We start from the raw sequence: 56,642 nt of genomic DNA, 5'->3' as shown, positions 1-56,642 counted from the left end.
AAACGTGTAATCGATTCTACTGGAGCTCTAGCTCTTAAAGAAGTACCGGGCAAACTCGTTGTCATCGGTGGAGGTTACATCGGTACGGAACTTGGTACAGCTTATGCCAACCTTGGTTCTGAAGTAACGATCCTTGAAGGCGCTGACGATATCCTCATGGGCTTCGAAAAGCAAATGACAAGCATCGTGAAAAAAGGCCTCAAGAAAAAAGGCGTGGATGTTGTAACAAAAGCTATGGCTAAAGGCGTTGAAGAAAGCGACAACGGCGTAGTCGTGAAATACGAAGTGAAAGGCGAAGAGAAAACAGTTGAAGCGGATTATGTTCTTGTAACTGTTGGACGCCGCCCTAACACGGACGAAATCGGTCTTGAAGAGCTTGGTGTTGAAATGAGCGACCGCGGTGTCATCAAAGTCGACAAACAATGCCGCACAAACATTTCAAATATCTTCGCAATCGGAGACATCGTTGATGGTCCTCCACTTGCTCACAAAGCATCATATGAAGGTAAAATCGCTGCAGAAGTCATCTCTGGTGAACCTGCAGAAGTTGATTACCTTGGAATCCCTGCGGTTTGCTTCACAGATCCTGAACTAGCGACTGTAGGTCATTCTGAAGCTTCTGCAAAAGAAGAAGGAATCGAAGTAGTTGCAGCGAAATTCCCGTTTGCAGCAAACGGACGTGCCCTTGCTCTTAACGAAACAGAAGGCTTCATGAAGCTGATCACCCGTAAAGAAGACGGACTCATCATCGGTGCTCAAATCGTTGGTGTCGGTGCTTCTGATATGATCGCTGAACTTGGTCTTGCAATCGAATCCGGCATGACAGCAGAAGATGTTGCCATGACGATCCATGCTCACCCGACTCTAGGTGAGATTTCAATGGAAGCTGCTGAAGTAGCAATGGGAAGCCCAATTCACATCATGTAATACACAAAAAAGATGATCCTCATCAGAGGGTCATCTTTTTTTTAATCATACCAATGGGAGATTGCCTGGGCCACCGGCTTGACGATGCTATTCTTGTTCGTTGATCCTTCGATTTCACATATGACCTCGTTGTCTTCTATGACTAATATGGCAGGGGAATCGGGCGTCTTGTCCAGCACGGGCTGATCTTCAGAGGAACGGGCATTGACGACTTTAAGGTGCTTCAGGCTCTCCGGATGCTTAGACTTGAGTTCCAGGATGGCATCATAATAGGGGATTTCACTCGTGAGATTTTCATCATCCGTGAAGAATAGCACCTGCTTCCTGATCATTTCATCAGTTGCATGGGTCACTTTTTGGGAAGAGACCCCACTGCAGGAACTTAAGAGGAGAGCTGTCGATGCGATCATTAGAAAACATATGCGCTTCATACATCTTCCTTCTTTCTATGTAGGATGGTATGGAATGTAAAATAATGACTATTAACACTGTCTTATGGACCATTCTATCATACAAATATCCTCTATGCGGAAAGTCATGGAAATGTTACAGAATTGAAAAGACAATCATACTGATATTTCTTTGGGCAGAATATAGTATAGATATAGGCCTTCATTTTCATGGTAAAGGATGTCGTCGGATGAAAGTATATATTGCCTTCCTCGTTCAGCTGATGTTATGGAGCGTGTTTTATATTGCCGAATGGTTCTCGACAAAAGATCATGTTGAGTATAAGTGGATCATGTTTGCCCTGTTCTTCTATCTCTCCTTCCTCGTAGCAGGGAAGATCGTCCAATCCAGAAAATTGACCCTGTTCATTACTTCTTCCAGCCTGTGCTGTTTCTTTGCTTTCAAAGTTTTGTTTGAGGGGGTTCTTCAGCTTATTTAGCCGATTGCAGATAGGAAAGATTAGAATATTTTCCAGATGTCACAAGTTTATGTTAAAATGTTCAAAGTGACATTGGAAAGGTGTTTGATGGTATGAAGAAATTAGTCGTATTAATTGTGTTCTTATTTGTGTTCCTTGGTGCCTGCTCGAGCGGTGAAACGGCTTCAAGCACTACAAAGGAAAAGAAGGAAGAACCAAAAAAAGAAGAGGCTGCTTCAAAGGAAGCCACGGATGAAGAAAGCAGTGAAGAGAAAGTAGAGGAAGAAGAAACTCCTGCAGTGGTTGAACCCGAATACGTGGTGAATGAAAACACGTGGACGATCGATCCCATCAAAGATGCGAACAAAAAAGTCGCCCTCCTCACATTCGATGATTCTCCCGACGAGCATGCAGTGAAGATTGCCGAAGATTTGAAGGAGATGGGTGTGGGCGCCATCTTTTTCGTGAACGGACATTTCCTTCAATCAGATGAAGGAAAGGAAAAGTTGAAGAAAATCCACGATATGGGATTTGAGATCGGCAACCATACATATAATCACAGTTCTCTGAAGGACCTGACACCTGAGGAGCAACGGAAGGAAATCGTAGAGCTGAATGATCTGGTAGAATCGATTATTGGTGAACGTCCTGTCTTCTTCCGCGCACCCTTCGGACAGAACACCGATGAGAGCAGGGAAGTAGTCAAAGAAGAGAAGATGACCCTCATGAACTGGACATACGGGTATGACTGGGAAAAGGCGTACCAATCAAAGGCCGCCATCTCGGACATCATGGTCAACAGTCCTTATCTCGGGGATGGGGCAAATCTGTTGATGCATGACCGGACATGGACGGCAGAAGCAGTGCCCGATATCGTGAAAGGTCTTCAGGATAAAGGATTTGAAATCCTCGATCCGGCAAAGATCAAAACAATCGAATAGGCGTGAAATCATGAAGAGGAAGGGACAAAACTAAAAAAGGCCCCTTTAATGCCGAACACGATCAGTATAGGATCTTACTACCGCTCATGATCTCCGTGCAAGACTTCGCTTTCCGCGGGTAGCCCGTGAGCCTCCTCGGCACGCCTGCGGGGTCTCACATCAGCTACTCTTCCCGCTGGAGTCTTCGTCTTGCACTCCGATCAACCGCTGGAAACGATGAAATTTGAATGTTCATTAAACAAATTTAAAACCCGAATCAATTGCTTTATTGTAGGCAAATGATTTGGGTTTTACTATGACTAATACAAATTTGTCTCAGCTTCTTTTTTGATTTTAAGGAGGCGTCATCTTCTCATTAGAGCGCTAGGCAATCACTCACGGAATGGCAGTGATCGACCAAAGCACCTGACGGAATGGGGCGACTGAAATCTGAGGGGGTTGGACATAAGCACATTTAGTCTATTTTCAAAAAAATAAAGAAATCGCACACATCAAAATGTAATCGCATACATACACTTATTAGTATGGAGGAATAATGGGGTTTTGAAGAATAAAGTTATACAATTTAAGGTTGATTTTCTAATTGTGTTATAATATTATAGAATCAGATAAAACGCTTACACCAAAACAGAAGGGAATGAACGTAATGGGAACAATCGTTTGTCAATCATGTCTGAACACCATTGAGCATTATGAGGATGAAAAGGTTTCTGTTTTATTCTCTAACTGCTGTAACTGTGAACATGATGTGGAACTTGATGATTGATCGATGATATAAAGAAAAGGATGAAGAGCGACAGAGGCTCTTCATCCTTTTTTTATCAACGGATTGCACGATGTTCCTTGATGACGCGAAGATGGCGTAAATCATAATCTTCTGGTCCTTGTACAGGCAGTCCGGCTTCAATATTCGTTTTGATGTATTCGATATTTTCCTTCGTGATGATCTCACCCGGAATAAAGATCGGAATCCCGGGAGGGTACACCATGATGAATTCTGCAATCGTCCTTCCCACCGTTTCGTCGATGGGGATGACTTCGGTTTCTGCATAAAAGGCATCCCTCGGCGTGATGGATAGTACGGGGATGTCAGGCAGCATGACCGTGATCGGATCGCGGGCTCCGTCCTGTTTCAACTTTTCGGTAAGCTCTTTGAGTGCACTTACCAATGTGGAAGCGTCCTTTTCGGTATCACCCGGTGTGATGATACAAAGGATGTTATAAAGATCGGATAATTCCACCTCGATATTATGGGACTCCCGCAGCCATTTTTCAGCATCGAATCCGCTGATTCCGAGATCCTTTACAGAGATGATCAGTTTGGTTGGATCATAGTCGAAGGTTGCTTTTGTACCAAGGATTTCTTTCCCTACGCAATACAGCCCTTCAATGCCATTGATTTCATCCCGCATGCGTTCGGCAAGGTTGATGGTTCTTGAGATAAGCTCGTGACCTTCAGTGGCAAGACGCTTCCTCGCCACATCCAATGAGGCAAGAAGCAGGTAGGAAGTCGATGTCGTCGTCAGCATGCTGAGAATGGTCTGAACCCTTTTGGGTGAAACAAGACCATTCTTCATATTGAGTACCGAACTCTGCGTCATGGACCCTCCCAGTTTGTGCACGCTGGTTGCAGCGAGATCTGCGCCGGCCTGCATGGCAGAAAGGGGCAGGTCATCATGAAAATGGATATGAACGCCGTGCGCTTCATCTACAAGGACAGGAACATCATATGAGTGGGCGATCTCCACGATTTTCTTCAGATCTGCTGATATTCCGAAATACGTCGGATTGATGACGAGAACGCCTTTGGCATCGGGATTCTGTTCCAGGGCGCGGGCAACGGCATCTGTTGTGATCCCGTGGGAAATCCCCAGATTCTCATCAATATCCGGATGGATGAAAACAGGGGTCGCACCTGAGAATACGATGGCGGACATGACGGATTTATGAACATTACGCGGAACGATGATTTTATCTCCGGGTCCGCATACACTCATCACCATGGTCATGATGGCGCCGCTCGTCCCTTGCACTGAGAAGAACGTATGATCAGCGCCAAAGGCTTTCGCAGCCAGATCCTGGGCTTCTTTGATCATTCCCTTCGGCTGGTGCAAGTCATCCAACGGGGCAATATTGATCAGGTCGATGGAAAGAGCATTTTCACCGATGAACTCCTTGAATTCAGGGTCCATCCCTGCCCCCTTCTTATGACCGGGGATATGGAATTGTACAGGGTTTTTTTTACTATGATTCATTAAGCCGGTAAATAACGGCGTATCATGCTGGGACAATGTAGTAAACACCTCTTTAAAGTCTTCTTGAACTATTCATTATACTAGAAAACAGACAGTTGTACTAACAAACATATGAATTATAGCATTTCACCCATTCTTTGCATAGTGGTGTGTGACTTCCATTCTGAATGACCAGGTTCTGGGAAGGATTTTTGCCATCATTGAAGAATAGGTGAGTAAGACAGGAGGGATATAGGATGGAATGGAGTACAAGGGTGACAGACAAATTAAAGATTACATACCCCATCATTCAAGGGGGGCTGGCTCATCTCGCTTACGCAGAGCTTGCGGCAGCAGTTTCAAATGCGGGTGGCCTTGGACAGATCACGGCTATGTCTATGGAATCCCCTATGGAGGTCAAACGTGAAATCCAAAAGATCAAAACCATGACCGATAAACCGTTCGGTGTGAATTTTGCCATCGGTCAGCATGGCCGTCCATACAAGGAGTATGTGGAGGCAGCTATTGAAGAAGAGGTCCCGGTGATCTCAGTAACTGGTGGAAATCCAGCTCCGATATTGGAGCGGCTTGAACGAACGGAGATAGTGAAATTGGTTCTTGTGGCTTCGAAACGACAGGCTGTCAAGGCAGAACAGCTCGGTGCCGATATCGTCATGGTGGTGGGGCAAGAGGGAGGGGGACATCTCGGCAAAGGAGATGTCGGGACCTTCGTATTGATCCCTCAAGTGGTCGATGCCGTGTCGATCCCAGTAGTAGCGAGTGGAGGAGTAGGGGATGGAAGAGGATTGATGGCCGCCCTTTCCTTTGGTGCCGAAGGGGTCGAGATGGGGACGAGATTCATCGCCACAAAAGAATGTGTACATGCGTCCGATGCGTATAAAAGCGCCTTGATTGCAGGAGATGAGAATGGTACAGTGGTAATTAAACGAACTCTCGGAGCCCCGGCGAGGGTCATCTTGAATGACTGGACTTCGGCAATACTCGATAGAGAAAAAGAGAATGCCGGATATGAAGGACTGAAGGATTTCATCAGCGGTGAAGCCAACCGGAAGTTTGCTCAAGAAGGAAAAACGGCCGAAGGGTTTGCATGGGCAGGTCAGGTGATGGGATTGATCAAAGATATCCCTACCGTGGACGAATTGATGTCCCGTATGATCCTAGAGGGTGAGAGTATCCGTCGTAAATGGTCGTAAGGAGTGTAGATGAATGGAATACCAATATCCCTTTGATATTGATTGGACAACAGAAGAGGTCATAGACGTGATCGCCTTCTTTGAATCGATTGAACAAGCATATGAAAAAAGCATCGATCGGGATGTATTGATGAAGAAATACAAGCGTTTTAAGGAAATCGTACCAGGTAAAGCAGATGAAAAGAGAATCTGCGACGAGTTTCAGCAGTCGAGCGGTTATTCGTCCTATCATGTCATCAAAAAGATGAAGGACCAGCCGGAAAGCGGTAGGATCTCATTGTAACAAAAGGCGGCCTTGCTTCTCAGCAGGCCGCCTTTTGTTTGAGCCCATTCCCTTGTCCCTGACAGGTTTAGCTCATTTTATATAGGGGTAAAAGTGTTTCAAAGGCGTCGGTGATCCTGTCCATCAATTCCTCACCGCTCATCTTTGTCACCGTATCCCGATCCAGATGGAGTCCGCAAAGCAACTCAGCTTTTTTGACGGTTTGAACCCTTTTGGCAAGGGTCAAGAGGTCATCCTTGCTCATGGATCCGTAAGGGGTGGCACCCGGTTTCATGTGATCGCCGGACCAGACGAATCCCTCTGGTATCATCTCTGGAATTTCGTCTATGTGCTGTTCGATTTTCCGGCCGAAAGCAGCCTTGCCCGGTGCCTCATAGATCATGGCGAACCAGATGAACAGATGGGTACCCCATAAGCCGATCTGGAAGTGAGGGTGTTTTTTATACCCCCTCTTATCGGATGCAAATGCCACCCACGTATCATTTGGCGGGTTGACTGAACGTCTCGCATGCTTTGCAACATGATAGTGGAATTCATCCCCTGTCATAACCGCAAGGGAAGGGGCGAAATGTTGACCGAGGAGGTCCAATTTCGGACGGACCCTCTCCACGATCGCTTCCATCCTGGCATCGAGGCCATCGATCGAGAATACGTTAAAATCTTCTTCTGTAAATCCATTGAATTTCATCTTTAACCCTCCTTGTACAAGGCTATCGTAGCATAAAGGAATGGGAGGGTGTAGCCAGGATGCTTTGCAGATAGGTAATGGCACATTTTAGTTACAAGATGGAGAATTTCTCATAACATGTAGTAAATATTATCAGAACAATCAGATAAAACTTCCGGAAGGGGTGTAGGAAAATGAAACAGGTAATGAATACGTCTAAAAAAAGGGATGTCCAACAGCAAAGGATGAATGTGTTGAGGTTGGAAATGGACTATGAACTTGCCGTCCTTTTTGAAGCCATCCAGATGAATGATGAACAACTTCAGAGCAATTCAAAGCAAAAATTGATGGGCATCCGTGAAGAATTGATGAAACTGAAGGCTTTATAGAATCGCTTTCCTAACGAGGTAAATACTAAAAATGATGAATACAAGTTAAAAAAACGGATCCTGAATGGAGTCACTCAGGTCCGTATTTTTGTGCCTCGACCCTGATGGCCAAGTGCTGTTGCTTGAAAGAGCCTCATTTTTCCATTACACTTATGAGCTAAAGGAAGTCCACGCTCATCCGATACATAGGAGGATTGCTTGCATGACAAACTGGATTGAACTCGACCAAAACGTGAGAAGCTGGATCAAGGAAGCCGGAGAGCGCATCCGCACATCTTTTGATTCGGAGTTAAGCATTAAAACGAAGTCTAATCGTAACGATCTTGTGACCGATATGGATGAGGCGACAGAGAAATATTTCACTGAAGCCATACGACATACATACCCCGATCATCAGATTATGGGAGAAGAAGGCTTCGGAGACGATTTACATACACTCGAAGGAGTCACATGGATCATTGATCCCATCGATGGAACCATGAATTTCGTTCACCAGCAGCGGAATTTTGCCATTTCAATCGGCATCTATGACGGAGCTGTCGGGAAGCTTGGTTATATATATGATGTCGTGCATGATGAGCTATACTTCGCCAGTAAAGGAGAAGGGGCGTTCATGAATGGTCAGAGGCTACCGGAACTGGAGGCAGTACCCGTAGAGGATGCCATCGTTGCCCTCAACGCCCTTTGGGTAACGGATAACAAGCGAATCGACCCTTCAGTGCTTGGCCCGCTTGTCCAAAGGGCAAGGGGAATCCGGTCATACGGATCTGCGGCAATCGAAATGGCCTACATTGCTGCCGGCAGGCTTGATGCGTATCTAACCATGAGGCTTGCTCCCTGGGACTTTGCAGCTGGCAAGATCCTGATCGAGGAGGTCGGAGGAGTAGTGACCGATCTTGAAGGGAATGAACTGGATCCCCTTAAAAAGAGTTCGGTGTTCGTCGGAAAGCCGGAACTGCACCAAACGATCTTGAATACGTATATCAAAAAGTAGTTCAATAAAAAAGGTGCCGAGTGGAGGGGTTTCTCCTATCGGCACCTTTATTTTTTATAATCTTCCTTCTTCCCTATAGCGCTTCTTTGTTTTGAAACCGAATCCCATGACGACGATAAGGGCGATGAAACTCCCAAGGGCTAGTAAGATGCTTTGCAGACTTATGGATATGGCAATTCCCATGAGGGAGATGGCCGCTAATAGTGAAAACAGGACAAAAATCCATTTTATATTCCCCATTTTGATACCTCCGTTGAATGAATATGCTTGCTATACGTATGATTTTACCCTTGCGGGAAAGAATGTGCAATGTCTGCAGCCTGTAAATGTAAGGGTTTGCGAGAGAAATATTTATTAGGGGTTTTATAAACGCTGTGCTATAATGGTCTAGTTGAACAGAAATCAAGTCAGGAATGAAATCCAATATATTCAGGAGTGGAAATATGAACTTAAGAAATGATCTTAGAAATATAGCAATTATTGCTCACGTTGACCACGGTAAAACAACATTGGTCGATGAGCTGTTGAAGCAATCCGGTATCTTCCGTGAAAATGAAACTGTATCGGAACGTGCCATGGATTCAAACGACCTTGAACGCGAACGCGGTATCACGATCCTTGCGAAAAATACTGCGATCCAATATAAAGATACGCGCATCAACATCCTGGACACACCTGGACATGCCGATTTCGGTGGAGAAGTGGAACGGATCATGAAAATGGTCGATGGTGTCCTTCTTGTAGTCGATGCATACGAAGGCTGCATGCCTCAAACGCGTTTCGTACTGAAGAAAGCACTCGAGCAAAACCTTACGCCGATCGTAGTCGTAAACAAAATCGATAAAGATTCTGCCCGTCCGGAAGAAGTCATCGACGAAGTACTGGAACTATTCATCGAGCTTGATGCCAATGACGAACAGCTTGAATTCCCTGTAATCTATGCATCGGCCATCAGCGGTACGGCAAGCACGGATCCGGATCCGTCCAAACAAGATGAGAACATGCAGTGCCTGTATGAGTCCATCATTGAAAACATTCCTGCACCGGTTGATAATCGTCAAGATCCACTTCAATTCCAAGTGGCCCTTCTCGATTACAATGACTATGTGGGACGTATCGGTATCGGACGTGTGTTCCGTGGAACGATGAGAGTAGGTCAACAGGTTTCATTGATGAAACTTGATGGATCCATCAAATCATTCCGCGTTACCAAGATCTTTGGTTTCCTCGGATTGAAACGGGTTGAAATCCAAGAAGCCAATGCCGGAGATTTGATTGCTGTATCAGGTATGGAAGACATCAACGTTGGGGAAACCGTTTGTCCGGTTGAACATCAAGATCCACTTCCGGTCCTACGTATCGATGAGCCTACCCTTCAAATGACGTTCCTTGTGAACAACAGCCCATTTGCAGGTCGTGAAGGTAAATTCGTCACTGCAAGGAAAATCGAAGAAAGACTTCTATCCCAACTTCAAACGGATGTAAGTCTCCGTGTCGAGCCGACTGATTCACCGGATGCTTGGACAGTATCAGGTCGTGGGGAGCTTCACCTTTCCATCTTGATCGAGAACATGCGTCGTGAAGGATATGAGCTTCAAGTATCGAAACCAGAAGTCATCGTACGTGAAGTGGATGGAGTGAAATGTGAGCCGGTTGAACGCGTTCAAATTGATATTCCTGAGGAGTTCATGGGCGGTGTCATCGAATCACTCGGACAGCGTAAAGGTGAAATGCTCGACATGATCAATAACGGAAACGGTCAGGTTCGTCTTGTATTCATGGTTCCTGCACGTGGATTGATCGGATACTCTACTGAGTTCATGACACTCACAAGAGGGTATGGTATCATTAACCATACATTCGACAGCTATCAACCGCTTCAGCAAGGTCGCGTAGGTGGCAGACGCCAAGGTGTCCTTGTATCAATGGAAACAGGTAAAACCACTCAATACGGCATCATGCAGGTTGAGGACCGTGGTACGATCTTTGTTGAATCCGGTACAGAAATCTATGCAGGTATGGTCGTAGGTGAAAACACTCGTGAAAATGACATCACAGTCAACATCACGAAGATGAAGCAAGCGACGAACGTCCGTTCAGCTACGAAAGATCAGACCGTGACAATCAAAAAAGCACGAATCATGACACTTGAAGAGTCACTCGAATATCTGAATGATGATGAGTACTGCGAAGTGACACCTGAATCCATCCGTCTTCGTAAGAAGATCCTTGATAAGAGCGAGCGTGAAAGAGCTGAGAAAAAGAAAAAAACAGCTGATAAGTAAGGAATAAGCGTTAAGGGGGAGAAGGGCATGGATGTAACGGAGAGGTTATCCTTTTTTGCATCCCTTTACCGTGTTGATCAGAACGCGGAACTGGGGATGTGGCTATTGTATCTGACCATCATCGGTCTATCCATCCTTGTGTACAAGCTGGGATTCGCCAAGAAACTTCCGATTGCCAAATCGATTGTGATCTATCTTTTTCTTGTGATGGGATGCACGGTCTTGACGTTCCTCGGGATTTTCCTCCCGGTGGCGGAGGGACTGGTCATCGCGGCACTGATTCTCATCATCTATAAGGTGCGCCTGAACAACGAAAAGAGAAAAGGGAATATCTGACGAAACCGTACCCCATCATCTTGAAGCACTCCCGCATCACCGTCAAAGGGGACGGAAAAACAAAAAGGCAGCAGTCATATAATTGACTGCCGCCTTTTTTTTGTAAACATTTCGTAAAGCATAGGCATGGATGCACCGAAAGCAAGGTGACCGATCGTCCATAGGGCGATGGCTGCCATGTCGTCCATAGGAGGAACCTCCTTCAGGGCGAGGTAAGACAAGGGAAAATACAGGAAGATCGTCGGTACTGTCAAGATGTAGGAAAACCACCAACGCCAAGTCTTATCAAGGTTCCATCTGTCCAGCACCCAACCGTAGAGCATCCCGATGAAGACGGCGATGATGAGGTGAAACAAAAATTCCATCCATTCTGGCCAAAGGATGCTGCCGAAGAAAGGGAGGAAGTCTACATTCAGTAACAATGTATAAACCTCTATATCGGTCATGAACTGAAACGCTTTTAATACAAGACCCAAGAATGTTCCTGCCAACAGCCCGATCAATGCGCCCTTACCCATTAAAAGTCATCATCCACTTTAGGGGAGCGGTACAGCTTGAAGTTGCCGGAAGCTGCGCGTTCTTCGGTTCTTTTTTTGATGCGCTCATTGCATTGATTACACATATATGTGTGAATAGGGCGATTCCTCAGTCGTTTTGCTTGTAGCGAATAATCCTCAATGTTATCAATTACATCGCATAGTGCGCATTTAACTCTCATATGTGACACCTCGATTCAATTTCTCATTAGTCATAGTATATCATGTGCGGTCCCGGTCGTCTTGCGTCGGTTCATAAAGATGAGGAAAATAAATACATGCAACTGTATGAGAGCTCTGATATACTGAAGGTGTAAGATTCCGAGGCCACAGTAGAGAGTCTAGGGGGGATTGGATGGCAAACCAGGTAGAACATTCGCTTTTTCCCGATTTATATGATTGTTTTCAGTCAGAGAGATTCGTCACGCTGTCCACGGTGGATTTCGAAACCGGTGGACCGAATGTCAGTGCGATTTCATGGATTTATGCAAAGGACGAAACGTCTCTCCTGTTTGCGGTAGACCAAAAATCGAGGATCATTCAAAACATAGGGCAAAACCCGCTGACAGTGGTCAATGTCATTGCGAACGGGTCCACTTATTCCATTTCAGGGAAGTCGTCCGTTCTGTTGCCGCGCCTGGAAGGAGTCCCGCTCAAGGTATCGCTCATCAAACTGGCGATCGATGAAGTGAGGGACGTGATGTTTTATGGCTCCAAAATCTCTGTAGAACCCGTGTATGAAAAAACCTATGATAAATCTGCGGCGGAAAGATTGGACCGCCAAGTGTTAGAAGCCATGAAAAGGGCATGATGCCTCTTCATGGCTTCTTTTTGTTCAGTCAATCTTGTCGTAGGATTGCTTTTCTTGTTCTTTTTTGAGCTCCCGATCATTAGACTTGTTCATATCCCCTTTAGGGTTATCTGGACCATTTTCGGGATTCGTATCCTTAAGGGACTTGGGAACTTCGGGCATGAGCCTTCCCGATATATCGGATAGTTCATTGAAGATCCCTTGGAGAGGCCGTCCGTTTTGGACATCCTTGCTGATTTCTTTCAGTCGGGCATACAGGTCGGGATCAGCCACAATAACAGCTTGTGCACCATACGGATCTTCCTGAAGGGCTTCAGCCACGGAGTATTTGATCGTGCCGACCTGAGACCTTTCAACTTCAGCGCCGACATCGATTCCGACGAAGGCATACTTCCCGATGACGACGGCAGTGGCATCATGGACATTTGGGATTGATGTGCTCAGGTTGACAAGATGTTCTGAAATCTGTTGGCCTGACTTTCGTTCCACCCGCTTGGGGATATTGCTGTCGTTAACGGTGATCGGCTGATTACCGGAACGCTCACCCTGAGCTTCATCGGTATTTCGGGCACAAGCCGTGATGAAGGTGAAGGCCAGAAGGAGCAGGATGAATCTGTTCATATACAAACCTCCCTGATTAGGATCATTCTTTCTTCTTATTGTGTAATGTTCTTCTATCTTTATACGCTCGTACATATATTTGAGAAACGGGCCGTCCTATTAGGTAGCTGGAATGACCGGAAGTCGAGAGGCTACATACAATAGTGTTAAGAATAAGGAGCAGGAGGCATCGATTTGAATAAAATTTATGTACTGGATACCAATGTCTTATTACAAGATCCACAGGCCATCTTTTCCTTCCAGGATAATGAGGTGGTCATCCCAGCCGTTGTACTCGAAGAAGTGGATTCGAAGAAGCGTTATATGGATGAAGTCGGAAGAAACGCAAGACATGTATCGAAACTCATAGATCAACTTCGGCAAAACGGAAAGCTCCATGAAAAAATTCCTCTCTATACAGGCGGCTCCCTGCGGATCGAATTGAATCACCGATCCTTCCAGCAGCTTCAAGATATTTTTGTAGAAAAAACAAATGATAACAGGATCATAGCAGTGGCAAAAAACCTTTCCCTCGAAGAAGAAGCGAAAACCGGAGGGAAGACGGTCATCCTCGTCAGTAAAGATACCCTTGTCAGGGTGAAAGCCGATGCCATCGGATTGATTGCGGAGGATTTCCTCAGTGACCGGGTGGTGGAAGTGAATGATGTGTACACCGGTTTTGAAGAGGTGTATGTTGATAAAGAGGTATTGGGTCGATTCTACGAGAAGGGGGAGCTTCCCCTGTCGGAGGTCAGCGCACACAGATTATACCCTCACGAATTCATCATTTTGAAAGATGCACTTGGAAGTTCGGCTTCGGCACTCGGGAGGGTGGATCAGCAAGGGCAGAAGCTGAGGAAGCTCGTATACGATCAGGAGCATATGTGGGGGATCAAGGCGAGGAATGTGCAGCAGCTCATGGCGACTGAACTGCTCTTGAGGGACGACATTTCACTAGTGACCATGATCGGGAAGGCCGGTACCGGGAAGACGCTCCTCGCACTTGCGGCGGGATTGCTTCAGACCGAGGACTTCCACAAATTCAATAAGCTATTAGTGGCGCGTCCCATCGTGCCCGTCGGAAAGGATATCGGCTATCTTCCTGGCGAAAAACAGGAAAAGTTGAGGCCGTGGATGCAGCCGATCTTCGACAATCTGGAGTATCTGTTCAATGTCAAGAAGCCCGGTGAGTTGGATGACATCCTTGCAGGCATGGCTTCCATTGAAGTGGAGGCACTCACCTATATCCGCGGCAGGAGTATCCCGGATCAATTCATCATCATTGACGAGGCTCAGAACTTGACGAAGCATGAAGTCAAGACAATACTCACCAGGGTGGGGGAGAGGAGCAAAATCGTCCTGATGGGAGATCCCGCACAAATTGATCATCCATATCTGGATGAATACAATAATGGGCTTACGTATGTGGTGGAAAAGTTCAAGGATCAGACGATCGCCGGTCATGTCAGATTGATGAAGGGTGAGCGATCAGGTCTCGCCCAGCTTGCGGCAGATTTGTTATAACAAGGAAAAGCAAAAGACGGCCTCGGGGTGAGTATCCCTCGAGGCCGTCTTTGTATGGTTTATTCGATTCGGAATGCCTTGACCGATGTGATGGGATCCGTTTGATTGGACCCGTCTCCGTAATAGGCATGGACCGGCCCGTTTTCTTTAAGGGGCCGTCCGTTCAACGAGAAGCCGAGGATCAGGTCCCGGGCTTCTGTCATAGTCATCGCATGTTCCCCGTTATCCGTCTCGATGACAACAGTGGCAGCGTCAGCGTGAGGCTCTGCGTTTTTCAGGAATGGAGCGAATGGGATGCCGAACGTTCCAGTCAAGACCCTCTCTTTTTCATATTTCTTTTCCGTCTTCAGTGTAGGAGGGTATGTGGCACCTTCCTGGATTTCCCTTGACCAGTGGCGGGATACGGCTTTCGTATATTCTTCAAGTTCATCGATCGCTTCTGTCGTCTGTAAGAAATAGGTCGTAAGATCCACTTTTCGGTCGTCAAAGATCCAGACGCCTGCATCTAATGTGATGGGAAATGCAACATTCCCCTTGATTGGTACGATGGTTTCCATGTATTGATCTCCCCTTCTGGATGATACCTAAAGTATACAGGTTGATATCCTATTTGTCACATGGATTGGAAGTGTTTTCAGGGCTGGCTTTAGGGAATGATAATGAATACTTAGGAGGGGATACGATGACACAAGCACAAAAAATCCTTGAAGAACTCATTCGGCAAGCCGCCCCGTATACAAAAGAAGGACGGGTCGCCGATTATATTCCTGCACTGAAAGAGCAGGATGCGGATGATCTGGCGATTTCCATTCACTTTCTGGATGGAAGGACATGCTATGCCGGATCACATATGAAAAGATTCACGCTGCAGAGTGTGTCCAAGGTGATCACACTGGCATTGGTGTTGATGGACTGTGGGCAGGAAGAGGTGTTTTCCAAGGTGGGGATGGAGCCTACGGGCGACCCTTTCAACTCGATTGCAAAGCTCGAAACGAACAAGCCGTCAAAACCGCTCAACCCCATGATCAATGCCGGTGCACTGGCGGTGACTTCCATGATCAAGGGAGGGACATGCAGTGAAAAGTGGGAGCGGCTCATTGCATTCATCAACCACATGACGGGGGATGATGTGACGTATAACCGGGAAGTGGCGGAATCCGAGCTCAAAACGGCCGATCTCAACAGGGCCCTCTGTTATTTCATGAAGCAACACGGGGTGATCGATATCGATGTGGAAGAACTCCTGGATCTCTATACGAAGCAATGTGCAGTTGAAATGAACTGCATGGATCTGGCGCGGATCGGAGCAGTCTTTGCCAATGACGGGGTGGAGCCGGGGTCGGGGAGGCGCATCATCACAAAGGATACGGCAAGGATCTGCAAGACATTCATGGTGACATGCGGGATGTATAACCGTTCAGGGGAATTTGCCATTAAAGTAGGCATTCCTGCCAAAAGCGGTGTTTCCGGAGGAGTGATGGGTGCGGTACCCGGCAAATGCGGAATCGGCCTCTTCGGTCCGAGTCTTGATGACGTAGGAAACAGCGTTGCAGGTGTGAAAATCCTCGAGATGCTGAGCTCTCAATATTCCTGGAGTATTTTCTGATCTCTGATTTCTTCAATCCGCTCATTCATATGATTGTCATAGACTGGTGTCACAATCTCTGTTTTCTCTTGCATTTTGCCCTGTTTAACGATAAAATTTTAAGACAGAATGTTATTTGTTCGGAATGGGGTGGACGACTGTGGCGTCAGAAATGACCATCAATCATAGAGAAAAGGCCTACGAGCTACTGAAGGCCGATGCAGATAAAATCTTGCAACTGATCAAAGTTCAAATGGACAATTTAACGATGCCTCAATGTCCTTTGTACGAGGAAGTATTGGACACTCAGATGTTCGGCCTTTCCCGTGAAATTGAATTCGCGGTCCGTTTGGGACTTGTGGATGATGGAGATGGCAAAGAGTTAATTGATTCTTTGGAAAGGGAACTTTCTGCCCTTCATGAAGCATCGACAAAAAAGTAAAATAGACATGACAACTCAAACAATACCTCATACTGTTGTTTGAGTTTTTTTATTAACCGGTATACATAAAGATATGGATGGTAAAGGATTGAAGAGCTATGTTCAAAAAAATATTGAAATCATACGACTACTCACTGATCGGGGTCTATCTGTTGTTGTGCATATTCGGCCTCGTGATGGTATACAGCTCCAGCATGGTCGTTGCTGTAGAAAAGTTCGGTCTGGAAAGTGATTATTTCTATAAGAAGCAATTGCTGAATCTCGTCATCAGCTTTGTGGCTTTCCTGGCTGCAGCCTGGTTTCCTTACAAGGCGTTCAAAATCGGAAAGGTCCTGAAGACACTCATGCTTCTGGTCATCGCCCTTCTTATATCCGTTCACTTTTTCGGAAGCGTCGTCAATAACGCAAAAAGCTGGATCGACCTCGGAGTCATGAGGATTCAACCTTCCGAGTTCGCGAAGCTTGCCGTCATCATCTACCTTGGATCCGTCTATTCAAAGAAGCAGGCATACATAAATGATCTCAACAGAGGATTGGCACCACCCCTTGTATTCCTTGGTTTCATCTGTTTCATCGTCTTCCTGGAGCCAGACTTCGGTACCGCGGCGATTATCTTCCTCATCGGTCTGATCGTGATACTTTGTTCCGGGATCAATCATAAGACATTCTTGAAACTCGCGGGTATGGCGGTGGCGCTGCTGGTCGTTGTATCCCCGATCATCTACCTTGCCCGGGGACATATCTTCACAGAGGTAAGGATGAACAGGATCAATGCCTACCTTTCCCCGTTCCAGGATGCACAGGGGATTGGGTATCAGCTCGTCAATTCCTACCTTGCCATCGGATCGGGCGGGGTCAAGGGACTCGGTCTAGGCCAGAGTGTACAGAAGCTCGGATATATCCCTGAGCCTCAGACGGATTTCATCATGGCGATCATAGCCGAAGAACTGGGCATCTTCGGAGTGGCATTTGTCATCCTTGGACTTGCCTATATCGTCCTCAGGGGGATCTATATCGGAGTCAAATGCCAAGATCCTTTCGGCACGATGATCGCCATCGGGATTTCCAGCATGATCGGGATCCAGGCTTTCATCAATCTCGGAGGGGTGTCAGGACTCATTCCTATTACAGGGGTCCCGCTTCCGTTCATCAGCTATGGAGGCTCGTCCCTTCTCGTCCTGTCCCTTTCACTTGGCGTGTTGGTGAACGTCGCAATGTTCAATCGTTATGAAGAAAAATATAAAACAAAGAAGGAAAATGACATTCCTTCGGAGAATATGTCTAATAATCGGAATTTTTATAAGATGTAAATGTAGAAAAATGCGGTTTTTCTCATTGAATGCCAATTCATTCATGCGTTGAACATGACTGCTTTGTCTAGGGTCTGCCCCCTAAGATACTTCTTTCGGGTCAGTCCTTTTTTCATAGAATGATAGATGAAGACATCAACCATGAAGAGCAAAAGGAGAGATTGTATGAAGAAGATTCAAAAAGTATTAGTAGCCAACCGTGGAGAAATTGCCATCCGGGTCTTTCGGGCATGCACCGAGCTGAATATCCGCACTGTCGCTGTGTACAGTAAAGAAGATTCGGGCTCCTACCATCGCTATAAAGCGGATGAAGCGTATCTTGTTGGGGAAGGGAAGAAGCCGATCGACGCCTACCTTGATATCGAGGATATCATCAGGATCGCCAAGACGGCAGACGTCGATGCAATCCATCCCGGCTACGGGTTCTTATCCGAAAACATACATTTTGCCAGGAGATGCGAGGAAGAAGGCATCATCTTCGTCGGACCGCACACCAAACATCTTGATATGTTCGGTGACAAGGTCAAGGCCCGTCAGCAGGCAGTAGAAGCCAATATCCCCGTCATCCCGGGTACCGACGGACCTGTTCAGTCACTCGAAGAAGTCATCAGCTTCGGTAAGGATAACGGATTCCCGATCATCATCAAAGCTTCCCTTGGCGGGGGCGGACGCGGAATGCGGATCGTTCGAAATCTTGAAAGCCTGAAAGAGGCGTACGAGCGTGCTAAATCCGAAGCAAAAGCTGCCTTCGGTAACGATGAGATCTATGTTGAGAAATTCGTTGAAAAGCCTAAGCATATCGAAGTCCAGATCCTCGGGGATGAAGACGGGAATATCGTCCATCTCTATGAGCGGGACTGCTCGATCCAAAGAAGGCACCAAAAGGTCGTCGAGGTGGCACCATCGGTTTCCCTAGGAGATGACCTCAGGGAAGAGATCTGTGAAGCGGCAGTAAGATTGATGAAAAACGTCGACTATGTGAATGCAGGGACGGTCGAGTTCCTCGTGTCAGACGGACGCTTTTATTTCATCGAGGTCAATCCACGGGTACAGGTCGAGCATACGATCACCGAAATGGTGACCGGCGTCGATATCGTCCAATCACAGCTCCTCATTGCAGAAGGGCACCCGCTTCACGGAAGCAAACTCGGCATCCCAGAACAAGAAGATGTGAGGACGAACGGATTTGCGATTCAATCCCGTGTTACCACCGAGGATCCTTTGAATCAATTCATGCCTGATACTGGCAAGATCATGGCCTACCGTTCAGGAGGGGGATTCGGTGTCAGGCTCGATGCAGGGAACGGCTTCCAGGGGGCTGTCATCACTCCGTATTATGATTCCCTCCTTGTAAAGCTATCAACGTGGGCCCTCACGTTCGAGCAGGCCGCGAGCAAAATGGTGAGGAACCTCCAGGAATTCAGGATCAGGGGAATCAAGACCAATATCCCGTTCCTTGAAAATGTCGTGAAACACGAAAATTTTGTGACGGGCAAGTATGATACCTCATTCATCGATACAACGCCTGAACTCTTCCTCTTCCCGAAACGGAAGGATAGGGGTACGAAAATGCTCACCTACATCGGGAATGTCACGATCAATGGTTTCCCAGGTGTAGAGAAAAGGAAAAAACCGGTTTTCGCAAAACCGCGTATTCCTTCCTTGCAAAATCCGGTAGCGGAACCGGCAAGAGGGACGAAACAGATCCTCGATGAAAAGGGGGCAGAAGGCCTTGTCGAGTGGGTGAAGGAGCAGAAGTCGGTCCTCCTTACCGACACAACCTTCCGAGATGCCCATCAATCTCTTCTCGCGACCCGCGTGAGGACGACCGACCTGAAGGCAATTGCCGAGCCGACGGCTGAATTGCTGCCGGATCTCTTCTCCTACGAAATGTGGGGAGGAGCCACCTTTGATGTTGCGTATCGATTCTTGAAGGAAGATCCATGGGACAGGCTCCTGACCTTGAGGGAGCGGATTCCGAATGTCCTCTTCCAGATGCTTCTCAGGGCGTCCAACGCAGTGGGCTACAAAAACTATCCTGATAATGTCATCCGTGAGTTCGTGGAGAAATCAGCATATGCTGGTATCGATGTGTTCAGGATCTTTGACAGCCTCAACTGGGTGAAAGGAATGGAAGTCGCCATCGATGCGGTGCGCCAGAGCGGAAAGATCGCAGAAGCGGCCATCTGTTATACAGGGGACATCGAAGACGAAACGCGTGCCAAATATAATATCGATTATTACAAAGAGATCGCAAAGGAATTGGAAGCAAGCGGTGCCCATATGCTGGCGATCAAAGATATGGCGGGTCTCCTCAAGCCTCAGTCAGCTTATCGTCTGATTTCCGAGCTTAAGAGCACGGTTGACTTGCCTATCCATCTCCATACACATGACACAAGCGGAAACGGGATCTATACGTATGCAAAAGCCGTTGAAGCAGGAGTGGACATCGTCGATACAGCTCTCAGTACAATGTCTGGCCTGACCTCCCAGCCTAGTGCCAACACGCTCTATTACGCGTTGAAGGGGACGGAGCGGGAGCCACAGGTGGACGTCCAATCCTTAGAGACCCTGTCTCATTATTGGGAGGATGTGCGTAAGTATTACACAGATTTCGAAAGCGGAATGATGTCACCTCATTCAGAAGTCTATAAGCATGAAATGCCGGGGGGACAATACAGCAATCTGCAGCAACAGGCGAAGGCTGTCGGGCTCGGCGACCGCTGGGAAGAAGTAAAGAACATGTATGCGAGGGTGAACCAGCTATTCGGTGATATCGTCAAAGTGACCCCTTCCTCAAAAGTGGTGGGGGATATGGCCCTCTTCATGGTACAGAATGAACTGGACGAGGAAACGGTACTTCAAAGAGGCGAAAAGATCGATTTCCCTGACTCAGTCATCGAACTGTTCGAAGGCTATCTCGGTCAGCCTCACGGTGGCTTCCCTGAGGACCTACAACGAGTCATCCTCAAAGGCCGTACACCGATCACGGTCCGTCCGGGGGAACTTCTGGATGACGTGGACTTCAATGCTTTGAAAGAGAAGCTATTTGAAGATCTGAAACGTCAGGTGACGAGCTTTGACGCTCTAGGGTATGCCCTTTATCCGAAAGTCTTTATGGAATATGCAGGTATGGTGGATCAATTCGGAGATATTTCCGTACTCGATACGCCGACCTTCCTTTTCGGCATGAGGCTCGGTGAGGAAATCGAAGTCGAGATCGAAACAGGGAAGACGCTGATCGTCAAATTGGTCTCGATCGGACAAGCCCAGGCGGATGGTACAAGGGTCGTTTACTTCGAATTGAACGGTCAGACGCGTGAAGTGGTGATCAGGGACGAAAGCATTAAATCCACTGTTGCCGTCAAAATGAAGGCCGATCCTAAAAAAGAATCACATCTCGGTGCATCCATGCCGGGAACCGTCATCAAAGTTATTTCTGAAAAAGGGGAGAAGGTCCAAAAAGGAGATCACCTCATGATTACAGAAGCGATGAAGATGGAAACGACGGTTCAAGCCCCGTTCGCGGGAACGGTGAAAGAAATCTATGTTTCAAACGGGGATGCCATTTCCCCTGGGGATCTATTGATCGAAGTAGAGAAATCCTGATAGCAAAAAAGATTCCGGTCCATGGAGGACCGGAATCTTTTTCTGTTTTTACTGACGTTTCTTGCTTCTCGACCCAAGCATGATCAAGTAGCAGAGAAGTCCGAACAAGCAGGAGATGATGAGGGCGTGCAGGAGGGCAACTGCCAGGTTCAATCTGGTCAGAACGACGAGCGCACCGGTCGTAGCCTGCATGGTCACGAGGATCAAGGCGATGATCCATCCCCAATATACTACCTTTTGCTGTTTGTATTTCTTTACTGCCAAGACCGTCACGTATGCAATCCAGACAAAAACGAGGGCGGCAGCAGTACGATGCCCCATTTGAATCCACTCGTACATATTTGTCGGCAGCCCGATGCTTGAATTTACGCAGAACGGCCAATCCTTACATACGAGGCTTGATTCGGTGTGTCGGACGAGTGCTCCGGTGTAGACGACGAGATACGTATAGATCGTCACCCCGATTGTGTGCCATCTCATCCGCTTATCGATGATTACCTTGTCTGCTTCGAACTTTTGATCAACTTCGAAAATCAGAAGGGTCAAGAGTAATACGGAAGCGAATGAAATGAGTGATATGCCGAAGTGGATGGCTAGGACAAAATCAGATTGTCCCCATTTAACTGCCGCAGCACCGATCAATCCTTGAAGGACAAGGAAGAAAAAGGAGAGGATCGCCAAAAACTTCGTTTCACGCTTATGGCCGATCGCCTTCCACGACCAGATGGAAAGGGCCAGTAGCAGGAGTCCGACCCCGCCGGAAACAACCCTGTGCGCAAGCTCGATGACGAGCTCGATGGTAATATTATCAGGAATCAATTGTCCGTGGCAAAGGGGCCAGGAACGACCGCAGCCCATTCCGGAGCCGGTTTTCGTTACGAGTGCACCGCCCAGTAGGACAAATAACATACCGAGACTTGTAAGAACAGCAAGCCATTTTAAACCTTTATGCAAATTCTTCACCTTCTTAACTGATAGAATGCACATATGATCAGTATTGTAGTAAAATATATGCCTCTTCGATGATACCGGACCAGGCGTGAAAACTCAATAAATAAGATGTTACAGAATTTCGAGCAATTATCGACATTTTTCCAACGAACGCCGATTAAGTCTTTACATGCAGAAAGAGTGGAAAACCGGTAGTAGTTTTATCCTAATTGCTAGAATATTAAAATCTGTAAGCGCTTATCATGTATTTATGGTATGATGGTCAAAGACCCGTCCTAACTTATTTTCTTCACAATTTCTTCACATTATTGGATAAATATCTTCCAAAAACGGAAATATATATGGTTTAATATTATATTGATAGCGTCTTTACGGTTAGACGAGTCGTTTTTTGTAAACGATTTAATTGTAGGAATATGTCAAACATATCCTTTGTTATGGCGGTCGGGATCCGGCCCTCATGCGTTGGGGAGGAGGAAGTAGATGAGCAACAGTCGAACGATGACCGATGCCATGGGGGAGACTGCGTCCTCGGCATGGAAGGATTTCCTTTCATTGATTAAAATTGGGATCGTCAATTCCAATCTGATTACTACCTTTACCGGGATGTGGCTCGCCTTTTACTTTTCAGGTGCCCATTTTCTTCAATCCTTGGATATCATTTTCCTCACGCTGGTCGGTTCTTCCTTCATCATTGCCGGTTCCTGTGCAGTGAATAATGTGTACGACCGGGATATCGACCACGTGATGGACCGTACAAAGGGCAGGCCAACCGTTACAGGTAAGATCCACTCCGGTAAAGCTCTTGCCATCGGCCTGTTCATGATCTTACTCGGCACCATCATGTTATTCATGACGACCATCACAGCAGGTGTCATCGGCCTTATAGGGGTCATCTGCTACGTCCTGCTCTATACGATGTGGTCGAAGAGGAGATATGTCAGTAACACCATTGTGGGCAGTATATCCGGTGCGGTTCCCCCGTTAATCGGGTGGGCAGCGGTGGACGGTGGCTTGAGTACGACAGCATGGGTGCTTTTCCTCCTCATGTTCATCTGGCAGCCTCCACATTTTTATGCACTCGCCATGAAACGGGTTGAAGAATATCGGGCAGCCAATATCCCGATGCTTCCCGTAGTCAAAGGCTTTAAAGTGACGAAGCATCACATCGTCTGGTGGGTGGCGGCCCTTCTTCCGCTTCCATTCTTCCTGCTCGACCTTGGTCTTCCGTTCTTTATCCTTGCGACGGCATTCAATATAGGGTGGCTTGCCCTCGGACTTGCAGGCTATAAGATGAAGGATGAAATCAAATGGTCGCGCCTTATGTTTGTTTATTCACTGAACTACCTGACCATCTTGTTTGTAGCGATGGTGATTGTCACCGTCGTTTAACATAGGAATTCTTTCTTAAAAGAAATCCAAATAGATCTTTTTTTAAGTCCTTGTTTTACTCAAGAGTCTATTTTACGAAAGAGGGGTTTGATTAAGCTATGAAAGCAAGGCTATCCAAGTGGCGTCTATTCACGATCCTCGCGATGGTGGCGCTCGTCCTTTCAGGTTGCGGGGAACCGTTCCTATCCACTTTACAGCCTGCGGGTGAAGTAGCGCAGGACCAATACGATCTTATGATCCTGTCCACGTTGATCATGGTTCTCGTCATCATTGTGGTCGTCATCGTCTACATGATCGCCATCATCCGTTTTCGCAGGAAAAAAGGGGACAAAACGATTCCTAAACAGGTTGAAGGGAGTCACACACTCGAAATCATCTGGACGGTCATTCCGATCATCCTTCTGTTGATCCTGGCCGTACCGACCGTTACATCCACGTTCAAACTTGCCGATACAAAGGCGATGGACAAAAAGGATGCAGACGGGAACAGAGAAGCACTCGTGATCAATGTCCGTGCCAATCTGTACTGGTGGGAATTCGAGTATCCGGATGAGAAGATCATTACATCACAGGATCTCGTTGTGCCGACCGATCAAAGGGTTTACTTCAATGTTACAGCTTCTGACGTGAAGCATTCGTTCTGGATTCCGGCAGCAGGCGGAAAGATCGATACGAACGTGGATAACGTCAATAAGTTCTTCCTTCAATTCGATGGGGAAAAAGCGAAGGAAGCAGAAGGGCTTTTCTACGGGAAATGTGCAGAGCTTTGTGGACCGTCCCATGCATTGATGGACTTCAAGGTTAAAGCGCTTCCGCAGGAGGAATACACTGCCTGGGTTGAAGATATGAAAAATGCAGGAGAACCGGAGCCTTCCTCGGACCTTGCAAAAGAAGGACAAGAGATTTTCAACAACAAATGTCTTGCCTGTCATGCTGTTTCACCACAGGACGGTCGACCGGAGCAGGCTCGGACAGCACCTAACCTTGCCACATTCGGTGAACGTAACAGAATCGCCGGAGTCCTGGATCACAATGAAGAAGAGCTGAAAAACTGGCTCAGCGATCCGGACCAATACAAGCCTGGTAATAAGATGACAGGTACATACGGCAAATTGACCGATAATGAGATGGATGCACTTGCAGAATATCTCATGGGTCTGAAGGTACAAGATTAAAGGGGAAAGAGTAAAAGGGAGGTTTAATCGTGAGTAGCTACGCACAGAAAAAAGGCTTCGGCGCGACTCTTTGGGATTACCTGACAACAGTGGATCACAAGAAGATCGCCATCCTTTACCTCGCGGCAGGGGGATTCTTCTTCCTCGTCGGTGGTTTGGAAGCCCTTATCATACGTATACAGCTGGCGGTACCGAATAATGATTTCGTAAGCGCCGGTTTGTACAACGAAGTATTGACCATGCACGGTACGACCATGATTTTCCTGGCGGCCATGCCACTGATTTTTGCATTCATGAATGCGGTCGTCCCGCTCCAGATTGGCGCGCGTGATGTAGCATTCCCATTCCTGAACTCACTGGGCTTCTGGCTGTTCTTTGCCGGAGGGGTGTTCCTGAACATGTCCTGGTTCCTGGGCGGTGCTCCTGATGCAGGGTGGACGTCTTATGCGTCCTTATCACTAAATTCACCAGGACACGGCATCGACTTTTATGTCCTCGGGCTTCAAATATCCGGGGCCGGTACACTGATTGGGGGGATCAACTTTCTCGTCACCATTATCAATATGAGGGCTCCCGGAATGACTTATATGCGTATGCCATTGTTCACGTGGACCGTATTCGTCACATCCGCTCTCATCTTGTTCGCATTCCCGGCTCTGACAGTGGGATTATTCCTAATGTTATTCGACCGCATGTTCGGTTCTAATTTCTTCGTTGTCGCCAATGGCGGTAACACGATCATCTGGGAGCATTTCTTCTGGATCTTCGGACATCCTGAAGTATATATCCTCGTGCTTCCGGCATTCGGAATATTCTCAGAAATCATTCCTCACTTCTCGAGGAAGCGGCTATTTGGATACTCTTCCATGGTCTTTGCCACGGTATTGATCGGATTCCTCGGCTTCATGGTTTGGGCTCACCATATGTTCACAGTCGGACTAGGCCCGATCGCAAACGCCATCTTTGCCGTTGCCACCATGGCCATCGCGGTACCGACGGGGATCAAGATCTTCAACTGGCTCCTCACAATGTGGGGCGGCAGTCTCAGTTTTACGACTCCGATGCTCTATGCGGTCGCCTTCATCCCGACTTTCGTAGCGGGTGGGGTCACCGGAATCATGAACGCATCTGCGACTGCAGATTATCAGTTCCATGATACGTATTTCGTCGTTGCCCATTTCCACTATGTCATCGTAGGGGGAGTCGTATTCGCACTTCTTGCCGGAACGCACTACTACTGGCCGAAAATCTTTGGAACCATGCTGAATGACTTCTTGGGCAAGATCACGTTCTGGCTGTTCTTCATTGGTTTCCATCTTACGTTCTTCATCCAGCATTTCCTTGGGCTGATGGGAATGCCGCGCCGTATCTGGAAGTTCCTTCCTGGTCAAGGTCTTGACAATGGAAATCTGGTATCTTCCATTGGAGCAGGATTCATGGGCGTAGCCGTCATCTTCCTGCTGATCAATATCATCTCTACACAGGTGAAAGGTGTCCGGGTCGGCAATGATCCATGGGGCGACGGCCGTACCATCGAATGGGCCATTCCGTCACCGCCGCCATTCTACAACTTCAAACAGACACCGCTTATCCGTGGGTTGGATGCGTACTGGCTTGAGAAGATGGAGGGGAAAGACGGATTGACACCTGCGGAACCAATCGGTGATATCCATATGCCGAATAATTCCATCATCCCGCTCATCGTCTCACTCGGTCTGTTCATTGCGGCTTTCGGTGCCATGTATCATGTGGATGATAAAGCATGGGCTCTTCCTGTCCTCATCATCGGCATGCTGATCACACTCGGAGCGATGTTCTTCCGTTCGGTTCTTGATGATCATGGGTACCACGTCCATAAGGAAGATCTGCTTGATGACGACGACAAAGGGGGTAAGGCATAATGCATGCAGATGAAAAATTCACGCCTAAGACCTGGCCGGCCTCCCCTGAGAAGGCCACCCTTGAAGGAAAGAATAAATTTATGGGCTTCTGGTTTTTCCTTGGTGGAGAAACCGTCCTGTTCGGCTCTCTGTTTGCCACATATCTGGCACTGAAGGATAAAGTACCAAGTGATAGTCATGCGCTGGCAAAGGATATATTCGATCTGCCGCTGGCATTCCTTGCTACGATGCTCCTTTTGGTCAGCTCACTGACAAGCGTTTATGCCATGTATCACATGAAGAACTACAACGTAAAGAGGATGCAGGCCTGGTTATTGATTACAGTCCTGCTTGGAGCAGCATTCCTTGCACTGGAAATCTATGAGTTCAATCATTATGTGCATGAATATGGCCACACCTTTACTAGTTCTGCTTTCGGTTCTTCTTTCTACACCCTTGTAGGCTTCCACGGGGCTCACGTAGCCTTCGGTCTTCTTTGGATCGTCACACTCATGCTCAGGAATGCTAAAAGGGGATTGAACCTTTACAACGCTCCGAAATTCTATCTGGCTTCACTCTATTGGCATTTTATCGACGTTGTTTGGGTATTTATCTTTACAGTAGTATATTTAATGGGAATGGTGGGATAAACTGATGGCGAATCAACAATCAAATTCAGGTAACCCAAGCGTGGATTACGAGTACAGACGAAGGAAGAACAAGGAAGATATGCGGATGCAGCTCACCGCCTTCATGCTCATGATCTTCTTGACATTGATTGCGTTCATAGCTGTTGCAGGGGATTTCGATAAGTATTTCGTACTTCCTTTCATCCTGCTTCTTGCCGTGGTCCAGCTTGTATTCCAATTGTATTATTTCATGCATATGAGCCATAAAGGACATGAAGCCCCATCGCTTTTCCTGTATTCAGGTGCGCTGGTTGCCTTCATCACGATCTTGGCTTTCCTTACAATCGTTTGGATCTAAAAGAGGGAATGACCGGCCACGGAGTTTGTGGCCGGTCATTTTTCTTCGTGTTTGAACCGTACTGCCTTAATGTTCATGACTTTGTCAACAGGTCACATTGAAGTGCCTGAGGGGAGTCAGTATAATGAGGGTAAGTGCTATAAGTGAAATGGGGTGTGGAAAATGCCTTTGGGTATTTTTGGATTTATGGCGTTGTGGAGTCCATTTTTCATTGTGGCTCTTGTATTTTTAATTGCGGTCTATTTTTTGTTGACTGTCAAATGGAGAAGAAGCTTTCCGGATAGCGAACCGCTGACAAAGAAACAGGCAGTGTACTTTATATTGGGAATGCTGCTCCTCTATGTGGTCAAGGGTTCACCCGTCGAGGTGTTGAGTTCCATCTTGTTTTCAGCCCATATGACCCAGATGGCTCTGCTGTACTTGGTCGTCACCCCGCTTATCATTTTGGGAATCCCCACGTGGGTGTGGAAGGCCGTCATCAAACTTCCGGTCATCAAAGGTGTATTCGGGTTCATGACAAAACCCCTGATATCCCTTTTGTCATTCAATGTGATTTTTTCGATTTACCATATCCCGATCGTATTCGACCATGTCAGGACGGATCCGACTTCTCATGGCCTTGCCATGACGATCCTCTTTATCCTTTCGTTGTTCATGTGGTGGCCTCTCCTGAATCCGGGAGATGAGGATATTGATCTGAGCGGACTGAAAAGGATCGGATACATCCTTGGGAGCGCTGTCCTATTGACACCTGCCTGCGGATTGATTATATTTGCTGAGAATCCTTTGTATGCGCCGTACTATGACCCTCAGGAATTCATGAAAGCGTTGGCCCTTTGTGTTCCTGCGAATACCCTGGATGGCCTAAGCATCAGTGGTCCAGAATTATTTACGAATATGTCCATTGAAAACGACCAGCAGCTCGGTGGTGTCATCATGAAGATCATCCAGGAGATTGTATTCGGTGTCATGCTGTTCAATCTGTTTTTCCAATGGTACCGGAGTGATCAAGAAAAACAAGAGAAGCTGTCATATGACCCTGTCATTGATCCATCTTCAACCGAATCGTAAAAAGCAATATTTACACTAGAAAAAGCGAGGATTTGAGATTATGTCGTTACCAGTCTTACCTACGATCAGCACGAGCTTTATCGTCCTCAGTGCGATCACCGTTGCCATCGGGTGGTGGCAGATAAAGAAAAGGGAATTTGAGAAACATCAGAAGACCATGACGTTGGCAGGCATCTTTGCCCTCATCTTCTTCATCATCTATGCAAGTCGTACGATATTCATTGGGAACACTTCATTCGGTGGTCCCGATGATCTGAAGATCTATTACACGATTTTCCTCGTCTTCCATATCACATTGGCTACAGTCGGTGCGGTATTCGGGCTTATGAGCTTATGGACAGGCTATCAGGATCGTCTGAAAAGACACAGGAAACTTGGTCCGATCACGAGCATCATTTGGTTCTTTACCGCGATCACCGGTGTAGCCGTCTATTTGCTTCTGTACGTCTTTTACCATGGAGGGGAGACGACTTCCGTCATTAAGGCCATCCTTGGAAATTGATCAAACAGCCGCCAGCTTATTGGCGGTTTTTTTATTTTCACTCATTGCAGAACGGTTGTGATCGAAATCTGTGAATATCATAGGTTTATACCGAATAGTTTAAGGTGGAAGGAGGATATACGATGATACGAACCCTTGAAGAACGAGACTATAGCCAGTCCCTGCAGCTGTCAGAATACGCGTTTCAATATAAGCTATCTGAAGAGGAGCGGGAACAAAGAAGTGAACAGATGGGGGATCAGAAGATCTTTGGGATCTTCCACGATGATCACCTGGCGGCCAAGCTTCACCTCATGCCATTCCAGACTTGGTTTGGAGAACGGATGATCCCGATGGGAGGCGTGGCCGGAGTCGCCACCTACCCGGAATATAGGAGGAATGGGTATGTAAGGAAGCTCCTCCTTCATTCTCTAGAAGCAATGAAGGAAGCGGGACAGTTTATTTCCATGCTCCATCCGTTTTACATTGATTTCTACCGGAAATTCGGTTGGGAGGTATTTGCATCCTATCGCCAGATGACAGTGGATCAGAAGGAATTGAGTCCCTTATCAACCGCCACGTGTACCATTCGACGTGAAGGGGTGACCAAAGAAGTAATGGAAGCCTATGATCGATACGCAAAGAAACATAATGGGATGCTCGTTCGCACGGATGCATGGTGGAAGAAGAAAGAAGATCAGTGGCACGTAGCGACCTATCATGCCGACGAAATGGAAGGGTACATACTATACACTATCTCAGAAGGCGTGATGACCGTCGATGAATTTCTCCCACTGACCCCGGGGGCAAGGAAAGGGCTGTGGAATTTCATTTGTCAGCATGATTCCATGGTATTAACGGTTAAGGTGAAGCTGGCAGAAGGGGAGGTTTTGCCCTTGATGCTGAAAAATCCACGCATCAAGGTGGAGGACTATCCTTATTTCATGGCAAGGGTCGTGGATGTAGAGCCGTTTCTAAAAACGTATTTGCGCGATAAAGAAACATTCGAAGCCTTTACGTTGAAGGTAGTGGATCAACATGCAACTTGGAATTCAGCTGTCTGGCATCTTTCGGTGAATGGGGTGGAACGACGTGATGGCAGCCCGGCAGATGTGGAAGTGGGCATCAAGGAATTATCAGCCTTCACTTTTGGCTTTTTGAGTGCGGCCGATTTAGAGGCTATGGGTCATATCGACGCTGATGAGGTCGCCTTTCTTGAATCGGTCAGTACAACAAGGCAGACCTGCTTCCAAGATTTTTTCTGATTGAACGACAAAAGGAGCCCTTATGGGGGCTCCTTTTGCATGGTGTTACAATTTGAAGTTGAGCTTGATGATTCCAGCTTCCTTCGCGGAATTGAACAGGATCAGCAAAAACGGACCAATGACAAATCCCATGACTCCGAAGAGCTTAAGTCCGAGATACATGGCAATAAGCGTTGCCAGTGGAGAGAGTCCGATATGCGTCCCCATTACTTTGGGTTCGACCGTCCTTCTGATAATGAGAAGGACGGCGGCAAGCACGGAAAGCTGTGTACCAAGGCTGATGTCTCCCGTGATGAAGTGGTAAAGGGCCCAGGGTCCAAGTATGGCAATGGAGCCGACCAGGGGAAGGAAATCGATCAACCAGATGATGACCGACATAATGATGGCCACTTCAGGTGTGATGATGAGCAATCCGATCAACGTCACGATAAAGATCAAGATGCTGACCAGGAACTGAGCCTTGAAGAATCCGAAGAACACGCCGGTCATCCTTGAGATCATAAAGTTCACCTTTTCAGCCGTCGCATCGGTCAAATGACTGTAGATCATATGTTTGATGCGAGGAAGATCGAGCATGAACAGGAACAGGGCTATGAGGAAGACGAGAAGGCTTACCAGGAAGTTGGGTATGTATGTTAGATAAGCGCTTATCTTTTCTAGATTGAAGGACTGCAGGATTTTGGATTTGGACCGGTCCAAGAAGTGCTGCACATCATCCGAGAATTCCTTCACGACGGTATCGGGGAGGTCTTTGGATAAGTCAAGAAGACGATCCTCATACTCTTCCCAGATGTCTCCTACCTTTGAAATATAATGAGGGGTGTTTTCAACGAGTTTGACCCCTTCGCCTACGACTTTGGTTGTCACGAAATAACTGGTAACTCCCAAAAGGAGCAAAAAGAGGATAAAGATGCTCATAACCGACACCTTGCGCTTCCAATCGAATCGTCCCTGAAGCATTCTGACTGAAGGCTCAAGGATCAAGGCCGTCATGAATGCCAAGATCAATGGCAATGAAATGGGCAGGATGAAAAGGCAAAGCAGAATGAACACGATGAACAGCCCAAGATAAATCAGGAATTTTTTGTTTTTGAATCTAGCCAATGGAGTACTCCTTCCTACGTCACACTATATCTATATTATATGTGACGGATAAAAGATTGAACAGTCATTTTGCATGGTGGAAAAGAAATTCCCAACCGGCCACGGGCATAATAAAAGACTGCCCTGGGGCAGTCTTTTGTATTACCACGCAAATTCTGCTGCTTCTTTCTTAACGTCGTTCAAGAGCTTCTCGCATGACGTGATCAAATGCTTCGGGAAGGTTTCTCCTTCTCCATATTCCACGCCATGAGGGTAGTAGTGCTTGCCGAGGAGCGGTGTCATGAGCTGGATGACAGCATCGTGTTTGCCCACATCCCCTTCCACGGCGAGGCCTTGCAGGCGAAGGTAAAATATCCCTTCTCGAATTTCAAATTTACGATCATAGGTCACACGTTCATAATCCCATTGACCGGCACGGACGAGGCCGTGGGACTCCATGATGTCATCCAGTCGATTCAAGTCGACTTTAATCTCTTCAAAACCCGTTTCAGTGAAATGCATTGTATTCCCTCCTAGATGGTCAAGCGATAGCCTTTCCTTTTGAAAAGGTGCCTTATATTCTCCTATTAATAATAGTGGAAAAAACGTTTTCATGCAATGTCTTCCAGTAGAAGAAGATGGCGATTTGCGTAATGTTTTCCCCATTTTCTGAATTTTGACCCTGTCCACTTCGTGATTCCGAGAATCCTTAGTGTTGAGAGAGTGAAAAATATGCTATCCTTTAATGTAGGCAGATTGAACAAAAGGATACTACCTCTACCACCTGAAACATATAATGATAGTAAATAGAGAAGGGAGGGGGAAGATCTGAAGACCTTGCTTAGGATCGGTATCATTCTTATCATCTTTACCGTGTTTGGGATCTATCAGGACCAAAAACAGGAAAATGAACCGCTCAAGGGTCCGGACGTCCAGACGCTGGAGGACAAAGATGATCAATTGGATCAGTCGACAGAGACCCCGCCTGGAGAAAGACCAAAAACCGGCCTATCCGTTTATATCGGTAAGAACGTCAATGAAATCAAAAAAGAATTTGGAGAACCAGACCGTATAGATGACAGTGCGTTCAATTATGATTGGTGGGTTTACAATGTGCCGGATACGGAATACATACAATTCGGGGTCAGGGACAAGAAGGTGGTCTCCCTTTATGCCATCGGGAACGGCCTTGATGTTGCCCCGTATAAACTAGGACAAAAGCTTGAGGACATTTATCGATTCACCATCGTCGACTCAGAAATCGTCGTCAAATCTGATTCTGGATCCTATCAGTTTGAACTGAACGAAGAGGACCTCAATACGAGGCTGTTGGTCCCACTTGGCGATCTGTATGCCCAATTGTACCTGGACAAGTTCACCGGTGAACTATCAAGTATCCGCTTCATGGACAGTGAAACCCTTGTTGCAATGCATCCTTATGAAATGATGTATAGGGGGGAACTGGCAGAAGAGGTGCCGCCTTCTGAAGAAGAGTGGGAGGAAGTAAACGAAGCGAACGAAAAGCAGATATACGCCATCACAAATATCATGAGGAAGCAATATGGAGAATCCACACTCCAATGGGATGAAACCACGGCGAACGCCGCCAGGGGCCACAGTCGGGAAATGCACGATAAAAACTACTTTTCCCACGAATCGGATGCCATGGGTTCATTGACAGATAGACTGGATAAACAGGGTGTCCCTTATCAAACGGCTGGTGAGAATATCGCTTCCCAGTACCTTGATGGTCCTGAAGCCGTGCATGGGTGGCTGAATTCAGATGGGCACAGGAAAATCCTTTTGGACAAAGCATTCACCCATATCGGTGTCGGGGTTTACAAAGGGTACTATACCCAGAATTTCATCAAAAAGCCCGATTTACCTTAAAGAGATCCCGGATTCCCCGGGATCTTTCGTCATTTTTTGAAAATAAAGAAGGAGCCAGTCGAGTGGGCGATGACCTTACCGTCTGATCTGATCACTTTTCCTTCGACGACCATGGTCTTCGTCCCATGATGGAGAATCTGTCCTGTCGCAGTTAATTCACCGCCTGTTCCCGGTGCAAGATAATGGACATTCAGGTTGGTTGTAACGGCTCCATATCCTGAAGGGAGCGCCCGATTGGCCAATGTACCCATGATGGTATCCACCATCGTAGCCGTGATACCTCCATGCACGATCCCTAGAGAATTATGGGTAAGGGGGGTGATGGGAATTGTGAGTGTGAGGGTTTCATCCTGTTCTCCCCATTCCATTCCAAATACACCGCCAAGGAGAGGTCCCCCATCCTCCTGCTTTTTCCTCATGCCCGCCAGCATCTGACCAAGGGAGTGTAGATCCTCTTCTGATGCGTATTCCATGCATTCATTCAAAAGCTTCGCTAAATCTTCTTTCATCGTATTCCATCCTTCTTTCCTCATGCTGAATCGTCTTACATCCCGTCCATCGTACTATATCCATGATCGTTTCACCAATCTTTTTCTCCTTTCATACACTGTACTAGGTAAATGCCTGAATGGGAGGTGTGGGGAGTGGGGAAATTACATCCGAAAGTGAATGAGTTCAAGGAATTCGTCAAGAAACACCCTAAGATCATCAAGGATGTGCGCAGTGGCCAGGCAAGCTGGCAGGAATTGTTCGAAGACTGGTATCTTCTCGGAGAAGATGATACGAGGTGGAACAGCTATAGGGACAAATCCGAGCAGAAAGAAGAAAAGAAAGCAGAGGAATCCAAGAATGGATGGATGGACCAGGTCGGGGAAATCGTCAAGAAAATGGATGCCAATCAGCTGCAGAAGCATATTACCAATCTCAGTGAAGCCTTGGGTACTGTCCAGGGGGTCATCAGTCAGTTTCAATCCGGTAAGGGAGATGCAGCGCCAAGGGAAGAAACACCCAAACGGCCTTCTCACCCGTTTTCATTCAGACAGGATTAAGGAGGGGAACAGAGTTGAGAAGTGATATCATCGAATACATCCACGCAAGCGATGATCTGAAGCGGTATCTTCGGGATGCACCACAGTGGTACCGTACGCTTTCCAGGAATCCGGATCAGCTGGAAAAGTTTGAGATCGCTTCGATTCATCATTTCGAAAAAACAATCCCCCATCGGGTTCAGAAGTTTTCCAATGGCGTTCAGATGGCCACTATGATGATTTCTATGTTTCAGGCCATGAACAATGGTTGATGAGAAGAGCTCCGGATAAATATTAAAAGGATGGGGATGGCTAATAGCAAGGAGTGATGGAAGATGAAAAAAAGAACCCTTCTTGCTATTGGGCTTGTTTCCCTAACATTGTCGGGATGCCGTGATACCCCGCCTGAGCCAAAAAGTATAGCAGTTGCTGCACACGTGGAAAACAGCTTATCAGTGAAACATCTTACCCGGGGCAACGAAGTGCTCGTGGAGTGCATCGCCACGGGCGTGACGTTTACAGACAGACAAAAGGGTGCGACGGCTGGAAAGATCGTGATCAGGTCCGGTACGGCAAACGTCTATGAAGAGCATCGAACGGCTGCATTCATCATCAAAGGGATGCCCAAGGGGACCCATTTGATTGAGCTTGAAGTCGTGGGGATGGACAATAAGCCCCTGGGCATGAAGAAAAAATTCTATGTGACCATCTCATAGCATATTCGCTTCCTGCCTCTATATCTGTTAGAATACGGATATGGAGGTGGGCATGATGCTTGCTACTATTGAAAGGATGGAAATCCTGGACACTGCAGATGAACTATCTCAGATGATTTTGCAGTCAGAGGTGGTCGAGAACTATCGCAAGTGTTTATATAAAATGCAAAACAACGAAGAAACGCAGCGCAAGGTAAGGCGTTTTACCAAAATGAAGGACCTGTATGAAGAGGTTCAGCGTTTTGGCCGCTATCATCCCGATTATAAAACGGTGATGAAAGAGATCCGTGAGGTCAAGCGGGAAATGGACCTCGATGACCACGTAGCGGAGTTCCGGAGGGCCGAAAATGAACTTCAGGATCTCCTCGATGAAGTCAGTCACTTAATCGGGCATTCGGTTTCGACCAATGTCAAAGTTCCTTCTGGTAATCCCTTCTTTTCTTCAGGGGGCGGCTCCTGCGGGGGCGGCTGTGGGTCAGGTGGAAGCTGCAGTTGTTCTGCATAAAAAAAGATCAGGTGGATGCATCCACCTGATCTTTTTTATTTGAAACGGACACAATCAGGACAGAGGTTCCCACAACAGAACATTTTTTCCTGAGGCACATAGAACCGATGCCTGTACACAGAAAGGTCATCGGATGCTCTGAAAAAAATGGTTTCCGAGTGGAGCATTTTTCCACGCATGGCGCGTGCAGACCATTTCCGGATATGGTATTCCAACTCTTCCCGACTAAGCTTCGACTCTACATACAAAAAAGGGATTCCGGCTCGCTTTTGGACCTTTGCGTCCAAGATATGCTCTTGTGCCTGAAGATGGGTGAGGAACTGATGCCAAATGGTTTCGAGGTCCATCGATTTCACTCCGTTCGCATTGGGTTCACGTATCATCATGCGCTTGATTGTTTCATTCGGTTTATGCTAGACTTGAAAAAAAGTGATTCCTAAAGGGGAAGCAAAATGTTGACGGAGAGACAAGGTTTAGTTGTTTATTTACATAGTCTGAAGCATGCGAAGTCCCTACGGCGCTTCGGAAATGTGCATTATGTTTCAAGGAAGATGAAATATGTGGTCCTGTACTGCAATCAGGAAGATCTCCAAAGCATCATGGAGAAAATTTCGGGATATTCCTATGTGAAGCGGGTTGACCCTTCTCACAAGCCTTTTATCAAGTCCGTGTTTGAGAATTCACGACCGGATAAGGCGAAGGAGTACGATTATAAGATGGGCTTTTAGGAGATGCCGTGAGACGGCATCTCTTTTCTATTGCAACGGAGGGATATAGTGGTTCAATCTGAGTATGGCAATCAGATGCTGGTAATAGAGAGCCTTTTCAGGATAGAGGGTCGAAGGCTTTACATCCATCTCGATGATCGTCTTACCGAGGCGCCCGGCTGTCTCTTCAAATAGGCTGTATCGTTTGTTCGGTAGGGTGTGTGGATTGGGCACGCCTTCCCTGCAGATATAAATGGCCTGGAAACCGCCTTCTGTAGTGGGCTCCATCACGACGGCAAGTGACGTCACGACGCGGTCCTTCATATCCGTATGGAAGGCCATCATATGCTTGAGCCGGTCTCGGTTGTGTTCTGCAAGTGCCGCCAACTCATAAATATCAGAAAATCCTTCTCCTAGCTCGATAAAACGTTGAATCATGGTATTCCCCTTTTCCTTTATGTATTGAAATCCATTATTTCAAAATAGGCCATAATAGTAAAGACGCATCAAACATAAAAAGCCCTGCAGCAATACTGCAGGGTCCTTCCATATCCATTTCTGGATCGAAGGCAAAGGGAGAGGAGAAACCGGAGGAAGAACTTATGGGGAATCGTAAGTCTTCTCCGCGGTTGGCAACAACATCAGTAGAGATGCTGTTACCTACAGTATCACCAATGTTCCTTGGAATATACCTGTGATCTGAAAAAATCGGGCTGTGGCGATTCTTGTTGAAATATGATAGGATAATGAAGAAAAATACATATATGGTGGATGATTATGAGAGTAATTTCTGGAAGTTTCAAAGGTAGACAGTTGAAGGCTGTCCCGGGAAGCGGGACGAGGCCGACTACGGATAAAGTAAAGGAGTCCCTTTTCAATATGATCGGTCCCTATTTCGAGGGAGGAACGGCCCTGGATCTATTTGCGGGAAGCGGCGGCCTCGGGATCGAAGGCTTGAGCAGGGGGCTTGATAAGGTCGTGTTCGTGGACCGGGACCAACAGGCAATCAAGACGATCAAAATGAATCTGGCCGAGTTGGCGCTAGGGGATCATAGTGAAGTGTATCGCAATGACGCGGTCAGGGCTGTGAAGGCGTTGATCAAAAGGGAAATGACATTCGATTATATTTTTCTTGATCCACCCTATAAGCAGCAGAAGCTCCATGATCTGCTCACGGTCATCGATGAACATGCACTCTTGGATGAAAACGGTTCCATAGTATGTGAGCACAGTTCTGATATCAGACTGGCCGATCAGGTTGGCAGCTTGCATAAGAGTAGAGAAGAAACCTACGGGATCATCCGTATTTCCATCTTTAAACAGGAAGATTAAACGAAATCTGGAGGATAGAATCATGACCAACATTGCAGTTTGTCCGGGGAGTTTCGACCCCATTACATATGGACATTTGGATATCATCACACGCGGGGCAAAAGTGTTTGATAAAGTTCACGTCGTGGTGTTGAGCAATTCATCTAAGCAGCCATTATTCACCGTTGATGAACGGATGGAGCTGATCCGTCAATCCACGGCTCATTTACCCAATGTTGAAGTGGCTTCCTTTCAAGGGCTTCTGGTGGATTACGCCAAGAAGGTCCATGCGAGTGCCATCATCAGGGGATTGAGAGCTGTTTCCGACTTCGAGTATGAAATGCAGATTACATCCATGAACCGTGTCCTCGAAGATGAAATTGAAACCTTTTTCATCATGACCAACAATCAATATTCGTTTTTGAGCTCGAGTATCGTGAAGGAGGTTTCGAAATATGGAGCAGATATTTCAGAGCTCGTCCCGAAGCCGGTTGAAGAGGCGCTGAAACTGAAATATAAGCAGGCACGTTAAAGATTCTCACAAAAAAATCCGAACGGAACCGATATTCAATGAATGCCGGTGGCCGTTCGGATTTTATTTGTTTTCACCTTGATTTTCATGAGGATCTCAGCCTTTTGGCATATAGCAGGCAGTAAAGGAGGAGGCAGATGATTGTGAACAGGGGACCAGTCTTTGTTAGTATATCCATCGCGTCGATCCAGAAGGAACTTGTTTGCTGAGAAAATACAGGAATGGCCCCTGTAGCTTCCCCGTCGGTCAGTCGGCCAAAGAGAGGTTTGAATAAAAAGATCGTGATGAGGGCAGCAGCGACTCCATGAAGGATCCGGGCGAAAAAGAATGGTTTGAACCGGATGTCGGTCTCTGCCAAAATGCTTGCCACCTGAGCCTGGATGCTGAATCCGCTGAAGCCTAATAGGAAGCTGACCAAGACAGCCTGTTGAAATAAGCTCACCTCCGCCAATTCGCTTGTCATTTGTGACCCCAGGGTGATTTCGAATAACCCGGGTATGACAGGGATGCTCAGGTTAGGCGGAAGGTGGAAGAAAGAGAGCAGGGAAGAGATAGCTGATGACAGTACTGTCGTGATATGCAAATGATAGAGAACCTGGTTCAGTACTGAGAAGAGGATGATGAACCCTCCGATCATGAGCAGGGATTGAATGGAAGAACTCACGGCATCCCCAAGCAACTTACCGAGGGGGCGATGATCAGCCATACGGCTTTCATGGAGCCCTCTAAAGGCTTCTTTGACAGAGAATTTCCGTCGCACCGACCGCTCTGCCCCTTCATGATCATTCCTTCCATAAAACCGCATCGTCAATCCGACCACAACATTGCCGAGATAGTGTGAGAGGGCAAGGATGATGCCCAATGTGGCATTCTGGAAGAACCCGGCCGATACGGCCCCGAAGATGAAGAGTGGATTGGACGAATTGGTGAAGGAAACGAGACGCTCCGCTTCGATCCGTGATAACTGTCTTTCCTGCCGGAGCCTCGCGGTGAGCCGAGCTCCTGCCGGAAATCCCGAGGCCATTCCCATCGACCAGGCAAACCCACCGACACCAGGTACCTTGAAGAGCGGTCTCATCAACGGTTCGAGGAGTATCCCGATCAACCTGACCACACCGAATCCTATCAGTAGTTCCGATACGATAAAAAACGGCAATAAGGATGGAAAGACGATCTTCCACCAGATATCAAGGCCACGGGTGGAGGCTTGCAGCGATTCTCCCGGCATGGAAATCAGTGCGGCTGCCATCATGAGAGCGCCGCCTGATAATAATACGGTTTTCCATTTTGTCATAGTCAAACGATACCCTCCTAGAGCGTCCTGCCCTGTCTACGGATTTCCTTATAATGTGAAAGTTTGATAAAATAAAGGTAACTTGTCCTCTTAATACCCAATATACTCATAGCACTTGGAAATAGACCATATGATGTACAAACAGCATGCGGAGGGGATCGCCATGAACAGACCGAAAGTTGGATTGGCCCTTGGCTCAGGAGGGGCAAGGGGGTTTGCCCACCTTGGTGTCCTGAAAGCTTTCGTAGACGAAGGGGTCCCGGTGGATATGATCGCAGGGAGCAGTATGGGTGCTCTGGTAGGCTGTTTTTATGGAGTCGGCCATCAAATGGAGGATCTGTATAAGCTGTCCACCACATTCAGAAGAAAATACTTTTTGGATTTCACCGTCCCGAAGATGGGGTTTATTTCAGGAAAGAAAATCAAGGATTTCATCCGATTATTCACCCACCAGAAAAATATCGAAGATCTCAATCTCCCCGTCCGCGTCGTTGCCACGGATATCACGAACGGCGAAAAGGTCGTATTCTCGTCCGGGCCCATCGCCGAGGCTGTGCGAGCGAGCATCTCGATCCCGGGTGTGTTCGTTCCTGAAAGAATCAATGGGAGGATCCTTGTGGACGGCGGGGTGATTGACCGGGTCCCGGTGTCTGTGGTGAAAGAAATGGGGGCGGATATCGTCATTGGAGTGGATGTATCCCACGTAAAGCGAAATGCCGACATCACGACCGTATACGATGTCATCATGCAGAGCATTGATATCCTGCAGCTTGAGATTGTCGCGCACAGGGAGATCTCATCCGACTTCATGATCCGTCCCCATGTGGAAATGTACAGCACCAGGGCTTTCAAGAATATAGAGGAAATCATCGAGATCGGGGAGGATGAAGCAAGGAAAATCATCCCCTCCATCAAAAAAGCACTGGACGATTGGAAGGAGTAGCAACAATGAAAATGAAGACACTGATCAGGACTCTGATCATCATGACGGTCCTTATGGTGGCCGCATCATTCTATTATCTGCCCTATTATGTGACGAAGCCGGGCGATGCCCATGAACTCAGTCCGATTGTAAAAGTCGAAGATGGATATGACAGCAAGGGCGAACTGATGCTCACGACTGTCAGGATGGGAAAGGCGAATATTTTTGCCTATATCGTGGCGAGTCTGAGTAAGTATGAGCATATTTATCCCGTGGATGAAATCAGAAGCCCTCATGAAACGGATGAAGAATACAATTTAAGACAGCTTCAGCTCATGGCTGATTCCCAGAATAACGCCGTGGAAGTGGCATTCGAAAAGGCAGGAAAGCCGTATGAATTCCAATACAATGGAATCTATGTCCTGAGCATCTATCCTTCCATGCCCGCAGAAGACGTATTGAAAGCAGGGGATCGGATCACAAAGATCGATGATCAGGCCTTCCAATCGTCCAGAGAATTCATCTCGTATGTCGAAGGAAAGAAGTCGGGTGATCAAGTTGCGATCACGTTTAAGCGTAACGGGAAGACAGAAACGGCTGAAGTCCCCCTGCAGGAGTTTCCTGATATGAAAGATAAAGTCGGTCTCGGGATCACCCTCACGGACGACAAGGAAATCATCACCAATCCGAAGGTGAAGCTGAAGACCGAAGATATTGGTGGTCCTTCTGCTGGTTTGATGTTCAGCCTGGAAATCTATGATCAGCTCACGAAAGGTGATTTGACGAAAGGGCATGATATTGCCGGCACTGGGACCATTTCTGAAGATGGTACCGTGGGACGGATCGGTGGAATTGAACAGAAGGTTGTTGCAGCAGACAAAGCAGGTGCAGAATACTTCCTGGCCCCGGACGAAACGATCACTAAAGAAATGAAAAAGGAATACCCCGACCTGGAGTCGAACTATAAAGGGGCCGTCAGGACGGCAAAGGATATCGATACCAGCATGAAGATCATACCGGTCAAGTCATTCGATGAGGCGATCGCATTCCTTCAAACGTTAAAAGCAAAAAAAAGCTGATCCCGCCGGGGGTCAGCTTTTTTGTAATTGGAGGGGAGGGGTGGACCATTCCTTTTTCATGGATTCCATTCGAGCATCCGGTCCTTTCAGGCCCATGGAAAAAATATTCGCTGCCCTGATATCAAGGGCAGCCTCAACCGGGTCGGCACTGGAAAGCTTGCTGATCAGTGGAAGGGAAATAGCTTTTTTGTGCAACCTTAGATACTCACGGCCAGAGGCACTCATGGCAAGAAGTCTGATGTAAGACGGACGACTGCTGCGGGCACTCATTTCTTCTTTAGTGACGTTCATCAGGATATGAAGGAGCATCCGTTGTAGCCTTGTCCATGTATAACGCTTTGATTTCAATCTGTTCATACACTCGGTGAAACTTGAAGATCGACTGGCACATTCCACGATGCGGTGTTCGATTCCTTCTTCAATTTCATATATCCTCCGGAGTTGATCGATCGGGGTGGAGAGGATCTTATATTGAAGCAGCGGCCAATAGTCTTCCCACCGATGAAGAGAGCCATATGTATCTTCATATGCTTTGAGGGCGCGCATGCTCTCAGGGGGCAAGAGCGAGCGGATCTCCCCCGGGTCCCCATCACCGAAAAGGGCTTTCCTTATACTCGTTGCACTCGCGATCGATGGAGAAGCGAAATGTTCATCATGATAGTCAGCGGCCTTCCTGGTAACGGTATAAGCCTTCATCCCGCTGTCGATCTCATCCCTTGCCTGGATATAGTGGAAGCCCAAGATATTATTGGGCTTGCTCAGATCGATGAAGGGCTCTTTCAATCCGAGGGAAAGGAATGCTTTTGAGAGGGCGGCGGGATAGCTCAATCCTTCCTTAGAATACTTCCTGATAGCCGCATTGTACTCTGCCTGCCTTGTCTGGAGCGTATTCGCCGTCCCTTCAAAGGTTTCAATATTTCCATCCTCACTTCCAAAACAGAAGCTTGAACACCCGACAGAATCAAGAAGGGATACCGCTCCCTTCGCGAAAACCGATGAATGCTGGGTCGCAAAGCTGTATGGGAGTTCGATTACGAGATCCACTCCCGCGTGCAGTGCCATGCCGGCCCTCTCCCATTTGCCGAGGAGTGCAGGCTCCCCGCGCTGAAGAAAATAACCGCTCATGACGGCTACGGTGACATCGGCACCCGTCAATTCCTTGGTCATTTCCAGATGGTGCAAATGGCCGTTATGAAATGGATTGTACTCGACTATGATTCCTGTTGCATTCAATATACGATCATCCTTTCCGTTTCTCATGGATATAGGTGGTGCTCCTTTTCCCATTATACCCGAAGATACTCCAGCACCTCCAAAACGCACCGTAAAGGAATATGAGAAAATATTTGAAACCAGTCCGATATAAACGTTATAATAGCAACACTGACGTTGAAAAGCGTGTAAAGAAAAAATATTGACAAACGGTATTATGAAAGCTATAATTACCTTTGTTGCCTTGAGGTGATGACAAATTGAAATGGTCAATCATTCAATTACAAAAGTACAGAGATAAAGGAATGCCGATTGATGAAACGGTTGATCTCAACGATATAAAAGAGATTGATCCGCAAGTCATCAGAGTTTCCCCGATCCATGTGACAGGCAGGGCCGACATCGCTTCAAATCGTGTCACCTTCCACCTGCATATTGAAGGGAAATTGGTTCTTCCATGCTCAAGAACCCTCGTCGAAGTGGATGTGCCTGTCGACCTCCATACGATTGAAACGTACCTTCTCGATGAACGGGAGTACGACATGTATGAGGAAGAGGAAATACATCGCATTGAAGGGGACGTAATTGACCTAAAACCAGCTATAAGAGAGTTGCTGATACTTGAGATTCCCATGCAGGTACTCAGTGATGAAGCGAGGGAACAGAATGAAATGCCTTCCGGTAAAGACTGGGAAGTAATGACGGAAGAACAGGCTCATGCTGTCGATAAAGAGGAAGAGAAGAAAGTAGATCCTCGTCTCGCTGACTTGGCAAAACTTCTTGATCAAAACAAGAAATCTTAAAAGCGAAGTACCAGTTCGTTCTGGCTTCATAGACGACTATCTTTTAAGGAGGTGGGAAGAATGGCAGTACCTTTTAGAAGAACATCTAAAACAGCAAAAAGACAACGTCGTACACACTTCAAACTCAGTGTACCAGGTATGGTAGCATGCCCAAACTGTGGTGAAATGAAACTTGCACACCGTGTTTGCAAAGAGTGCGGAACGTATAAAGGTAAAGAAGTAGTAAGCAAATAATTGCCGACTGCTGCAAAAGCGTGAAGAGACCATGGCTCTTCACGCTTTTTTGCATAGATAAAATGATTATAAGGAGAGAACAGACGTGGGATCGTTTATAATGCACACTAATGAAAGCGGAATCATGAGGTTTGTCTTGAATCGTCCCGAAAAGCGGAACGCCATCAACTTCGATTTGATCGAGGCTTTTTCCCGATGCCTGGATGAATGTGAAAAAGGGGAAGTGAAGATGCTCCTACTAACCGGTGCGGGAACAGATTCATTTTGTTCAGGAGGCGACCTCTCTGCATTCCACGGGCTTAAGACGGAAGAAGAGAGCTACGGCATGCTCAGGAAGATGGGGGATGTACTGGTCCGTCTGGCGTTCCTGCCCATTCCAACATTGGCACTGGTCAATGGTACAGCTGTAGGTGGAGGCTGTGAAATCGCGGCAGCCTGTGATCTGCGGATCGCGGCCGATGATGTGAAGATGGGGTTCGTCCAAGGGAGACTGGGCATTTCCACAGGGTGGGGCGGCGGCACCCTGCTCCATGAGAGGATTTCTTCTCCACGCGCCATGGAGCTTTTGATGACCGGGACCATCAAGAGTGCAGAAACCTTGTATGACTACGGATTCATCAATGCTTTGGTGAGTTCCGCCCATAGATTGGAAGACCACCCGATCGTAACAAGCATGGAAGAGAAGAGTATAGGGACACTGAAAGCATATAAACAGCAGCTACTCGACCGCTGGGACAAGGCTGTCCTGATGGAAAATATAGAGAGGGAGATCCGGCGATGTTCCAAGCTCTGGGCGTCAGACGACCACCATCAAGCGGTGGAAAGATTCTTGAACAAAAAGTAGGAAGAGCGATTCTATCTACTCTAGTAAGGGCATAAGTATGGGTATATGGATTTTACAGGAGGAGATGGAGATGTCTTCGAATAGACAGGACGCTTGGAACCAGGATGAGGATGTGTTGTTGGCGGAAGTGGTCTTGAGATATATAAGGGATGGAGGCACACAGCTTCAGGCCTTTGAAGAGGTGGGGAAGAAACTTTCAAGGACTTCAGCCGCCTGTGGATTCCGGTGGAACTCTTTCGTGCGCAAGCAATACAAATCAGGAATCGAGCTTGCGAAGAACCAGCGGAAACAAACCAAAAGGGGTGCCCCTCAAGTTAAAAAAGAAGCCTCTCCTGAAGTGGAACAGATCAAAGAAGCAACAGACCTGTCGGTTGAGAGCATCATTCACTATTTACAACGAGCCGAGGAGTCTGTACGTCATGAAGAAGAGATCAGGAGTGAAAATCAAAAACTCCTTAACCAAATCGATCAGCTTCAGGAAAAAATGAAAGAAATTGAAACGCAGCTCTATAATTATGAGTCGAAATATTCTCTTCTTGAAGAGGACCACAAATCCCTTCTGGCCATATTCGAAAAAGCAAGGAAGATGGCCCTTTTGCAGGGAAATGAAGATAAAGTCAAATTCCAGATGGATAAAAACGGGAATCTCCAGCGGTTAAATAAGTAAAAAAATCCGAACCCCCGGAATGTCGGGAAGGTTCGGATTTTTTCGTTGATCAACCATGCTTTTGTTCTGATACTCCTTCAGGGAACCACACCATGGGATTCTCGCTGAGATCCCGTTCGACATCATACGTGACTTGATGAAAGTCCATCCTTTCCCAGAACCCCTGGGACTTGATGCGGGAATTTGTTTTGATCGGAAGCCCGAAGCTTTTGGCGAATTCCACGAGGATGCTGCCGTATCCTTTATTCTGATACTTAGGAAGGACTTCAAGCTTCCACAACTCAAGGTAATTTTGAGCTGGATCGAAGTACTGGTCGAACCTTGCATCACGCTGGTAAAGACTCATGCGGGCAACGAGCGTGTCGCCGAAATAGATTCCATAAAACGGGGATTCGCTATCGTTTTCAATGATATTTTCCTGAAGGTCGTCGAGCATGGAAAGCTCTTGAACACCATATTCTTTAAACTTCTTAAACTCTTCGAGAGTTTTGTAATTGACTTTCAGCTTCTCTACTTTATTTGCCATTTGAAATCCCTCCTGAAACATTTGAATGATTGCGGATGATCCGCTTTCAATTTATTTACCCTTAATTGCCCGATATATTATTATTATATAACAAATAAACAAAAAATTCTGCACTCAAATGAGAAAACGTTTACATTTTAGAGAGGAATTCCACGATTTTTGTAGAATTCCTACTATGAAGGAGGGGGAGAGATGATACAGAAAATACTCATCGCCAATAGAGGGGAGATCGCTTCGCGGATCATTTCCACCTGCAAACAGTTATCGATTGAAACCGTAGCGGTCTATTCAGATGCAGATGAAGAGATGCCGTTCGTCAAAGAAGCGGACCATTCATTCAGGATCGGGGAGTCTCAAGTGAACCGTTCTTATCTGATGATGGATACGATCGTGGAAGTGGCGAAACGTGAAGGGGTGGATGCCATCCATCCTGGTTATGGTCTATTATCTGAAAATGCTTCATTTGCCAAGCTGGTAGAAGAAGAAGGGCTCATCTTCATCGGCCCCGATTGGAAAACCATCGAGGTCATGGGGGATAAAGTGAAGGCCAGGAAGATCATGAAGGATGCGGGCGTACCTGTCGTACCCGGAAGTGAATCAGGCTGTGCATCCCTTGAATCAGCAAAGCACCTTGCCGCCGAGATCGGCTATCCGGTCATGCTCAAGGCGAGCGGCGGGGGCGGGGGCATCGGGATGATCCGGTGTGCCGATGAACAAGCGCTCGTTCAACATTTTGATTCGACCCGGAATCGTGCAAAAGCGTATTTCGGGAACGACGAAGTATTTCTTGAAAAATGTATAGATGAAAGCCGGCATATCGAAGTGCAGATCTTCGGGGATCAACGAGGTAATCTTGTTCACCTGTTTGAAAGGAACTGCTCCGTCCAACGGAGGAATCAGAAGGTGATTGAAGAATCCCCTTCACCGGCCCTTTCGGAAAAGACCAAGGAGTTGATGCTTGCCGCGGCAGTGAAGGCAGGAAAAGCCGTCGGTTACACCAATGCCGGCACCGTGGAATTCATTGTGGACCGTGATGAGCAGTTCTACTTCCTGGAAATGAATACACGTCTTCAGGTGGAGCATCCTGTGACCGAAGCCGTGACGGAACTTGATCTTGTCAAATGGCAGCTGAAGGTCGCCCAAGGTGAAGAATTGCCCATCTCAGCTCAAGAGGGAATCTTCTCAAGGGGGCACGCCATCGAGTTCAGGATCTATGCCGAAGATCCAAAAACGTTCTTCCCGTCCCCTGGTCTCCTTTCCACACTGAAGTGGGGAGAAAAGAAGGACGGCGTGCGGATCGATGCGGGTTATGCACAAGGGAACAAGGTGACACCGTTTTATGACCCGATGATCGCCAAGTGCATCGTAAGCGGGCAGGACCGCGCGGCTTGCCTTGAGACGGCAAGAAGATTTTTCGGCGGGGTGGAGATCCAAGGGGTCAAAACCAATCTTCCCCTCATCCGGGAAGTATTATCAGCCGATGGGTTCGTTGATGGGGTTTACTCCACTAAATGGCTACAGGATTACCTGTCTGCACAACAACAATCATAATGAGGAGGAACGAATATGAAAGAAATCAAAGCCACCATGGCAGGCACTGTATTGAATGTATTGACCGAAACAGGTAAAAGCATTTCGGCGGGGGAAATGGTACTCATGCTTGAATCCATGAAAATGGAAATTCCCGTTGAAGCGGAAGCTGGAGGAACGGTTGCAGAGGTAAAGGTGAATATTGGAGATTTTGTTAATGAAGATGATGTGCTGATTCTGCTGGAAGATTGACATTCACAAACGAGGAGGTGTAATGATGACATCAAAAACGACTGAGAAGCTTGAGGAAACAAGGGAAAGGATCCGTACCGGGGGAGAAGAGAAGTATCATCAAAAGCTGAAGGAGCAAAACAAGCTATTCGTCCGCGACCGCCTGGAGCAGCTCTTCGATCAGGGGGAATATCAGGAGGACGGGATGTTTGCAAACTCATCGGCCGATGGCCTCCCTGCTGATGGAGTGGTGACGGCTATCGGGAAAGTGGGCGGACAGACCGTCTGCGTCATGGCCAATGATTCCACCGTCAAAGCCGGTTCATGGGGGGCGAGGACCGTTGAAAAGATCATCCGTATCCAGGAAACGGCCATGAACCTGAAAGTGCCGATCCTCTACCTGGTGGATTCAGCCGGGGCAAGGATCACGGATCAGCTCGACATGTTCCCTAACCGGCGTGGGGCTGGACGCATTTTTCATAACCAGGTAAAAATGTCCGGCATGGTGCCTCAGGTTTGTCTCCTTTTTGGACCATCTGCCGCAGGTGGGGCATATATTCCCGCCTTCTGTGATCTGGTGATCATGGTAGAAGGAAATGCGTCCATGTATCTTGGGTCTCCGAGAATGGCGGAAAAGGTCATTGGAGAAAAAGTAACCCTTGAAGAAATGGGCGGTGCGAGGATGCACTGCTCCGTGAGCGGATGTGGTGATGTACTTGCTGCATCTGAAGAAGAAGCCATCAGGGAGGCGCGCCGCTATCTGGGTTACTTCCCTGCGAATTATCAGCAAAAGCCTGCTTTGATCGATGGTGGGGCGCCAGACTCGTCCAAGGTCTTGGAAGACTTGATCCCTCAGCATCAAAATGCCCCGTTTGATATGTACGACGGGATTCATGCCCTGATCGATGAGGGAACCTTCTTTGAGGTCAAGAAATTATTCGCTCCCGAGCTTATTACAGGGTTTGCCCGCTTTGATGGCAGGGTCGTCGGGATCATTGCCAACCAGCCGAAGGTGAAAGGAGGCGTCCTTTTCCATGATTCCGCGGATAAGGGGGCGAAATTCATCCAGCTCTGCGACGCCTTTCATATTCCGCTATTGTTCCTGGCAGATGTACCGGGCTTCATGATCGGTACGAAAGTGGAGCGGGCAGGGATCATACGCCACGGTGCAAAGCTTATTGCGGCCATGAGTTCTGCCACGGTACCAAAGATCTCCGTCATCGTCCGGAAAGCTTATGGAGCCGGACTTTATGCCATGGCAGGCCCTGCATTCGAACCGGATGTGTGCATTGCCCTTCCGACTGCCCAAATCGCCGTCATGGGTCCGGAGGCAGCAGTCAATGCAGTCTACTCCAACAAGATTCAAGCGATAGAAGATCCAAAAGAGCGTATTGCCTATGTCCAACAGAAACAAAAGGAGTATCAGGAGCATATCGATATTTATAAGCTAGCCTCCGAAATGATCGTGGATGAAATCGTAGCTGCAAATGAATTGCGTTCCGTCCTCATCCAGCGATTCGAGATGTACCAAACAAAGGATGTCGAGTTCAGCCATAGAAAGCATCCGGTTTATCCTGTTTGATGGACCGGTGCGTCATGCCCGGAAAGAGTCCCTATTCTTCTCAGGAAGAGTAATGTCTCTTCCGGGTTTTTTATCGTGAGTGTGGGGTATTTTCAGGCGCTCCGCAATATGAAACCTTTTGTATGAAGAATGAGGAATATTTGGTAAAATGAGTGTACATTGAAAGGCGGGGATCGGATGGATATCGGGATCATAGGGGCAGGGGCAGTCGGACTTTTGTTCGCCGGCTACCTTGGTAAACGACATGACGTGACAGTCTATGCAAGGAGAAAAGAACAAAGGGAACAGTTGGAAGCCCGTGGTGTCACAGTGTGGCGCGAAGGGAGTAAAGAGCAGACCGATGTGGGGGCAAAGTCTCTCAGCTCGCTTGACAGCCATCACGATCTTGTCATCCTTGCCGTAAAGGGGTATGACCTTGAGGAATCACTGTTCATCACCGTTCCCACCGATACCCCTCTTCTGTTCATCCAAAACGGAATCGGTCATATGGACTTCCTGAAGACACTTCCTCACGATACCGTCATGGCGGCATCTGTTGAACATGGCGCCCTCAAGGAGAATGATTATACCGTCTTACATAAAGGCGTGGGTGTTACGAACATCGCCTTGGTTCGGGGAGTGCCCGTGCCGTTGCAACGTTTGATGAAAGAAGAGGATGAGGCTTTCCCTTTTGAAGAAGAGGAAGATTATGAAACGATGCTTCTCAGGAAGCTGTTCATCAATGCAGTCATCAATCCACTGACGGCCATTGCCGGCTGTGTGAATGGAGAAATGATGTCGAATCCCCACTACAACGCCCTTATCAGGGAGGTCTATGGAGAACTTCTTCATCTTTACCCCCGTATGGAAGCAGTGATTTCCCTTGAAGACATCGAGAGCATATGTTTGAATACCGCTCAAAACCGCTCATCCATGCTCGCGGATGTGGAAAACGGCAGGAAGACCGAAGTCGAATCCATTCTTGGAGAAATCATCCGGAAGGCTTCACCTGTGGATGTACCGGTCATCCATACGCTCTATCTCCTCGTGAAGGGGAAGGAATCAACAGGGAGGCAAACATAGATGGCTTCTGCATTTTCTTTTATCATGGCGCTCGTTGTCCTCATTCCGTTCGCGGGCTATTTCATCAGTTTCATCATGGCGAAGGAGCTCACCGGAAGTCATCGTAAAGCCGTCCACATCTCTATCGATGTCACCACGATCCTTCTGATGATTTCCGTCCATTTCATCATCGTCGCCATCTGGGAACAATCCTATTTCTGGCTGATCCTGTTGACCGTACTCTGTTCGGCATTATTTTTCACCATCGTGTATTGGAGGCTGAAAGGGGAGGTTGATTACCGGGGAGTGATCAGGGGGACGTGGAGGCTCAATTTCCTTTTGTTTTCTTTTGCCTATCTTGCCCTTATGGTGACGGGTCTCGCTCTCAGGGTGATGGAATCCACCTGAGTCTCAACTTTTTTACCTGTCTTAGGCAAGTTTTTTCCTTTTCCTTTTGTGGAATGATATACTCATCGTTAGGAAATTATGAGCTAGAAAAGGAGTCATTCATATGGAATTGGAAAGCTTGGATATTCCAGCAATCAATCAGTTTGCTTCAAAGTATATGAAACAGGAAGAACCGGTCACTTCTTTCTTTCATTATAATATCAATGAACAGGACGTTTTCAGCCGTCGCCTGGAAGACCTTGGGGAGAGGGAATTTCCTCGGGAAGGACTCGTAACGTGCATCGCCTCCTATATGGAATCGCTTCCTTCGTCCGATGCCGTAGAAACATCCTTGGAAAAACTAAAAAACGATGCCGTGGCCGTCGTTGCCGGCCAGCAGGCAGGACTATTGACCGGTCCTCTCTATACCATACATAAAATCGTGTCCGTCATCAGACTTGCCCGTGAACAGGAACAAAAACTGAATCACCCTGTCGTGCCTGTCTTCTGGATTGCCGGGGAAGATCATGACTATCAGGAAGTAAACCACATCTTCTTGGAACAGGACGGAAAAATCAAGAAGAATGGCTATCCCGAACAGGTCGTCGATAAGCGTATGACTTCCGATGTCGAATATGATCCGGCAGTGATGAAAAACTGGATCTCATCCATACTCAAAGTGCTCGGGGAAACCGAGTTCACGGCTGGTCTTGCAGATGAGATGGACGGCCTTATCCGTGAAGGCGAAGATATCGTCACGTTTTTTGCCCGTTTCATCATGACCCTTTTTAAGGACTACGGGCTCTTGGTGATCGACTCTTCATATGGCGCTTTAAGGAAGCTGGAGGCTCCATATTTCCGCCACCTTATCGAGAACAGCCGTGAAATCACAGATCAAGTACTTATGCAACAGAAGACCATCCAGGCGGAAGGTTTCAATACGCAGCTTGAGATTTCCAGTGATGCAGCGAACATCTTCTTGAATCTGCAGAACGAGCGTGCCTTGCTCGAGAGGGATGGTTCAGGCTTCAAAGATAAGAATAACGACTTCTTCTTCACCAAGGAAGAACTTCTGGGAATCCTCGATGACCAGCCGGGGAGACTGAGTAATAACGTCGTCACGAGACCCCTCATGCAGGAATGGCTATTCCCCACTTTGAGCTTTATCGGGGGACCTGGGGAAATCGCTTATTGGGGTGAACTGAAAAAGGCATTTGAATTCATGGGGATGAATATGCCCCCTGTCATGCCGAGACTGAACATCACCATCCTTGAGCGGACGGTTGCCAAAAGGATTGAAGACCTTTCCCTTTCCTTGCAGGAGGTTGTAAGGAGCGGGGTCAGTCATGTGCGGGATGAGTTCCTGGACAGTCTGAAGCCGAATGAACTCGAGGGAGAATTACATGAGATCGAGACCTATCTGATGGCGAAGTATGAAGGCATCAAAAAAGAAGCGTCCGCTGTGGACAGCAACCTTGAGCCGATCGTCGATAAGAACCTTGAAATCCACCGGAAGCAATTCGAGTTCTTGCGAAAGCGGACGGAAAAATCCATCAGGGATAAGAATGAGCGACAGCTTTCCAGGTTCGATCTCATAGAGAATAGCATCAGGCCGAACGGCGGTCCCCAAGAGCGGACGCTGAATATTCTCTATTATATGAACAGATTCGGTCCGGATTTTGTTAACCGGCTCACCAATCTTCCCTTTACGTTCGACGGAACGCATAAAGTTGTCCACCTATAAGGTATTTAGCGACACGTACCACCATAAAAGGATCGATTTCGCTTGAAACGGCGATTTCGATCCTTTTTTTATGGTGTCTCTTGTCATGAAAACAGGGAAAAAAGAGACAGGTTTAGAGAGGAAATAATATGCAAGAAAAGAATATAGAAAAGAGTGGAGAAAAGTGGGGGGATGTGGTACATTTGTGATAGAAAGTGGGGGCAGTGCATATGTTCATGGGCGAATATCAACATAACATTGATACAAAAGGCCGTTTAATCGTACCTGCCAAGTTCAGGGACCACCTTGGTGATGCGTTCGTCATCACACGCGGTCTCGATGAATGCCTGTTTGGTTATCCCATGGATGAATGGCGCGCACTCGAAGAAAAGCTCAAAGCCCTGCCGCTCACAAAAAAAGACGCCCGTGCCTTTACCCGTTTCTTCTTTTCAGGAGCCACGGAAAGCGAACTGGACAAAACCGGGCGCGTGAACATTCCCACCACGCTTGTGAATTATGCAAAACTTGATAAAGAATGCGTTATATTGGGTGTTTCCAATCGAATCGAGATTTGGAGCAAAGCTATATGGGAAGACTATTTCACACAGTCTGAAGATTCCTTTGCAGAACTTGCAGAGAATATGATCGGATTCGATATCTGATCCCCCACCACTAACAGTCGATTGGAAAGGTGAAACCAACATGTTTAAACACACGACCGTATTATTGAAAGAAACTGTAGACGGATTGAACATCCAGCCAGACGGCATCTACGTGGATTGCACCCTCGGGGGAGCGGGACACAGTGAATACCTGGCAGGGCAACTCTCCAGTCAAGGGCACCTGTACTGCTTCGACCAGGATGAAACGGCCATCGCACATGCCAAAGAAAAATTAGAAGCGTTTTCGGATCGCATCACATTCGTTCAATCCAATTTCAGAAATCTGAAAGCGGAACTTGCGAATCTGGATGTACATAATGTAGACGGGGTGCTATATGATCTTGGCGTATCTTCCCCGCAACTGGACACGCCTGAACGAGGATTCAGCTACCACCATGATGCTCCACTGGATATGAGGATGGACCTTCAAGGTGAATTGAGTGCCTTCCATGTGGTGAATCACTGGTCCTTCGAAGATCTTGTCCGCATTTTCTACCGATACGGAGAAGAGAAGTTCTCCAAGCAGATTGCCCGGAAAATCGAGGCGGCCCGCGAAAAGAAACCGATTGAAACCACCGGGGAATTGGTCGAACTGATCAAAGACGGGATTCCCGCGCCGGCAAGGCGCAAAGGCGGACACCCTGCCAAGCGTGTCTTCCAGGCGATCAGGATTGCCGTGAACGATGAACTCGGTGCATTCGAAGATTCCCTTGAGCAGGCAATCGATATCCTCTCCCCTGGAGGAAGGGTCAGTGTCATCACCTTCCATTCCCTCGAGGATCGCATGTGTAAAACGATGTTCAAGGAAAAGGCTGCAGGACCGCAGCTTCCTCCCGGCTTACCCGTCATTCCGGAAGGGTACGAGCCCGAGTTGAAGCTGATCACACGAAAGCCGATCCTTCCTAGTGAAGACGAGCTAGAAATGAATAATAGGGCACGCTCTGCTAAGCTCCGTATAGCAGAAAAAAATAAATAAAAAATAGAAAAAAGATTGAATAATGGGAGGGATCACCTTGAGTAACTTAGCTAGAAATTATCAAACACAACCGATCGAGACAAGTGCACAACCAAAACCGAAACGACTGCGTGAGGGAAGGACATCCGTCATCACTCCCGGAGAAAAAATCCTTCTAGCAGCGTTCGCCATCATGTTCTGCTTCTTCGCAGTGAAGATAGTATCGAATGAAGCGTCCATTTATCAGGTGAATCGGGAACTGCAAGTAGCTGAGGGCGTCATCGATAAGCAGGAAAAAGCGAACACGGATCTCAAGATCCAGGTCAGTGAACTGAGTGCATATGACCGTATCCTTGATAAAGCGAAAGAGTTGGGTCTCAACTTGAAAGATAAGAATGTCAAGGTAGTGGAAGAATGATGAAAAAAAGATCCAGCATGAACATCGGAGCAGCCATCCTTTTCGGGATATTCGGACTGCTCTTTTTTATCATTATGGTCCGATTCGTCACGATTCAGGTCACGGGTGAAGTAGACGGGAAGGCCCTGACGGCAGAAGCTGCTAAGAAATACATAAAGGGCCACATCCTCGAGGCCAAGAGGGGATCGATTTACGACAATAATGGGGACGTGATCGCAGAAGACACTTCCGCCTATACGCTAGTCGCAATCCTGGATTCACAGGTTACCACTGATCCGAAAAAGCCGAAGCACGTGACAGATCCGGAAAAAACGGCCGAAATCCTATCTGAGTATATCGATATGGATAAAAGCGAAATTTACAAGAAGTTGAATCAAAAAGGTGAAAATGCCCCCTATCAGGTCGAGTTCGGCTCTGCGGGAAGAGACATCTCCCATCAGCAGATGCTCGAGATCAAAGAGGAAGATCTGCCTGGCATCACGTTCCGGAAAGAATCGAAACGATTTTACCCGAATGGAACGTTTTCGTCCCATCTGATCGGATTTGCACAAAAGAAAGATGAAGAAAGTTCTGAGACCACGGGAATGATGGGTGTGGAGAAGAGCTTTAATGATATTCTAAGCGGTACAAACGGCTCGGTGCAGTATAAGAGCGATGTCTGGGGATATCTCCTCCCGAATTCTGAAGAGCATGTCACCCCTCCGAAAGACGGAGACGATATCTATCTGACCCTGGACAAGAAGGTGCAGACTTTCCTTGAAGAGGCCATGAGTCAAGTCGAGAAAGAATACAAGCCTAAAAAGATGTTCGCCATCGTCTCTGACCCTAAAACGGGCAAGATCCTTGCCATGACCCAGCGGCCTACCTTCCATCCCGATGACAGGGAAGGTCTGTTGAACAACTGGACCAATACGATCGTGGAAGAGACCTTCGAACCGGGTTCCACGTTCAAGTCGTACTCCCTCGCGGCAGCAGTCAATGAAGGGAAATTCAATCCGGATGAACTCTATGAATCTGGTAAGTACTATGTGGACAAAGTTCCGCAGCCGATCAAAGACTATAATTACGGGAACGGATGGGGAACCATCTCGTACCTCGAGGGAGTCCAGCATTCGTCCAATGTGGCGTTTGCGAACCTCCTTGATAAGCTTGGATTCGAAACATTCGGAAACTACCTGAATGATTTCGGCTTCGGAAAACCTACCGGGGTGGGGCTGCCGAATGAGGCAGAAGGATCGATTCTGTATCACTACCCCATCGAGAAGTATACGACCATCTTTGGTCAGGGGACGACCGTGACTCCCCTCCAAATGATTCAGGCTGAGTCCGCCATCGCCAATGACGGAAAGATGATGAAACCTTATGTCATCTCAAAAGTGGTGGACCCAAATACGAATAAAGTGGTCAAAGAAACAAAACCGGAAGTTGCCGGGAACCCGATCACAAAGGAATCTGCCCAGAAAACGAGGGAGTACTTGGAAACCACCGTTACGTCTCCTGAAGGAACCGGAGCAAGATTCGCACTGGATGATTACAGGGTATCGGGGAAATCAGGGACTGCACAGATCCCTGATCCGGCGACGGGAAGATACAAATCCGGCGCAACGAATAACTATCTCTTCTCCTTCATGGGCATGGCGCCTGCAGATGATCCCGAGCTGATCGTCTATGTCGGAATCCAAGAGCCGGAGCTGAAGGAAGGGGAAATCGGTTCCGATCCAGTGGCGGCAGTCTTCAAACCGGTCATGCAGAACAGTTTGAAGTACCTGAACATCAAGCCTCAGGAGAAGGTGACACTGAAGAAATCATCGCTGCCGGATGTAAAGGACCTTTCGGTGAAAGAAGCGAAGGCCGAGCTTGAAAAAGCAGGAGTCGAACCGATCATTCTTGGAAAAGGAAGCACGGTGACGAAACAGTCACCGCCTTCTGGTGACAAGATCCTTGAAGGGGAGCGGGTCATCATTAAAACCGACGGAGAAACGACCCTCCCAGACATGACGGGT

At 47.4% G+C, this 56,642-nt stretch carries 65 protein-coding genes (2 of these 65 only partly in view); 48 read left to right on the top strand and 17 right to left on the bottom strand.

Features of this window, described 5'->3' with window-relative positions; all coding sequences use genetic code 11:
- Positions 1-927, top strand: partial view of a dihydrolipoyl dehydrogenase gene (lpdA, locus tag AF331_RS07285; RefSeq protein WP_048004197.1) — the 3' portion only. Its footprint begins 480 nt before the window's first position; only the last 927 of its 1,407 coding nucleotides appear in the window; its start codon lies beyond the left edge, outside the window; its stop codon occupies positions 925-927.
- A gap of 41 nt (positions 928-968) precedes the next feature.
- Here lpdA and AF331_RS07280 read toward each other — a convergent pair whose 3' ends face one another.
- Positions 969-1,337, bottom strand: coding sequence for a hypothetical protein (locus AF331_RS07280; protein ID WP_160316496.1), 369 nt, complete (start codon positions 1,335-1,337; stop codon positions 969-971).
- A 230-nt stretch (positions 1,338-1,567) separates the two neighbouring features.
- Between AF331_RS07280 and AF331_RS07275 the strand changes: the two genes are divergently transcribed.
- The 3 genes from AF331_RS07275 (at position 1,568) to AF331_RS21800 (ending at position 3,502) form a co-directional block, all read left to right on the top strand.
- A complete protein-coding gene (locus AF331_RS07275) occupies positions 1,568-1,816 on the top strand; it encodes a hypothetical protein (protein ID WP_053427429.1) in 249 nt (82 codons plus the stop codon).
- A 92-nt stretch (positions 1,817-1,908) separates the two neighbouring features.
- Positions 1,909-2,736: a polysaccharide deacetylase family protein gene (locus tag AF331_RS07270; protein ID WP_053427428.1), complete on the top strand. Its 828-nt coding sequence runs from the start codon at positions 1,909-1,911 to the stop codon at positions 2,734-2,736.
- Positions 2,737-3,373: 637 nt separating this feature from the next.
- The gene (locus AF331_RS21800; RefSeq protein WP_373922374.1) at positions 3,374-3,502 is read left to right on the top strand and encodes a GapA-binding peptide SR1P; all 129 of its coding nucleotides are present in this window, start codon (positions 3,374-3,376) and stop codon (positions 3,500-3,502) included.
- 55 nt (positions 3,503-3,557) lie between these two features.
- Here AF331_RS21800 and AF331_RS07265 read toward each other — a convergent pair whose 3' ends face one another.
- Entirely contained in the window at positions 3,558-5,027 is a 1,470-nt protein-coding gene (locus AF331_RS07265; RefSeq protein ID WP_053427427.1) for an aminotransferase class I/II-fold pyridoxal phosphate-dependent enzyme, read from the bottom strand.
- Between the two features lie 200 nt (positions 5,028-5,227).
- Here AF331_RS07265 and AF331_RS07260 point away from each other — a divergent pair, with 200 nt between their 5' ends.
- Both AF331_RS07260 and AF331_RS07255 read left to right on the top strand, forming a co-directional pair.
- A complete protein-coding gene (locus AF331_RS07260) occupies positions 5,228-6,184 on the top strand; it encodes an NAD(P)H-dependent flavin oxidoreductase (RefSeq protein WP_053427426.1) in 957 nt (318 codons plus the stop codon).
- A gap of 13 nt (positions 6,185-6,197) precedes the next feature.
- Entirely contained in the window at positions 6,198-6,467 is a 270-nt protein-coding gene (locus tag AF331_RS07255; RefSeq protein WP_053427425.1) for a UPF0223 family protein, read from the top strand.
- Between the two features lie 67 nt (positions 6,468-6,534).
- Here AF331_RS07255 and AF331_RS07250 read toward each other — a convergent pair whose 3' ends face one another.
- Positions 6,535-7,155 carry a YktB family protein gene (locus AF331_RS07250; protein WP_053427424.1) on the bottom strand — a complete coding sequence of 207 codons (621 nt, stop codon included), beginning with the start codon at positions 7,153-7,155 and terminating at the stop codon, positions 6,535-6,537.
- A gap of 173 nt (positions 7,156-7,328) precedes the next feature.
- Here AF331_RS07250 and AF331_RS07245 point away from each other — a divergent pair, with 173 nt between their 5' ends.
- Both AF331_RS07245 and AF331_RS07240 read left to right on the top strand, forming a co-directional pair.
- Positions 7,329-7,523 carry a hypothetical protein gene (locus tag AF331_RS07245; protein WP_053427423.1) on the top strand — a complete coding sequence of 65 codons (195 nt, stop codon included), beginning with the start codon at positions 7,329-7,331 and terminating at the stop codon, positions 7,521-7,523.
- Positions 7,524-7,725: 202 nt separating this feature from the next.
- On the top strand, positions 7,726-8,517 hold the full coding sequence (locus AF331_RS07240) for an inositol monophosphatase family protein (protein WP_053427422.1): 792 nt from the start codon (positions 7,726-7,728) through the stop codon (positions 8,515-8,517).
- A 54-nt stretch (positions 8,518-8,571) separates the two neighbouring features.
- Here the strand turns inward: AF331_RS07240 and AF331_RS07235 are convergent, their stop codons facing one another.
- Complete coding sequence (locus tag AF331_RS07235) at positions 8,572-8,757, bottom strand: YlaF family protein (protein WP_053427421.1); 186 nt, start codon at positions 8,755-8,757, stop codon at positions 8,572-8,574.
- A 203-nt stretch (positions 8,758-8,960) separates the two neighbouring features.
- On the opposite strand from AF331_RS07235, the gene typA reads away from it, so the two are divergent.
- Together typA and AF331_RS07225 are read left to right on the top strand one after the other, a co-directional pair.
- Complete coding sequence (gene typA, locus AF331_RS07230; protein WP_053427420.1) at positions 8,961-10,802, top strand: translational GTPase TypA; 1,842 nt, start codon at positions 8,961-8,963, stop codon at positions 10,800-10,802.
- 27 nt (positions 10,803-10,829) lie between these two features.
- Positions 10,830-11,138 carry a YlaH-like family protein gene (locus AF331_RS07225; protein ID WP_048004185.1) on the top strand — a complete coding sequence of 103 codons (309 nt, stop codon included), beginning with the start codon at positions 10,830-10,832 and terminating at the stop codon, positions 11,136-11,138.
- Positions 11,139-11,212: 74 nt separating this feature from the next.
- On the opposite strand, the gene AF331_RS07220 is transcribed toward AF331_RS07225, so the two are convergent.
- Together AF331_RS07220 and AF331_RS07215 are read right to left on the bottom strand one after the other, a co-directional pair.
- Positions 11,213-11,656 (bottom strand): hypothetical protein, encoded by a 444-nt coding sequence (locus AF331_RS07220; protein ID WP_053427419.1) that lies wholly within the window; start codon positions 11,654-11,656, stop codon positions 11,213-11,215.
- A complete protein-coding gene (locus AF331_RS07215) occupies positions 11,656-11,856 on the bottom strand; it encodes a YlaI family protein (protein WP_053427418.1) in 201 nt (66 codons plus the stop codon). The genes AF331_RS07220 and AF331_RS07215 overlap by 1 nt, the downstream gene beginning before the upstream one ends.
- Positions 11,857-12,029: 173 nt before the next feature.
- Between AF331_RS07215 and AF331_RS07210 the strand changes: the two genes are divergently transcribed.
- On the top strand, positions 12,030-12,485 hold the full coding sequence (locus AF331_RS07210) for a pyridoxamine 5'-phosphate oxidase family protein (protein ID WP_053427417.1): 456 nt from the start codon (positions 12,030-12,032) through the stop codon (positions 12,483-12,485).
- A 24-nt stretch (positions 12,486-12,509) separates the two neighbouring features.
- Here AF331_RS07210 and AF331_RS07205 read toward each other — a convergent pair whose 3' ends face one another.
- Complete coding sequence (locus tag AF331_RS07205; protein WP_053427416.1) at positions 12,510-13,106, bottom strand: YhcN/YlaJ family sporulation lipoprotein; 597 nt, start codon at positions 13,104-13,106, stop codon at positions 12,510-12,512.
- Positions 13,107-13,280: 174 nt separating this feature from the next.
- On the opposite strand from AF331_RS07205, the gene AF331_RS07200 reads away from it, so the two are divergent.
- The gene (locus AF331_RS07200; protein ID WP_053427415.1) at positions 13,281-14,609 is read left to right on the top strand and encodes a PhoH family protein; all 1,329 of its coding nucleotides are present in this window, start codon (positions 13,281-13,283) and stop codon (positions 14,607-14,609) included.
- Positions 14,610-14,668: 59 nt separating this feature from the next.
- On the opposite strand, the gene AF331_RS07195 is transcribed toward AF331_RS07200, so the two are convergent.
- On the bottom strand, positions 14,669-15,166 hold the full coding sequence (locus AF331_RS07195) for a hypothetical protein (RefSeq protein WP_053427414.1): 498 nt from the start codon (positions 15,164-15,166) through the stop codon (positions 14,669-14,671).
- A 125-nt stretch (positions 15,167-15,291) separates the two neighbouring features.
- On the opposite strand from AF331_RS07195, the gene glsA reads away from it, so the two are divergent.
- The 4 genes from glsA to pyc all read left to right on the top strand — a co-directional run bounded on the left by glsA (position 15,292) and on the right by pyc (position 21,555).
- Positions 15,292-16,215 (top strand): glutaminase A, encoded by a 924-nt coding sequence (glsA, locus tag AF331_RS07190; RefSeq protein ID WP_053427413.1) that lies wholly within the window; start codon positions 15,292-15,294, stop codon positions 16,213-16,215.
- 151 nt (positions 16,216-16,366) lie between these two features.
- The gene (locus tag AF331_RS07185) at positions 16,367-16,636 is read left to right on the top strand and encodes a YlaN family protein (RefSeq protein ID WP_285806125.1); all 270 of its coding nucleotides are present in this window, start codon (positions 16,367-16,369) and stop codon (positions 16,634-16,636) included.
- 98 nt (positions 16,637-16,734) lie between these two features.
- Positions 16,735-17,946, top strand: coding sequence for an FtsW/RodA/SpoVE family cell cycle protein (locus AF331_RS07180; protein WP_053427412.1), 1,212 nt, complete (start codon positions 16,735-16,737; stop codon positions 17,944-17,946).
- A gap of 165 nt (positions 17,947-18,111) precedes the next feature.
- Positions 18,112-21,555 carry a pyruvate carboxylase gene (gene pyc / locus AF331_RS07175; protein ID WP_053427411.1) on the top strand — a complete coding sequence of 1,148 codons (3,444 nt, stop codon included), beginning with the start codon at positions 18,112-18,114 and terminating at the stop codon, positions 21,553-21,555.
- A gap of 48 nt (positions 21,556-21,603) precedes the next feature.
- Here pyc and AF331_RS07170 read toward each other — a convergent pair whose 3' ends face one another.
- The gene (locus AF331_RS07170; protein ID WP_053427410.1) at positions 21,604-22,509 is read right to left on the bottom strand and encodes a COX15/CtaA family protein; all 906 of its coding nucleotides are present in this window, start codon (positions 22,507-22,509) and stop codon (positions 21,604-21,606) included.
- Positions 22,510-22,989: 480 nt separating this feature from the next.
- Here AF331_RS07170 and cyoE point away from each other — a divergent pair, with 480 nt between their 5' ends.
- The 8 genes from cyoE (at position 22,990) to AF331_RS07130 (ending at position 30,757) form a co-directional block, all read left to right on the top strand.
- Positions 22,990-23,898, top strand: a complete 909-nt coding sequence (cyoE, locus tag AF331_RS07165) for a heme o synthase (RefSeq protein ID WP_053427409.1) — start codon at positions 22,990-22,992, stop codon at positions 23,896-23,898.
- Positions 23,899-23,996: 98 nt separating this feature from the next.
- On the top strand, positions 23,997-25,073 hold the full coding sequence (gene coxB, locus AF331_RS07160; protein WP_053427408.1) for a cytochrome c oxidase subunit II: 1,077 nt from the start codon (positions 23,997-23,999) through the stop codon (positions 25,071-25,073).
- Between the two features lie 29 nt (positions 25,074-25,102).
- On the top strand, positions 25,103-26,974 hold the full coding sequence (gene ctaD / locus AF331_RS07155) for a cytochrome c oxidase subunit I (protein ID WP_053427407.1): 1,872 nt from the start codon (positions 25,103-25,105) through the stop codon (positions 26,972-26,974).
- Positions 26,974-27,603 (top strand): cytochrome (ubi)quinol oxidase subunit III, encoded by a 630-nt coding sequence (locus AF331_RS07150; RefSeq protein WP_053427406.1) that lies wholly within the window; start codon positions 26,974-26,976, stop codon positions 27,601-27,603. Before ctaD ends, AF331_RS07150 begins: the two co-directional genes overlap by 1 nt.
- A 4-nt stretch (positions 27,604-27,607) precedes the next feature.
- Positions 27,608-27,940, top strand: a complete 333-nt coding sequence (gene ctaF / locus AF331_RS07145) for a cytochrome c oxidase subunit IVB (protein ID WP_053427405.1) — start codon at positions 27,608-27,610, stop codon at positions 27,938-27,940.
- A gap of 162 nt (positions 27,941-28,102) precedes the next feature.
- Entirely contained in the window at positions 28,103-29,011 is a 909-nt protein-coding gene (gene ctaG / locus AF331_RS07140) for a cytochrome c oxidase assembly factor CtaG (protein WP_053427404.1), read from the top strand.
- A 40-nt stretch (positions 29,012-29,051) separates the two neighbouring features.
- Positions 29,052-29,513 (top strand): DUF420 domain-containing protein, encoded by a 462-nt coding sequence (locus AF331_RS07135; RefSeq protein WP_053427403.1) that lies wholly within the window; start codon positions 29,052-29,054, stop codon positions 29,511-29,513.
- 122 nt (positions 29,514-29,635) lie between these two features.
- A complete protein-coding gene (locus AF331_RS07130) occupies positions 29,636-30,757 on the top strand; it encodes a GNAT family N-acetyltransferase (RefSeq protein ID WP_053427402.1) in 1,122 nt (373 codons plus the stop codon).
- 45 nt (positions 30,758-30,802) lie between these two features.
- Here the strand turns inward: AF331_RS07130 and ytvI are convergent, their stop codons facing one another.
- Together ytvI and AF331_RS07120 are read right to left on the bottom strand one after the other, a co-directional pair.
- Entirely contained in the window at positions 30,803-31,861 is a 1,059-nt protein-coding gene (gene ytvI / locus AF331_RS07125) for a sporulation integral membrane protein YtvI (protein WP_053427401.1), read from the bottom strand.
- Between the two features lie 141 nt (positions 31,862-32,002).
- Positions 32,003-32,362, bottom strand: a complete 360-nt coding sequence (locus AF331_RS07120) for a YugN family protein (RefSeq protein ID WP_053427400.1) — start codon at positions 32,360-32,362, stop codon at positions 32,003-32,005.
- A 315-nt stretch (positions 32,363-32,677) separates the two neighbouring features.
- On the opposite strand from AF331_RS07120, the gene AF331_RS07115 reads away from it, so the two are divergent.
- On the top strand, positions 32,678-33,730 hold the full coding sequence (locus tag AF331_RS07115; protein WP_235576329.1) for a CAP domain-containing protein: 1,053 nt from the start codon (positions 32,678-32,680) through the stop codon (positions 33,728-33,730).
- A 29-nt stretch (positions 33,731-33,759) separates the two neighbouring features.
- Here AF331_RS07115 and AF331_RS07110 read toward each other — a convergent pair whose 3' ends face one another.
- Positions 33,760-34,239 (bottom strand): PaaI family thioesterase, encoded by a 480-nt coding sequence (locus AF331_RS07110; RefSeq protein WP_053427820.1) that lies wholly within the window; start codon positions 34,237-34,239, stop codon positions 33,760-33,762.
- A gap of 135 nt (positions 34,240-34,374) precedes the next feature.
- On the opposite strand from AF331_RS07110, the gene AF331_RS07105 reads away from it, so the two are divergent.
- From AF331_RS07105 to AF331_RS07090, 4 genes are all read left to right on the top strand, one after another.
- Positions 34,375-34,779, top strand: coding sequence for a YlbD family protein (locus AF331_RS07105; RefSeq protein WP_235563585.1), 405 nt, complete (start codon positions 34,375-34,377; stop codon positions 34,777-34,779).
- A 14-nt stretch (positions 34,780-34,793) separates the two neighbouring features.
- Complete coding sequence (locus tag AF331_RS07100; protein WP_053427398.1) at positions 34,794-35,030, top strand: YlbE-like family protein; 237 nt, start codon at positions 34,794-34,796, stop codon at positions 35,028-35,030.
- Positions 35,031-35,093: 63 nt separating this feature from the next.
- Positions 35,094-35,474 (top strand): hypothetical protein, encoded by a 381-nt coding sequence (locus tag AF331_RS07095; protein ID WP_053427397.1) that lies wholly within the window; start codon positions 35,094-35,096, stop codon positions 35,472-35,474.
- 55 nt (positions 35,475-35,529) lie between these two features.
- Complete coding sequence (locus tag AF331_RS07090) at positions 35,530-35,979, top strand: YlbF/YmcA family competence regulator (RefSeq protein WP_053427396.1); 450 nt, start codon at positions 35,530-35,532, stop codon at positions 35,977-35,979.
- 35 nt (positions 35,980-36,014) lie between these two features.
- On the opposite strand, the gene AF331_RS22330 is transcribed toward AF331_RS07090, so the two are convergent.
- Complete coding sequence (locus AF331_RS22330) at positions 36,015-36,365, bottom strand: hypothetical protein (protein WP_160316495.1); 351 nt, start codon at positions 36,363-36,365, stop codon at positions 36,015-36,017.
- A gap of 66 nt (positions 36,366-36,431) precedes the next feature.
- Between AF331_RS22330 and AF331_RS07080 the strand changes: the two genes are divergently transcribed.
- Positions 36,432-36,707, top strand: a complete 276-nt coding sequence (locus AF331_RS07080) for a YlbG family protein (RefSeq protein ID WP_053427394.1) — start codon at positions 36,432-36,434, stop codon at positions 36,705-36,707.
- A 27-nt stretch (positions 36,708-36,734) separates the two neighbouring features.
- Here the strand turns inward: AF331_RS07080 and AF331_RS07075 are convergent, their stop codons facing one another.
- Positions 36,735-37,124, bottom strand: coding sequence for a DUF7147 family protein (locus AF331_RS07075; protein ID WP_053427393.1), 390 nt, complete (start codon positions 37,122-37,124; stop codon positions 36,735-36,737).
- Positions 37,125-37,463: 339 nt separating this feature from the next.
- On the opposite strand from AF331_RS07075, the gene rsmD reads away from it, so the two are divergent.
- Together rsmD and coaD are read left to right on the top strand one after the other, a co-directional pair.
- Positions 37,464-38,018: a 16S rRNA (guanine(966)-N(2))-methyltransferase RsmD gene (gene rsmD / locus AF331_RS07070; protein ID WP_053427392.1), complete on the top strand. Its 555-nt coding sequence runs from the start codon at positions 37,464-37,466 to the stop codon at positions 38,016-38,018.
- Between the two features lie 22 nt (positions 38,019-38,040).
- A complete protein-coding gene (gene coaD / locus AF331_RS07065; protein WP_053427391.1) occupies positions 38,041-38,529 on the top strand; it encodes a pantetheine-phosphate adenylyltransferase in 489 nt (162 codons plus the stop codon).
- 85 nt (positions 38,530-38,614) lie between these two features.
- Here coaD and ylbJ read toward each other — a convergent pair whose 3' ends face one another.
- Positions 38,615-39,829 carry a sporulation integral membrane protein YlbJ gene (ylbJ, locus tag AF331_RS07060; RefSeq protein WP_152915549.1) on the bottom strand — a complete coding sequence of 405 codons (1,215 nt, stop codon included), beginning with the start codon at positions 39,827-39,829 and terminating at the stop codon, positions 38,615-38,617.
- A 157-nt stretch (positions 39,830-39,986) separates the two neighbouring features.
- Here ylbJ and AF331_RS07055 point away from each other — a divergent pair, with 157 nt between their 5' ends.
- Entirely contained in the window at positions 39,987-40,766 is a 780-nt protein-coding gene (locus tag AF331_RS07055) for a patatin-like phospholipase family protein (protein ID WP_053427819.1), read from the top strand.
- Between the two features lie 5 nt (positions 40,767-40,771).
- The gene (locus tag AF331_RS07050) at positions 40,772-41,824 is read left to right on the top strand and encodes a SepM family pheromone-processing serine protease (RefSeq protein WP_053427389.1); all 1,053 of its coding nucleotides are present in this window, start codon (positions 40,772-40,774) and stop codon (positions 41,822-41,824) included.
- A gap of 12 nt (positions 41,825-41,836) precedes the next feature.
- Here AF331_RS07050 and AF331_RS07045 read toward each other — a convergent pair whose 3' ends face one another.
- Positions 41,837-43,057, bottom strand: a complete 1,221-nt coding sequence (locus tag AF331_RS07045; RefSeq protein WP_053427818.1) for a nucleotidyltransferase — start codon at positions 43,055-43,057, stop codon at positions 41,837-41,839.
- Positions 43,058-43,296: 239 nt separating this feature from the next.
- Here AF331_RS07045 and AF331_RS07040 point away from each other — a divergent pair, with 239 nt between their 5' ends.
- The 4 genes from AF331_RS07040 to AF331_RS07030 all read left to right on the top strand — a co-directional run bounded on the left by AF331_RS07040 (position 43,297) and on the right by AF331_RS07030 (position 45,584).
- Positions 43,297-43,839 carry a YceD family protein gene (locus AF331_RS07040; protein WP_053427388.1) on the top strand — a complete coding sequence of 181 codons (543 nt, stop codon included), beginning with the start codon at positions 43,297-43,299 and terminating at the stop codon, positions 43,837-43,839.
- Positions 43,840-43,899: 60 nt separating this feature from the next.
- Positions 43,900-44,073, top strand: a complete 174-nt coding sequence (rpmF, locus tag AF331_RS21795) for a 50S ribosomal protein L32 (protein WP_034755898.1) — start codon at positions 43,900-43,902, stop codon at positions 44,071-44,073.
- Positions 44,074-44,173: 100 nt separating this feature from the next.
- Entirely contained in the window at positions 44,174-44,917 is a 744-nt protein-coding gene (locus AF331_RS07035) for an enoyl-CoA hydratase/isomerase family protein (RefSeq protein ID WP_053427387.1), read from the top strand.
- A gap of 70 nt (positions 44,918-44,987) precedes the next feature.
- Positions 44,988-45,584 (top strand): RsfA family transcriptional regulator, encoded by a 597-nt coding sequence (locus AF331_RS07030; RefSeq protein WP_053427386.1) that lies wholly within the window; start codon positions 44,988-44,990, stop codon positions 45,582-45,584.
- Positions 45,585-45,633: 49 nt separating this feature from the next.
- On the opposite strand, the gene AF331_RS07025 is transcribed toward AF331_RS07030, so the two are convergent.
- The gene (locus AF331_RS07025; protein WP_048004149.1) at positions 45,634-46,110 is read right to left on the bottom strand and encodes an N-acetyltransferase; all 477 of its coding nucleotides are present in this window, start codon (positions 46,108-46,110) and stop codon (positions 45,634-45,636) included.
- 195 nt (positions 46,111-46,305) lie between these two features.
- On the opposite strand from AF331_RS07025, the gene AF331_RS07020 reads away from it, so the two are divergent.
- The 10 genes from AF331_RS07020 to AF331_RS06975 form a co-directional block, all read left to right on the top strand.
- Positions 46,306-47,661, top strand: a complete 1,356-nt coding sequence (locus tag AF331_RS07020; protein WP_053427817.1) for an acetyl-CoA carboxylase biotin carboxylase subunit — start codon at positions 46,306-46,308, stop codon at positions 47,659-47,661.
- Between the two features lie 15 nt (positions 47,662-47,676).
- On the top strand, positions 47,677-47,892 hold the full coding sequence (locus AF331_RS07015) for a biotin/lipoyl-containing protein (protein ID WP_053427385.1): 216 nt from the start codon (positions 47,677-47,679) through the stop codon (positions 47,890-47,892).
- Positions 47,893-47,914: 22 nt separating this feature from the next.
- A complete protein-coding gene (locus AF331_RS07010; RefSeq protein ID WP_053427384.1) occupies positions 47,915-49,453 on the top strand; it encodes an acyl-CoA carboxylase subunit beta in 1,539 nt (512 codons plus the stop codon).
- Between the two features lie 177 nt (positions 49,454-49,630).
- Positions 49,631-50,515, top strand: a complete 885-nt coding sequence (locus tag AF331_RS07005; RefSeq protein WP_053427383.1) for a ketopantoate reductase family protein — start codon at positions 49,631-49,633, stop codon at positions 50,513-50,515.
- Positions 50,516-50,902: a DUF3397 domain-containing protein gene (locus tag AF331_RS07000; RefSeq protein ID WP_053427382.1), complete on the top strand. Its 387-nt coding sequence runs from the start codon at positions 50,516-50,518 to the stop codon at positions 50,900-50,902.
- Positions 50,903-51,005: 103 nt separating this feature from the next.
- Positions 51,006-52,625 carry a bacillithiol biosynthesis cysteine-adding enzyme BshC gene (gene bshC / locus AF331_RS06995; RefSeq protein WP_053427381.1) on the top strand — a complete coding sequence of 540 codons (1,620 nt, stop codon included), beginning with the start codon at positions 51,006-51,008 and terminating at the stop codon, positions 52,623-52,625.
- Positions 52,626-52,834: 209 nt separating this feature from the next.
- Positions 52,835-53,266, top strand: coding sequence for a division/cell wall cluster transcriptional repressor MraZ (mraZ, locus tag AF331_RS06990; RefSeq protein WP_053427380.1), 432 nt, complete (start codon positions 52,835-52,837; stop codon positions 53,264-53,266).
- 40 nt (positions 53,267-53,306) lie between these two features.
- Positions 53,307-54,242 (top strand): 16S rRNA (cytosine(1402)-N(4))-methyltransferase RsmH, encoded by a 936-nt coding sequence (gene rsmH / locus AF331_RS06985; protein WP_053427379.1) that lies wholly within the window; start codon positions 53,307-53,309, stop codon positions 54,240-54,242.
- Between the two features lie 37 nt (positions 54,243-54,279).
- A complete protein-coding gene (gene ftsL, locus AF331_RS06980) occupies positions 54,280-54,639 on the top strand; it encodes a cell division protein FtsL (protein ID WP_048004141.1) in 360 nt (119 codons plus the stop codon).
- Between the two features lie 17 nt (positions 54,640-54,656).
- A protein-coding gene (locus AF331_RS06975; protein WP_235576328.1) for a penicillin-binding protein crosses the window boundary here: on the top strand, positions 54,657-56,642 show its 5' portion. It continues 177 nt past the right edge of the window; 1,986 of the gene's 2,163 nt are visible here — the first part of the coding sequence; it begins with the start codon at positions 54,657-54,659; the stop codon falls past the right edge of the window.

The organism is Rossellomorea marisflavi (assembly GCF_001274775.1).
In the GTDB taxonomy this organism is placed as follows: Bacteria; Bacillota; Bacilli; order Bacillales; family Bacillaceae_B; genus Rossellomorea; species Rossellomorea marisflavi.
Note: the sequence above shows the minus strand (reverse complement) of the source record. Positions and strands in the feature narration are given on the sequence as shown.

Coding starts and splice junctions, on each gene's coding strand:
- AF331_RS07180 (WP_053427412.1), top strand. CDS start 16,735: ATGTTCAAAAAAATATTGAAATCATACGACTACTCACTGATCGGGGTC.
- AF331_RS21800 (WP_373922374.1), top strand. CDS start 3,374: ATGAACGTAATGGGAACAATCGTTTGTCAATCATGTCTGAACACCATT.
- AF331_RS07075 (WP_053427393.1), bottom strand. CDS start 37,124: ATGATTCAACGTTTTATCGAGCTAGGAGAAGGATTTTCTGATATTTAT.
- AF331_RS07250 (WP_053427424.1), bottom strand. CDS start 7,155: ATGAAATTCAATGGATTTACAGAAGAAGATTTTAACGTATTCTCGATC.
- glsA (WP_053427413.1), top strand. CDS start 15,292: ATGACACAAGCACAAAAAATCCTTGAAGAACTCATTCGGCAAGCCGCC.
- AF331_RS07095 (WP_053427397.1), top strand. CDS start 35,094: ATGAAAAAAAGAACCCTTCTTGCTATTGGGCTTGTTTCCCTAACATTG.
- AF331_RS07275 (WP_053427429.1), top strand. CDS start 1,568: ATGAAAGTATATATTGCCTTCCTCGTTCAGCTGATGTTATGGAGCGTG.
- AF331_RS07055 (WP_053427819.1), top strand. CDS start 39,987: ATGAACAGACCGAAAGTTGGATTGGCCCTTGGCTCAGGAGGGGCAAGG.
- AF331_RS07025 (WP_048004149.1), bottom strand. CDS start 46,110: ATGGCAAATAAAGTAGAGAAGCTGAAAGTCAATTACAAAACTCTCGAA.
- AF331_RS07220 (WP_053427419.1), bottom strand. CDS start 11,656: ATGGGTAAGGGCGCATTGATCGGGCTGTTGGCAGGAACATTCTTGGGT.
- typA (WP_053427420.1), top strand. CDS start 8,961: ATGAACTTAAGAAATGATCTTAGAAATATAGCAATTATTGCTCACGTT.
- coaD (WP_053427391.1), top strand. CDS start 38,041: ATGACCAACATTGCAGTTTGTCCGGGGAGTTTCGACCCCATTACATAT.
- rpmF (WP_034755898.1), top strand. CDS start 43,900: ATGGCAGTACCTTTTAGAAGAACATCTAAAACAGCAAAAAGACAACGT.
- AF331_RS07280 (WP_160316496.1), bottom strand. CDS start 1,337: ATGATCGCATCGACAGCTCTCCTCTTAAGTTCCTGCAGTGGGGTCTCT.
- AF331_RS07235 (WP_053427421.1), bottom strand. CDS start 8,757: ATGGGGAATATAAAATGGATTTTTGTCCTGTTTTCACTATTAGCGGCC.
- AF331_RS07185 (WP_285806125.1), top strand. CDS start 16,367: ATGACCATCAATCATAGAGAAAAGGCCTACGAGCTACTGAAGGCCGAT.
- AF331_RS07030 (WP_053427386.1), top strand. CDS start 44,988: ATGTCTTCGAATAGACAGGACGCTTGGAACCAGGATGAGGATGTGTTG.
- AF331_RS07240 (WP_053427422.1), top strand. CDS start 7,726: ATGACAAACTGGATTGAACTCGACCAAAACGTGAGAAGCTGGATCAAG.
- AF331_RS07130 (WP_053427402.1), top strand. CDS start 29,636: ATGATACGAACCCTTGAAGAACGAGACTATAGCCAGTCCCTGCAGCTG.
- AF331_RS07255 (WP_053427425.1), top strand. CDS start 6,198: ATGGAATACCAATATCCCTTTGATATTGATTGGACAACAGAAGAGGTC.
- coxB (WP_053427408.1), top strand. CDS start 23,997: ATGAAAGCAAGGCTATCCAAGTGGCGTCTATTCACGATCCTCGCGATG.
- AF331_RS07205 (WP_053427416.1), bottom strand. CDS start 13,106: ATGAACAGATTCATCCTGCTCCTTCTGGCCTTCACCTTCATCACGGCT.
- AF331_RS07270 (WP_053427428.1), top strand. CDS start 1,909: ATGAAGAAATTAGTCGTATTAATTGTGTTCTTATTTGTGTTCCTTGGT.
- AF331_RS07225 (WP_048004185.1), top strand. CDS start 10,830: ATGGATGTAACGGAGAGGTTATCCTTTTTTGCATCCCTTTACCGTGTT.
- AF331_RS07035 (WP_053427387.1), top strand. CDS start 44,174: ATGCACACTAATGAAAGCGGAATCATGAGGTTTGTCTTGAATCGTCCC.
- cyoE (WP_053427409.1), top strand. CDS start 22,990: ATGAGCAACAGTCGAACGATGACCGATGCCATGGGGGAGACTGCGTCC.
- bshC (WP_053427381.1), top strand. CDS start 51,006: ATGGAATTGGAAAGCTTGGATATTCCAGCAATCAATCAGTTTGCTTCA.
- rsmH (WP_053427379.1), top strand. CDS start 53,307: ATGTTTAAACACACGACCGTATTATTGAAAGAAACTGTAGACGGATTG.
- AF331_RS07080 (WP_053427394.1), top strand. CDS start 36,432: ATGTTGACGGAGAGACAAGGTTTAGTTGTTTATTTACATAGTCTGAAG.
- AF331_RS07005 (WP_053427383.1), top strand. CDS start 49,631: ATGGATATCGGGATCATAGGGGCAGGGGCAGTCGGACTTTTGTTCGCC.
- AF331_RS07090 (WP_053427396.1), top strand. CDS start 35,530: ATGCTTGCTACTATTGAAAGGATGGAAATCCTGGACACTGCAGATGAA.
- ctaF (WP_053427405.1), top strand. CDS start 27,608: ATGGCGAATCAACAATCAAATTCAGGTAACCCAAGCGTGGATTACGAG.
- AF331_RS07120 (WP_053427400.1), bottom strand. CDS start 32,362: ATGCATTTCACTGAAACGGGTTTTGAAGAGATTAAAGTCGACTTGAAT.
- AF331_RS22330 (WP_160316495.1), bottom strand. CDS start 36,365: ATGATGATACGTGAACCCAATGCGAACGGAGTGAAATCGATGGACCTC.
- AF331_RS07260 (WP_053427426.1), top strand. CDS start 5,228: ATGGAATGGAGTACAAGGGTGACAGACAAATTAAAGATTACATACCCC.
- AF331_RS07110 (WP_053427820.1), bottom strand. CDS start 34,239: ATGAAAGAAGATTTAGCGAAGCTTTTGAATGAATGCATGGAATACGCA.
- AF331_RS07210 (WP_053427417.1), top strand. CDS start 12,030: ATGGCAAACCAGGTAGAACATTCGCTTTTTCCCGATTTATATGATTGT.
- mraZ (WP_053427380.1), top strand. CDS start 52,835: ATGTTCATGGGCGAATATCAACATAACATTGATACAAAAGGCCGTTTA.
- AF331_RS07000 (WP_053427382.1), top strand. CDS start 50,516: ATGGCTTCTGCATTTTCTTTTATCATGGCGCTCGTTGTCCTCATTCCG.
- rsmD (WP_053427392.1), top strand. CDS start 37,464: ATGAGAGTAATTTCTGGAAGTTTCAAAGGTAGACAGTTGAAGGCTGTC.
- AF331_RS07135 (WP_053427403.1), top strand. CDS start 29,052: ATGTCGTTACCAGTCTTACCTACGATCAGCACGAGCTTTATCGTCCTC.
- AF331_RS07245 (WP_053427423.1), top strand. CDS start 7,329: ATGAAACAGGTAATGAATACGTCTAAAAAAAGGGATGTCCAACAGCAA.
- AF331_RS07150 (WP_053427406.1), top strand. CDS start 26,974: ATGCATGCAGATGAAAAATTCACGCCTAAGACCTGGCCGGCCTCCCCT.
- AF331_RS07010 (WP_053427384.1), top strand. CDS start 47,915: ATGATGACATCAAAAACGACTGAGAAGCTTGAGGAAACAAGGGAAAGG.
- AF331_RS07195 (WP_053427414.1), bottom strand. CDS start 15,166: ATGGAAACCATCGTACCAATCAAGGGGAATGTTGCATTTCCCATCACA.
- AF331_RS07050 (WP_053427389.1), top strand. CDS start 40,772: ATGAAAATGAAGACACTGATCAGGACTCTGATCATCATGACGGTCCTT.
- ctaG (WP_053427404.1), top strand. CDS start 28,103: ATGCCTTTGGGTATTTTTGGATTTATGGCGTTGTGGAGTCCATTTTTC.
- AF331_RS07215 (WP_053427418.1), bottom strand. CDS start 11,856: ATGAGAGTTAAATGCGCACTATGCGATGTAATTGATAACATTGAGGAT.
- AF331_RS07015 (WP_053427385.1), top strand. CDS start 47,677: ATGAAAGAAATCAAAGCCACCATGGCAGGCACTGTATTGAATGTATTG.
- pyc (WP_053427411.1), top strand. CDS start 18,112: ATGAAGAAGATTCAAAAAGTATTAGTAGCCAACCGTGGAGAAATTGCC.